Origin of the sequence: Pantoea sp. B_9 (assembly GCF_008632015.1) — a bacterium.
Lineage (GTDB): Bacteria > Pseudomonadota > Gammaproteobacteria > Enterobacterales > Enterobacteriaceae > Pantoea > Pantoea dispersa.
In genome coordinates this window covers 173,015-229,402 of sequence record NZ_VWVL01000004.1, presented here as the reverse complement: position 1 = coordinate 229,402, position 56,388 = coordinate 173,015, and the positions used below count along the sequence as shown (strand labels likewise).

57 protein-coding genes, 1 tRNA gene and 1 pseudogene (2 of these 59 only partly in view) are annotated in these 56,388 nt (G+C 57.7%); 32 read left to right on the top strand and 27 right to left on the bottom strand.

Going from position 1 to position 56,388, the window contains the following annotated elements:
- The 4 genes in view from F3I21_RS14165 to F3I21_RS14150 are tightly spaced (at most 18 nt apart) and all read left to right on the top strand, a layout consistent with a single transcriptional unit that may run on beyond the window.
- Positions 1-1,406, top strand: partial view of a (2,3-dihydroxybenzoyl)adenylate synthase gene (locus tag F3I21_RS14165; RefSeq protein WP_058770692.1) — the 3' portion only. 208 nt of this gene lie to the left of the window's left edge; only the last 1,406 of its 1,614 coding nucleotides appear in the window; its start codon lies beyond the left edge, outside the window; its stop codon occupies positions 1,404-1,406.
- 18 nt (positions 1,407-1,424) lie between these two features.
- Positions 1,425-2,276, top strand: coding sequence for an isochorismatase family protein (locus tag F3I21_RS14160; protein WP_088516019.1), 852 nt, complete (start codon positions 1,425-1,427; stop codon positions 2,274-2,276).
- Positions 2,276-3,034, top strand: coding sequence for a 2,3-dihydro-2,3-dihydroxybenzoate dehydrogenase (gene dhbA, locus F3I21_RS14155; RefSeq protein WP_150059179.1), 759 nt, complete (start codon positions 2,276-2,278; stop codon positions 3,032-3,034). Before F3I21_RS14160 ends, dhbA begins: the two co-directional genes overlap by 1 nt.
- 3 nt (positions 3,035-3,037) lie before the next feature.
- Positions 3,038-3,454 (top strand): hotdog fold thioesterase, encoded by a 417-nt coding sequence (locus F3I21_RS14150; protein ID WP_021507726.1) that lies wholly within the window; start codon positions 3,038-3,040, stop codon positions 3,452-3,454.
- A gap of 132 nt (positions 3,455-3,586) precedes the next feature.
- Here F3I21_RS14150 and cgtA read toward each other — a convergent pair whose 3' ends face one another.
- From cgtA to rplU, 3 genes are all read right to left on the bottom strand, one after another.
- Positions 3,587-4,762, bottom strand: coding sequence for an Obg family GTPase CgtA (gene cgtA / locus F3I21_RS14145; RefSeq protein ID WP_058770695.1), 1,176 nt, complete (start codon positions 4,760-4,762; stop codon positions 3,587-3,589).
- A 249-nt stretch (positions 4,763-5,011) separates the two neighbouring features.
- Positions 5,012-5,269 (bottom strand): 50S ribosomal protein L27, encoded by a 258-nt coding sequence (rpmA, locus tag F3I21_RS14140; RefSeq protein WP_006121751.1) that lies wholly within the window; start codon positions 5,267-5,269, stop codon positions 5,012-5,014.
- A gap of 15 nt (positions 5,270-5,284) precedes the next feature.
- Positions 5,285-5,596: a 50S ribosomal protein L21 gene (gene rplU / locus F3I21_RS14135; protein ID WP_021507728.1), complete on the bottom strand. Its 312-nt coding sequence runs from the start codon at positions 5,594-5,596 to the stop codon at positions 5,285-5,287.
- A gap of 254 nt (positions 5,597-5,850) precedes the next feature.
- Here rplU and ispB point away from each other — a divergent pair, with 254 nt between their 5' ends.
- Entirely contained in the window at positions 5,851-6,822 is a 972-nt protein-coding gene (ispB, locus tag F3I21_RS14130; protein ID WP_021507729.1) for an octaprenyl diphosphate synthase, read from the top strand.
- Positions 6,823-7,059: 237 nt separating this feature from the next.
- Positions 7,060-7,353: a helix-turn-helix transcriptional regulator gene (locus tag F3I21_RS14125; RefSeq protein ID WP_021507730.1), complete on the top strand. Its 294-nt coding sequence runs from the start codon at positions 7,060-7,062 to the stop codon at positions 7,351-7,353.
- 63 nt (positions 7,354-7,416) lie between these two features.
- Here F3I21_RS14125 and murA read toward each other — a convergent pair whose 3' ends face one another.
- The 7 genes from murA to mlaF all read right to left on the bottom strand — a co-directional run bounded on the left by murA (position 7,417) and on the right by mlaF (position 12,207).
- A complete protein-coding gene (murA, locus tag F3I21_RS14120) occupies positions 7,417-8,676 on the bottom strand; it encodes a UDP-N-acetylglucosamine 1-carboxyvinyltransferase (RefSeq protein WP_021507731.1) in 1,260 nt (419 codons plus the stop codon).
- Positions 8,677-8,722: 46 nt separating this feature from the next.
- On the bottom strand, positions 8,723-8,980 hold the full coding sequence (gene ibaG, locus F3I21_RS14115) for a BolA family iron metabolism protein IbaG (RefSeq protein WP_007886637.1): 258 nt from the start codon (positions 8,978-8,980) through the stop codon (positions 8,723-8,725).
- A 114-nt stretch (positions 8,981-9,094) separates the two neighbouring features.
- Entirely contained in the window at positions 9,095-9,400 is a 306-nt protein-coding gene (gene mlaB / locus F3I21_RS14110) for a lipid asymmetry maintenance protein MlaB (RefSeq protein ID WP_150059178.1), read from the bottom strand.
- Positions 9,400-10,038 carry a phospholipid-binding protein MlaC gene (mlaC, locus tag F3I21_RS14105; RefSeq protein ID WP_021507733.1) on the bottom strand — a complete coding sequence of 213 codons (639 nt, stop codon included), beginning with the start codon at positions 10,036-10,038 and terminating at the stop codon, positions 9,400-9,402. Before mlaC ends, mlaB begins: the two co-directional genes overlap by 1 nt.
- A 19-nt stretch (positions 10,039-10,057) precedes the next feature.
- Positions 10,058-10,600 (bottom strand): outer membrane lipid asymmetry maintenance protein MlaD, encoded by a 543-nt coding sequence (gene mlaD / locus F3I21_RS14100; protein WP_150059177.1) that lies wholly within the window; start codon positions 10,598-10,600, stop codon positions 10,058-10,060.
- Between the two features lie 4 nt (positions 10,601-10,604).
- Entirely contained in the window at positions 10,605-11,387 is a 783-nt protein-coding gene (gene mlaE / locus F3I21_RS14095; RefSeq protein WP_021507735.1) for a lipid asymmetry maintenance ABC transporter permease subunit MlaE, read from the bottom strand.
- A gap of 4 nt (positions 11,388-11,391) precedes the next feature.
- The gene (mlaF, locus tag F3I21_RS14090; protein WP_021507736.1) at positions 11,392-12,207 is read right to left on the bottom strand and encodes a phospholipid ABC transporter ATP-binding protein MlaF; all 816 of its coding nucleotides are present in this window, start codon (positions 12,205-12,207) and stop codon (positions 11,392-11,394) included.
- Positions 12,208-12,434: 227 nt separating this feature from the next.
- Here mlaF and F3I21_RS14085 point away from each other — a divergent pair, with 227 nt between their 5' ends.
- From F3I21_RS14085 to npr, 11 genes are all read left to right on the top strand, one after another.
- Positions 12,435-13,418 (top strand): calcium/sodium antiporter, encoded by a 984-nt coding sequence (locus F3I21_RS14085; RefSeq protein ID WP_141496190.1) that lies wholly within the window; start codon positions 12,435-12,437, stop codon positions 13,416-13,418.
- Positions 13,419-13,430: 12 nt separating this feature from the next.
- A complete protein-coding gene (gene kdsD / locus F3I21_RS14080; RefSeq protein ID WP_021507738.1) occupies positions 13,431-14,411 on the top strand; it encodes an arabinose-5-phosphate isomerase KdsD in 981 nt (326 codons plus the stop codon).
- Between the two features lie 13 nt (positions 14,412-14,424).
- Entirely contained in the window at positions 14,425-14,991 is a 567-nt protein-coding gene (gene kdsC, locus F3I21_RS14075) for a 3-deoxy-manno-octulosonate-8-phosphatase KdsC (protein ID WP_021507739.1), read from the top strand.
- Entirely contained in the window at positions 14,988-15,560 is a 573-nt protein-coding gene (gene lptC / locus F3I21_RS14070; protein ID WP_021507740.1) for an LPS export ABC transporter periplasmic protein LptC, read from the top strand. The genes kdsC and lptC overlap by 4 nt, the downstream gene beginning before the upstream one ends.
- The gene (gene lptA, locus F3I21_RS14065; RefSeq protein ID WP_031279739.1) at positions 15,535-16,089 is read left to right on the top strand and encodes a lipopolysaccharide ABC transporter substrate-binding protein LptA; all 555 of its coding nucleotides are present in this window, start codon (positions 15,535-15,537) and stop codon (positions 16,087-16,089) included. The genes lptC and lptA overlap by 26 nt, the downstream gene beginning before the upstream one ends.
- A 5-nt stretch (positions 16,090-16,094) precedes the next feature.
- Positions 16,095-16,820 carry an LPS export ABC transporter ATP-binding protein gene (gene lptB / locus F3I21_RS14060; RefSeq protein WP_010618248.1) on the top strand — a complete coding sequence of 242 codons (726 nt, stop codon included), beginning with the start codon at positions 16,095-16,097 and terminating at the stop codon, positions 16,818-16,820.
- A 48-nt stretch (positions 16,821-16,868) separates the two neighbouring features.
- Positions 16,869-18,302, top strand: a complete 1,434-nt coding sequence (gene rpoN / locus F3I21_RS14055; RefSeq protein WP_031279740.1) for an RNA polymerase factor sigma-54 — start codon at positions 16,869-16,871, stop codon at positions 18,300-18,302.
- A 21-nt stretch (positions 18,303-18,323) separates the two neighbouring features.
- Complete coding sequence (hpf, locus tag F3I21_RS14050) at positions 18,324-18,611, top strand: ribosome hibernation promoting factor (RefSeq protein ID WP_010618250.1); 288 nt, start codon at positions 18,324-18,326, stop codon at positions 18,609-18,611.
- 166 nt (positions 18,612-18,777) lie between these two features.
- Complete coding sequence (gene ptsN / locus F3I21_RS14045; RefSeq protein WP_031279741.1) at positions 18,778-19,260, top strand: PTS IIA-like nitrogen regulatory protein PtsN; 483 nt, start codon at positions 18,778-18,780, stop codon at positions 19,258-19,260.
- 52 nt (positions 19,261-19,312) lie between these two features.
- Complete coding sequence (gene rapZ / locus F3I21_RS14040; protein ID WP_021507744.1) at positions 19,313-20,167, top strand: RNase adapter RapZ; 855 nt, start codon at positions 19,313-19,315, stop codon at positions 20,165-20,167.
- Positions 20,164-20,436, top strand: a complete 273-nt coding sequence (npr, locus tag F3I21_RS14035) for a PTS phosphocarrier protein NPr (RefSeq protein ID WP_058759594.1) — start codon at positions 20,164-20,166, stop codon at positions 20,434-20,436. Before rapZ ends, npr begins: the two co-directional genes overlap by 4 nt.
- A gap of 5 nt (positions 20,437-20,441) precedes the next feature.
- On the opposite strand, the gene mtgA is transcribed toward npr, so the two are convergent.
- On the bottom strand, positions 20,442-21,164 hold the full coding sequence (mtgA, locus tag F3I21_RS14030) for a monofunctional biosynthetic peptidoglycan transglycosylase (RefSeq protein WP_031279742.1): 723 nt from the start codon (positions 21,162-21,164) through the stop codon (positions 20,442-20,444).
- A 306-nt stretch (positions 21,165-21,470) separates the two neighbouring features.
- Between mtgA and F3I21_RS14025 the strand changes: the two genes are divergently transcribed.
- Positions 21,471-21,806, top strand: coding sequence for a hypothetical protein (locus F3I21_RS14025; protein WP_059011446.1), 336 nt, complete (start codon positions 21,471-21,473; stop codon positions 21,804-21,806).
- Between the two features lie 257 nt (positions 21,807-22,063).
- Here F3I21_RS14025 and arcB read toward each other — a convergent pair whose 3' ends face one another.
- Positions 22,064-24,397: an aerobic respiration two-component sensor histidine kinase ArcB gene (gene arcB / locus F3I21_RS14020; RefSeq protein ID WP_058759597.1), complete on the bottom strand. Its 2,334-nt coding sequence runs from the start codon at positions 24,395-24,397 to the stop codon at positions 22,064-22,066.
- A gap of 884 nt (positions 24,398-25,281) precedes the next feature.
- Here arcB and F3I21_RS14010 point away from each other — a divergent pair.
- Positions 25,282-30,813: a glutamate synthase-related protein gene (locus F3I21_RS14010; RefSeq protein WP_058759598.1), complete on the top strand. Its 5,532-nt coding sequence runs from the start codon at positions 25,282-25,284 to the stop codon at positions 30,811-30,813.
- A 53-nt stretch (positions 30,814-30,866) separates the two neighbouring features.
- Positions 30,867-32,621, top strand: a complete 1,755-nt coding sequence (locus F3I21_RS14005; RefSeq protein ID WP_058770697.1) for a sulfite reductase subunit alpha — start codon at positions 30,867-30,869, stop codon at positions 32,619-32,621.
- Between the two features lie 111 nt (positions 32,622-32,732).
- On the opposite strand, the gene sspB is transcribed toward F3I21_RS14005, so the two are convergent.
- The 5 genes from sspB to zapE form a co-directional block, all read right to left on the bottom strand.
- Positions 32,733-33,218 carry a ClpXP protease specificity-enhancing factor gene (gene sspB / locus F3I21_RS14000; protein ID WP_021507752.1) on the bottom strand — a complete coding sequence of 162 codons (486 nt, stop codon included), beginning with the start codon at positions 33,216-33,218 and terminating at the stop codon, positions 32,733-32,735.
- Positions 33,219-33,221: 3 nt separating this feature from the next.
- Positions 33,222-33,863 (bottom strand): stringent starvation protein SspA, encoded by a 642-nt coding sequence (sspA, locus tag F3I21_RS13995; RefSeq protein ID WP_021507753.1) that lies wholly within the window; start codon positions 33,861-33,863, stop codon positions 33,222-33,224.
- Positions 33,864-34,192: 329 nt separating this feature from the next.
- Entirely contained in the window at positions 34,193-34,585 is a 393-nt protein-coding gene (rpsI, locus tag F3I21_RS13990) for a 30S ribosomal protein S9 (protein WP_021507754.1), read from the bottom strand.
- Between the two features lie 15 nt (positions 34,586-34,600).
- Positions 34,601-35,029, bottom strand: coding sequence for a 50S ribosomal protein L13 (gene rplM / locus F3I21_RS13985; RefSeq protein ID WP_021507755.1), 429 nt, complete (start codon positions 35,027-35,029; stop codon positions 34,601-34,603).
- Between the two features lie 238 nt (positions 35,030-35,267).
- Positions 35,268-36,395, bottom strand: coding sequence for a cell division protein ZapE (gene zapE, locus F3I21_RS13980; RefSeq protein ID WP_150059176.1), 1,128 nt, complete (start codon positions 36,393-36,395; stop codon positions 35,268-35,270).
- A gap of 184 nt (positions 36,396-36,579) precedes the next feature.
- Here zapE and zapG point away from each other — a divergent pair, with 184 nt between their 5' ends.
- The 3 genes from zapG to degS all read left to right on the top strand — a co-directional run bounded on the left by zapG (position 36,580) and on the right by degS (position 39,623).
- Positions 36,580-36,984: a Z-ring associated protein ZapG gene (zapG, locus tag F3I21_RS13975; RefSeq protein WP_021507757.1), complete on the top strand. Its 405-nt coding sequence runs from the start codon at positions 36,580-36,582 to the stop codon at positions 36,982-36,984.
- Between the two features lie 108 nt (positions 36,985-37,092).
- Positions 37,093-38,463 carry a serine endoprotease DegQ gene (gene degQ / locus F3I21_RS13970; protein ID WP_150059175.1) on the top strand — a complete coding sequence of 457 codons (1,371 nt, stop codon included), beginning with the start codon at positions 37,093-37,095 and terminating at the stop codon, positions 38,461-38,463.
- Positions 38,464-38,549: 86 nt separating this feature from the next.
- On the top strand, positions 38,550-39,623 hold the full coding sequence (gene degS / locus F3I21_RS13965) for an outer membrane-stress sensor serine endopeptidase DegS (protein WP_150059174.1): 1,074 nt from the start codon (positions 38,550-38,552) through the stop codon (positions 39,621-39,623).
- A gap of 64 nt (positions 39,624-39,687) precedes the next feature.
- Here degS and epmA read toward each other — a convergent pair whose 3' ends face one another.
- From epmA to efp, 3 genes are all read right to left on the bottom strand, one after another.
- Positions 39,688-40,665, bottom strand: coding sequence for an elongation factor P--(R)-beta-lysine ligase (epmA, locus tag F3I21_RS13960; RefSeq protein ID WP_021507760.1), 978 nt, complete (start codon positions 40,663-40,665; stop codon positions 39,688-39,690).
- Between the two features lie 163 nt (positions 40,666-40,828).
- Entirely contained in the window at positions 40,829-40,963 is a 135-nt protein-coding gene (locus tag F3I21_RS13955; RefSeq protein WP_031279745.1) for an entericidin A/B family lipoprotein, read from the bottom strand.
- Between the two features lie 151 nt (positions 40,964-41,114).
- Complete coding sequence (gene efp / locus F3I21_RS13950; protein WP_021507762.1) at positions 41,115-41,681, bottom strand: elongation factor P; 567 nt, start codon at positions 41,679-41,681, stop codon at positions 41,115-41,117.
- Between the two features lie 40 nt (positions 41,682-41,721).
- Here efp and epmB point away from each other — a divergent pair, with 40 nt between their 5' ends.
- Positions 41,722-42,750 carry an EF-P beta-lysylation protein EpmB gene (gene epmB / locus F3I21_RS13945; protein ID WP_058759602.1) on the top strand — a complete coding sequence of 343 codons (1,029 nt, stop codon included), beginning with the start codon at positions 41,722-41,724 and terminating at the stop codon, positions 42,748-42,750.
- Positions 42,751-42,897: 147 nt separating this feature from the next.
- Here epmB and F3I21_RS13940 read toward each other — a convergent pair whose 3' ends face one another.
- The 4 genes from F3I21_RS13940 to F3I21_RS13925 form a co-directional block, all read right to left on the bottom strand.
- The gene (locus F3I21_RS13940) at positions 42,898-43,245 is read right to left on the bottom strand and encodes a DUF4156 domain-containing protein (RefSeq protein ID WP_021507764.1); all 348 of its coding nucleotides are present in this window, start codon (positions 43,243-43,245) and stop codon (positions 42,898-42,900) included.
- A gap of 195 nt (positions 43,246-43,440) precedes the next feature.
- Positions 43,441-45,096, bottom strand: coding sequence for a chaperonin GroEL (gene groL / locus F3I21_RS13935; RefSeq protein ID WP_021507765.1), 1,656 nt, complete (start codon positions 45,094-45,096; stop codon positions 43,441-43,443).
- Positions 45,097-45,142: 46 nt separating this feature from the next.
- Positions 45,143-45,436, bottom strand: coding sequence for a co-chaperone GroES (locus tag F3I21_RS13930; protein WP_021507766.1), 294 nt, complete (start codon positions 45,434-45,436; stop codon positions 45,143-45,145).
- A gap of 194 nt (positions 45,437-45,630) precedes the next feature.
- Positions 45,631-46,083, bottom strand: coding sequence for an FxsA family protein (locus F3I21_RS13925; RefSeq protein ID WP_021507767.1), 453 nt, complete (start codon positions 46,081-46,083; stop codon positions 45,631-45,633).
- Positions 46,084-46,458: 375 nt separating this feature from the next.
- On the opposite strand from F3I21_RS13925, the gene aspA reads away from it, so the two are divergent.
- The 6 genes and pseudogenes from aspA to F3I21_RS13895 form a co-directional block, all read left to right on the top strand.
- Positions 46,459-47,895: an aspartate ammonia-lyase gene (gene aspA, locus F3I21_RS13920; protein ID WP_021507768.1), complete on the top strand. Its 1,437-nt coding sequence runs from the start codon at positions 46,459-46,461 to the stop codon at positions 47,893-47,895.
- Between the two features lie 114 nt (positions 47,896-48,009).
- Complete coding sequence (locus F3I21_RS13915; protein WP_058759604.1) at positions 48,010-49,311, top strand: anaerobic C4-dicarboxylate transporter; 1,302 nt, start codon at positions 48,010-48,012, stop codon at positions 49,309-49,311.
- Between the two features lie 86 nt (positions 49,312-49,397).
- Positions 49,398-51,095, top strand: a complete 1,698-nt coding sequence (locus F3I21_RS13910; RefSeq protein ID WP_150059173.1) for a protein-disulfide reductase DsbD — start codon at positions 49,398-49,400, stop codon at positions 51,093-51,095.
- Between the two features lie 66 nt (positions 51,096-51,161).
- Positions 51,162-51,740, top strand: coding sequence for a transcriptional regulator (locus F3I21_RS13905; protein WP_021507771.1), 579 nt, complete (start codon positions 51,162-51,164; stop codon positions 51,738-51,740).
- A 108-nt stretch (positions 51,741-51,848) separates the two neighbouring features.
- Positions 51,849-51,924, top strand: a tRNA-Phe gene (locus F3I21_RS13900).
- Positions 51,925-52,271: 347 nt separating this feature from the next.
- Positions 52,272-52,526 (top strand): annotated as a pseudogene (locus tag F3I21_RS13895) (LysR family transcriptional regulator); the annotation flags it as partial.
- Positions 52,527-52,620: 94 nt separating this feature from the next.
- Here F3I21_RS13895 and F3I21_RS13890 read toward each other — a convergent pair.
- Positions 52,621-53,790, bottom strand: coding sequence for a Gfo/Idh/MocA family protein (locus tag F3I21_RS13890; protein WP_150059172.1), 1,170 nt, complete (start codon positions 53,788-53,790; stop codon positions 52,621-52,623).
- A 10-nt stretch (positions 53,791-53,800) separates the two neighbouring features.
- Entirely contained in the window at positions 53,801-54,724 is a 924-nt protein-coding gene (locus F3I21_RS13885) for a TIM barrel protein (RefSeq protein ID WP_058770056.1), read from the bottom strand.
- Here F3I21_RS13885 and F3I21_RS23250 point away from each other — a divergent pair.
- Positions 54,723-54,893, top strand: a complete 171-nt coding sequence (locus tag F3I21_RS23250; RefSeq protein ID WP_021507775.1) for a hypothetical protein — start codon at positions 54,723-54,725, stop codon at positions 54,891-54,893. The two genes, F3I21_RS13885 and F3I21_RS23250, sit on opposite strands and share 2 nt — an antisense overlap.
- 29 nt (positions 54,894-54,922) lie before the next feature.
- On the opposite strand, the gene F3I21_RS13880 is transcribed toward F3I21_RS23250, so the two are convergent.
- Positions 54,923-55,942: a LacI family DNA-binding transcriptional regulator gene (locus F3I21_RS13880; protein ID WP_058780367.1), complete on the bottom strand. Its 1,020-nt coding sequence runs from the start codon at positions 55,940-55,942 to the stop codon at positions 54,923-54,925.
- A 320-nt stretch (positions 55,943-56,262) separates the two neighbouring features.
- On the opposite strand from F3I21_RS13880, the gene F3I21_RS13875 reads away from it, so the two are divergent.
- Positions 56,263-56,388, top strand: the start of a protein-coding gene (locus tag F3I21_RS13875; protein WP_150059171.1) for a sugar phosphate isomerase/epimerase family protein. Its footprint extends 759 nt past the window's final position; 126 of the gene's 885 nt are visible here — the first part of the coding sequence; the start codon lies at positions 56,263-56,265; the stop codon falls past the right edge of the window.

The window sequence follows — 56,388 nt, the reverse complement described above, 5'->3', positions numbered from 1 at the left end:
TACAGCGCGGTGACACGGCGCTGGTGCAGCTCGGCAACGTGGCGGACTTTTACGTTACGCTGTTTGCCCTGTTTAAGCTGGGCGTGGTCCCGGTGTACGCGCTGTTCAGCCATCAGCGCACTGAACTGCTGGCCTATGCGCAGCAGATTGCACCGAAACTGCTGATCGCCGATCGCCAGCACGCGCTGTTTGCCAGCGACGACTTCATCGCCACGCTGTGCGAGGCGCAGCCCACGCTGCAGCAGGTGATCCTGCGTAACGACGCGCAGGCGGAAAATACGCTGGCGTCGCTGCAGGATGAAGCGGCTGGCGATTTTGTCGCGACACCGACGGCCGCCGATGAAGTGGCGTTTTTCCAGCTCTCCGGCGGCAGCACCGGGACGCCGAAGCTGATTCCGCGCACCCACAACGACTATTACTACAGCATCCGCGCCAGCGACGAGATTTGCCACATCAACGCCGACACGCGCTATCTGATCGCCCTGCCCGCGCCGCATAACTTTGCCATGAGTTCCCCCGGTTCGCTCGGGGTGTTCTATGCCGGTGGCCAGGTGATTCTCGCCGCGGATCCCAGCGCCACGCTCTGCTTCCCGCTGATTGAGCAGCACCAGGTGACCGATACCGGACTGGTGCCGCCGGCGGTCAGCCTATGGTTGCAGGCGATTCAGGAGTGGGGCAGCAATTCAGCGCTGGCCTCGCTGCAGCGCATTCAGGTGGGCGGAGCCAAACTGGGCGAAACGCTGGCCGCACGCATTCAGCGTGAAATCGGCTGCCAGCTGCAGCAGGTGTTTGGCATGGCGGAAGGGCTGGTTAACTACACGCGCTTCGGCGATGACGAGCAAACCATTCTGACTACCCAGGGGCGTCCGATTTCGGAAGATGACGAAGTGTGGGTGGCCGACGAGAACGGCAATCCGCTACCGCCAGGCCAGGTGGGTCGCCTGATGACGCGCGGCCCTTACACCTTCCGGGGCTACTACAACAGCCCGGAGCACAATGCCGCCAGCTTCGACGCCAACGGTTTTTACTGCTCAGGCGATCTGATTGAGATCAACGCTCAGGGTTACATCACCGTACAGGGACGCGAAAAGGATCAGATCAACCGTGGTGGCGAGAAGATCGCCGCAGAAGAGATCGAAAACCTGCTGCTGCGCCATCCGGATGTGATCCACGCCGCGCTGGTGTCCATGCATGACGAGCTGATGGGTGAAAAGAGCTGTGCCTTCATTGTGGCGCGCCAGCCGGTGAAACCGGTCGCGCTGCGCCGCCATCTGCGCGAGCTGGGCATTGCCGAATTCAAACTTCCCGACCGCATTACCTGCGTCGACGCCCTGCCGCTTACCCCGGTGGGCAAAGTGGATAAAAAACGTTTACGCCAACAGCTTGCTGAGCAGACGCAAGCCTGATTTTTTCCGGAGATTGTAATGGCTATTCCAAAACTGACGTCTTATGCGCTGCCCGCCGCCACTGAGCTGCCGGCTAACAAAGTACAATGGGCGCTGGAGCCGCAGCGCGCGGCGCTGCTGATTCACGATATGCAGGCCTATTTCCTCAACTTCTGGGGCGAAGACAGCCCGCTAGTGAATCAGGTGGTGGAGAACATTGCCCGCCTGCGCGCTTACTGTAAAGCGCAGGGCATTCCGGTGTTCTATACCGCCCAGCCCAACCAGCAAAGCGATGAGGATCGCGCGCTGCTGAATGATATGTGGGGACCGGGGCTGAACAAACATCCGGATCAGCAGAAGATCGTCGACGCGCTGGCACCGGATCAGGACGATCAGGTGCTGACTAAATGGCGCTACAGCGCGTTCGTGCGCTCGCCGCTGGAATCTATCCTGCAGGAGATGGGCCGCGATCAGCTGATCATTACTGGCGTGTATGCCCACATCGGCTGCCTGACCACCGCTACCGACGCCTTCATGCGTAACATCCAGCCGTTTATGGTGGCCGATGCGCTGGCCGACTTCTCGCGCGACGAGCATATGATGGCGCTGACCTACACCGCAGGCCGCAGTGGCAAAGTGGTGATGACCGCCGACCTGATGCCGCTGCCACAGAGCAAGGACGCGCTGCGCGCGCTGATTCTGCCGCTGCTGGAAGATGATGACGTGCCGGAAGATGATGAAAACCTGATCGATTATGGGCTGGATTCAGTGCGCGTGATGGCGCTGGCGGCGCGCTGGCGTCAGGTGCACAGCGATATCGACTTCATCAGCCTGGCGAAAAACCCCAGCATAGATGGCTGGTGGGCGCTGCTGTCACGGGTGCCAGCATAATGAGCGCCTGTTTTGATTTCAGCGGAAAAATTGTCTGGGTGACCGGTGCCGGTAAAGGCATCGGCTACCACACCGCGCTGGCGTTCCATCAGGCCGGTGCGCAGGTGACCGGTTTTGATTTGCACTTTGGCCAGGATGACTATCCGTTTACCACCTGCCAGCTGGACGTCGCCGATAGCGCTGCGGTGCGCGACTGCTGTCAGTCACTGCTGGCCAGCCAGCCGCGGCTGGATATCCTGGTGAACGGCGCGGGCATTCTGCGCATCGGCAGCACCGATGCGCTGTCGTTTGCTGACTGGCAGGCGTGTCTCGCCGTCAACGCCGGCGGCGCGTTTAACCTGTTCCAGCAGACGCTGCCGGTCTTCCGCCAGCAGCGCGCTGGCGCGATTGTCACCATCGCCTCTAACGCCGCGCACGCCCCGCGCCTCGGCATGTCAGCCTATGGCGCGTCTAAAGCAGCGCTGCGCAGCCTGTGCCAGACGGTTGGCCTTGAGATGGCACCGTATGGCGTGCGCTGCAATATTGTCTCACCGGGATCAACCGATACCGATATGCAGCGCAGCCTGTGGCATACGCCGGAAGCCGAGCAGGAGATGATCAACGGTTTCCCGGATCAGTACAAACTGGGGATCCCGCTGCGTAAGATCGCCCAGCCGCAGGAGATCGTGAACAACATCCTGTTTTTGGCCTCGGATCTTGCCAGCCACGTGGTGCTGCAGGATATTGTGGTGGACGGTGGCGCAACGCTGGGAGCCTGAGGCATGGCAATCTGGAAACGTACGGTGGATCTTGCCACGCTGAATCAGCTGGGCGATAACTCGCTGGTGGCGCATCTGGGCATCGTGTTTACCGCCATCGGTGACGATTATCTGGAGGCCACCATGCCGGTAGACAGCCGCACGCAGCAGCCGTTTGGTCTGCTGCACGGCGGCGCGTCGGTGGTGCTGGCGGAGTCGATGGGCTCCATTGCCGGTTACCTGAGCGTGGAAGAAGGTAAAAGCGTGGTGGGCATTGAGGTGAGCGCCAGCCATCATCGGGCGGTGAGCAGCGGCGAGGTGCGCGGTGTTTGTCGTCCGCTGCATCTGGGGGCGCGCAATCAGAGCTGGCAGATTGAGATACGCAATGGTCGCGATCAGCTGTGCTGCAGTTCGCGGCTGACGGTGGCGGTGCTGGGATAGGTTTGGCTCCGCTGCGGCCTGATGCCCTCACCCTGCCCTCTCCCACGGGGAGAGGGAATGATTGTGCGGCCTGATGCTCTGCGCTAAACAGCAATAAAAAAAGCGGCCATCTGGCCGCTTTTTTCGCTGACATCAACGCTGATAAATGATCTCGACGCCTTCGTCGTCGTCTTCATCCCAGTCGTCATCCCAGTCTTCGTCTTCTTCCACTTCCTGAGCATTTTCCAGCGCTTCACGGTGGTAATCATCCCACATGAAGGCCACTTTCTCTGGCTGCTTCGCTTCTTCTTCCGCTTCTTTTGGATTCGCGATGATAAAGCTCATCACATCCCAGCACAGCTCATTGACACCATCACGGCTGGCAGCGGAGATCAGATAGTATTTCTCATCCCAGCCCAGCGCTTCGGCAATCGCTTTAGCGCGGCTTTCCGCCTCTTCACGGCTCAGCAGGTCGGTTTTGTTGAATACCAGCCAGCGCGGTTTCTGGTACAGCTTGTCGCTGTATTTCTCCAGCTCGCCGAGAATGATGCGGGCGTTTTCTACCGGATCGGATTCGTCGATTGGCGCGATGTCGATGAGGTGCAGCAGCACACGGCAGCGCTCCAGATGCTTGAGGAAGCGAATGCCGAGGCCCGCGCCTTCTGCTGCGCCTTCAATCAGGCCGGGAATGTCGGCGACCACGAAGCTCTTTTCGCTGTCCATACGTACCACGCCGAGGCTTGGCACTAAGGTAGTGAACGGATAATCCGCCACTTTTGGCTTCGCCGCCGATACCGCGCGGATAAAGGTCGATTTACCGGCGTTAGGCAGACCCAGCATCCCCACGTCTGCCAGCAGCATCAGTTCCAGCTGCAGGTCGCGCTTCTCGCCCGGCGTGCCCATGGTTTTCTGACGCGGCGTACGGTTCACGGACGATTTGAAGCGGGTGTTGCCCAGACCGTGCCAGCCGCCTTTCGCCACCATCAGCTTCTGCTCATGGCGCGTCATGTCGCCCAGCGTTTCGCCCGTGCCCTGATCGATCACGCGCGTACCCACCGGCACTTTAACAATGATGTCTTTACCGCGTTTACCGGTACAGTCACGGCTCTGGCCATTCTGGCCGCGTTCGGCGCGGAAAGATTTTTCGAAACGATAATCGATCAGGGTGTTGAGGTTTTCATCCGCCACCAGGTAAACATCGCCGCCGTCACCGCCGTCACCGCCGTCCGGTCCCCCTTTGGGAATGTACTTCTCGCGGCGGAAGCTGACGCAACCGTTGCCACCATCACCCGCGACCACCAGGATCGTCGCTTCATCAACAAACTTCATTTTTTATCTCCGTCACACTGTCGTTTGCGCCACGCTGCGGGCGACAAACGGGTCCGCCAGGGTCTTCTGCGCTGACCGGCGGCGGATAATACAGGATTGGCAAAGCCATGTGTACATAAAGTGTACAGCAAACTGAGGCGCAAGGTCAGCGTGATTGCCGTAACCTGCGGCAGAATGTAAAAAGCCCCGCAAAGCTGCGGGGCCTTCCATTCGTGTGTTCAGACGTTAATCGTCTGCGGCACAACAACCTTACTCAGCAACGATGCTGATGTATTTACGGTTGTTAGGACCTTTAACTTCGAATTTAACTTTGCCGTCTGCGGTAGCAAACAGAGTGTGGTCACGACCACAACCTACGTTGTTACCGGCGTGGAATTTGGTACCACGCTGACGAACGATGATGCTACCTGCCAGAACAGATTCACCACCGAAACGCTTAACACCCAGACGTTTTGCATTGGAGTCGCGACCGTTACGAGTCGAGCCACCAGCCTTTTTATGTGCCATTTGTCAGATCTCCTCTTACGCGCTGATCACAGTGATTTTCACATCAGTGAACCACTGACGGTGACCAGCTTGCTTACGGTAGTGTTTACGACGACGAAACTTAACGATTTTAATTTTCTCGCCACGACCGTGAGCAACAACTTCTGCCTTGATCACACCGCCTGAAACCAGTGGCGCGCCGATTTTCACGTCTTCGCCATTTGCAATCATCAGAACCTGGTCGAACTCGATGGTTTCACCGGTTGCGATGTCCAGCTTTTCCAGGCGAACGGTCTGACCTTCGCTTACTCGGTGTTGTTTACCACCACTTTGGAAAACCGCGTACATATAAAACTCCGCTTCTGCGCATGCCTTTCTGTTCATCAGGCGGCGCGATAAATATTCACAATAGGGCGCGAATTCTACGCAAAACTCCAGCAGAAGACAAGTGCACTTTGCACTCTCTTGCAGAAAAAAAGCGCAGGACGAATGCAAACGTTTCTCAACCCGATTTTTCAAGTACAATCAGTAACAGATTACCTGAACTCACGCTGGGTAAAAGCGCTTACCATGCAGAAAACGAGTCAAAGCTGAACAGACGAATGAACTTAGAACAGATTAACGAATTAACCGCGCAGGACATGGCGGCCGTCAACCAGACCATCCTCGACCAGCTGAATTCAGATGTCTCACTGATTAACCAGTTGGGCTATTACATCATCAGCGGGGGAGGCAAACGCATCCGTCCGATGATCGCGGTGCTGTCAGCACGCGCGCTGAATTATCAGGGATCGCTGCATGTGACCAATGCGGCGCTGATCGAATTTATCCACACGGCGACGCTGCTGCACGATGATGTGGTGGATGAATCCGATATGCGCCGTGGCAAAGCCACCGCTAACGCCGCGTTCGGCAATGCGGCGAGCGTGCTGGTCGGGGATTTTATCTATACCCGCGCCTTCCAGATGATGACCAGCATGGGATCGCTGAAGATCCTCGCACTGATGTCCGAAGCGGTGAACGTGATCGCCGAAGGGGAAGTGTTGCAGCTGATGAACTGCAACGATCCGGATATCACCGAAGAGAGCTACATGCGGGTGATCTACAGCAAAACCGCTCGCCTGTTTGAAGCCGCTTCGCAGGCTTCGGCAATCCTCGCGGAGGCCACGCCGGCGCAGGAGAAAGCGCTGCAGGATTATGGCCGCTATCTCGGTACGGCGTTTCAGCTGATCGACGATCTGCTGGATTACAGCGCCGACGGCGAGACGCTGGGCAAAAATACCGGTGACGATCTGAGCGAAGGTAAGCCGACGCTGCCGCTGCTGCACGCCATGCACAACGGCACGCCAGAGCAGGCGCAGATGATCCGCAAGGCGATCGAGGAAGGTAATGGCCGTCATCTGCTGGAGCCGGTGCTGGCGGCAATGCAGCAAACCGGTTCGCTGGAATGGACGCGCAAACGCGCCGAAGAAGAGGCGGATAAAGCCATCGCCGCGCTTCAGGCACTGCCAGAAACGCCGTGGCGCAGCGCGCTGGAAGCACTGGCGCACATGTCGGTGCAGCGCGATTTCTGATCTGCTACGGGGCCGTCCGGCCCCGTTTTTATTTCTCCCCCTGCTCTGCCCGTCTGATTACATTCCCTTGCAGCATTTTTGCGAAAAACTGCGCAGTTTCGTGCACAGGCAAAACAATTACTGGAAACATATGGAAATTATTTGCTATAAAAATCCGGATTTTTCCAGTTATCTCTGCGCAGGAGAGCCACAGCGCTGCAGAGATGGAGCACTAACACGGACATGGAGAAGAGAGTTATGCATGCAAGGAGAGAAGACTGGCATCCGGCAGATATCATTGCGGCCCTGCGCAAGCGCGGTACGTCACTGGCCGCCCTGTCACGTCAATCTGGCCTCAGTTCATCGACGCTGGCCAACGCGCTGTCACGCCCCTGGCCTAAAGGTGAATGGCTGATCGCCACGGCGCTGAAGGTCCATCCTTCCGAGATCTGGCCCAGCCGCTATTTTGATCCGGTCACACAGCGTCTGCTGGATCGTAAAAAACGCATTCGATCGCCCCAGGATCTGAAAAAGATCGTCTCACGCGGGTAAAGCAAAAAAAAACCAGCCACGCTGTCGTGACTGGTTTTCATGCCTGGCAATCAGGACAAAGGATTACTCGCCGCTGACGCGCTCGATGTTGGCGCCTAACGCTTTCAGCTTGTCTTCAATGTGCTCGTAGCCACGATCGATGTGGTAGATACGATCCACCAGCGTCGCACCTTCTGCAATGCAGCCTGCCAGTACCAGACTGGCTGACGCACGCAGATCGGTCGCCATCACCTGCGCGCCGGACAAGGTTTCAACACCGTGACAGATAGCGGTGTTGCTTTCGATTTCGGCGTGCGCACCCATACGAATCAGCTCCGGGATGTGCATGAAGCGGTTTTCGAAGATGGTCTCGGTAATCACGCCGGTGCCTTCAGCCACCAGGTTGAGCAGCGTAAACTGCGCCTGCATATCGGTCGGAAAACCCGGGTGCGGTGCGGTACGGATGTTAACCGCTTTCGGACGCTTGCCGTGCATATCCAGGCTCACCCAGTCTTCGCCGACTTCAATCTCCGCACCCGCGTCACGCAGTTTCGCCAGCACGGCGTCCAGCGTGTCTGGCTGCGCATTGCGGCACACCACTTTGCCGCGCGAGATAGCGCCGGCCACGAGGAAGGTGCCGGTTTCGATTCGGTCCGGCAGCACGCGATAGACGCCGCCGCCGAGGCGCTCAACGCCCTCGATGGTGATTTTGTCGGTGCCGGCGCCGCTGATTTTCGCGCCCAGCGTGTTAAGGAAGTTTGCCGTGTCGACAATCTCCGGTTCACGCGCCGCGTTTTCAATGATGGTGGTGCCCGTCGCCAGCGTTGCGGCGCTCATAATGGTCACGGTCGCGCCCACGCTGACCTTATCCATCACAATGTGCGCGCCCTTCAGGCGGCCATCCACAGAGGCTTTGACATAGCCCTCTTCCAGTTTGATCTCGGCACCCAGCTGCTCCAGGCCGGTAATGTGCAGATCGACCGGACGCGCACCAATCGCACAGCCGCCTGGCAGAGAAACCTGGCCCTGGCCAAAACGCGCCACCAGCGGCCCCAGCGCCCAGATGGAGGCGCGCATAGTTTTCACCAGATCGTACGGCGCACTGAAGACATTAACTTCGCGCGCATCAACGTGGACCGAACCATTGCGTTCCACGCGCGCACCGAGCAGGCTCAGCAGCTTCATGGTGGTATCGATGTCACGCAGCTTCGGCACGTTCTGAATCTCTACCGGCTCTTCAGCCAGCAGCGCAGCAAACAGAATCGGCAGCGCAGCATTCTTCGCCCCGGAAATGGTCACTTCACCGCTTAAACGGGTGGGGCCTTGCACACGAAATTTGTCCATTAACACGGCTCTCAATTATCTATCAACAAAACAGCCAGAGTGGCGCTTAGAAACCGTTGAGTTTACGGTCGCGCGCCCACTCGGCTGGGGTATAAGTCTTAATGGACACCGCATGAATACGGTTATCCGCAATGTATTCCATCAGCGGCGCGTACACAGCCTGCTGTTTCTTTACGCGGCTCAGCTCGCCAAACATTTCGCCCACGGCAATGACCTGGAAATGGCTGCCATCGTTGCTGAGAACATGTACTTCTTCTAACGGCAGCGCCTGCATTAGCACGGCCTGAACTTCACTATTTTCCATCGCTCATTGCTTCACTTGATAATAATAAGGCGGATATCTTAGAGGAAAGCGCCTGACTCTTAAATACGCAAAAGCCCCTGAAAAAATCAGGGGCTTTGTCAGCAGCGTCGTTAATCAGGCGATTTGTTCCGCAGAAACAATAATCTGCTGCAGGTTGTACAGCTTGATTAACGAGTCGAGCTTATCGGTGATACCACTGAAAAGCGGCGTCGTGCCCTGCGCCCGCACGATTTCGCGCAGATGCACCAGCAGCGCCAGTCCGGCAGAATCAACCCGATCCAGCGCCGCCACGTCAATCGTGGTGATACCGGCCATGGCGCTGTCACGCGCCTGCCACAGCGCCAGCAGAGTATCGCGGTCCAGTTTGCCGCTCAGGGCCAGCGTGCTGGCAGTGCGCTGCCAGCGTAACGGTTCGCTCATTATTGCTGCTTGTCCAGGGTGATAGGCTGCGCGGCATAGGTTTTCAGCTGCGCAGTCAGGCCGTCGATGCCTTTGGTGCGCAGCAGATCGCTCCACTCATTCTGTTTGGTGGTGATCATGCTGATGCCTTCGGCAATCATGTCATAAGCCTGCCAGTTGCCGGTCTGGCTGTTCTTGCGCCACTGGAAATCAAGGCGCACCGGCGGACGACCGTTGGGATCGATGATGGTGACGCGAATCGCCACGATATTGGCATCGCCAATCGGCTGCTCAGGCTGAATCTGGTAAGTCTGGCCGTGATACAACGCCAGCGCCTGACCATAAGCCTGCGCCAGATAATCCCCGAACGCGGCAAAGTAGGCGTCGCGCTGCGCCGGCGTGGCTTCGCGGTAGTAACGGCCCAGTACCAGCGCCCCCGCGTATTTAATCTGCACGTACGGCAGCAGCTCCTGGCGCACAATTTCGCGCAGGTAATTCGGATCCTGCTTAATCTTCGGCTGTTCGTTCTTCAGGCGGGTAAAGGTTTTCTCCGCCGCTTCGTTCATCATCTTGTACGGATTGCTCTGGTTGGCGTCCGCTGCGTTTGCCGCCAGCGGCGCGATGGCCAGCAGGGCCACCATCAGGAAACGTTTTAACATCGTGTTGTACCTCTCTGGGTTATTCCGTTGTAGCAGGTGCTGCCGGGGCGCTCGCGCTGGCGGCGCCCGACGATTTCTCATTGTCCTTGTTGTCGCCGCTCTTGTAGAGGAACTGGCCGATCAGGTCTTCCAGCACCAGCGCCGATTTGGTATCCCGTAGCGTGCCGCCATCTTTCAGCATCGCCGAGCCAAGCTCCGGATCGTCAAAACCTAAGTTGAGCGCGAGGAACTGCTCACCCAGCAGACCCTGGGTGCGAATCGCCAGCGAGCTGGTGTCAGGAATTCTATTGGCATACTGTTCGCTGATGTCCATGGTGACGCGTGGCGACAGCGTTTTGTCATCCAGTGAAATGTCGGTGACGCGGCCAATCACCACGCCGCCAATTTTCACCGGCGAGCTGACTTTCAGGCCGCCGATATTATCGAAGGTGGCGTACAGCTTCCACGTTGGCTCAGTACCCAGCGATTTAAGATCGGCGACGCGCAGGCTGAGGAACAGCAGCGCCAGCAGCGCCGCCAGCATAAACACGCCAACCCAGATTTCGTTTTTTTTGCTTTGCATTGCATTAATTCCCAAACATCAGTGCCGTCAGCACAAAATCCAGTCCAAGCACCGCCAGCGAAGCATGGACTACGGTACGCGTCGTCGCACGACTAATCCCTTCCGAAGTCGGGATGGCGTCATACCCATTGAACAGCGCGATCCAGGTCACCGTAATGGCAAACACCGCGCTCTTGATCAGGCAGTTGATCACATCGGTACGAAAATCCACCGCGTTTTGCATCGCCGACCAGAAAAAGCCCGGGTCGATGCCTTTCCAGGCCACCCCGACCAGCGCGCCACCGGCAATGCCCACCGCGGTAAAGATCAGCGCCAGCAGCGGCATACTGATAAAGCCGGCCCAGAAGCGCGGCGACACCACGCGGCGCAGCGGATCGACCGCCATCATCTCCATGCTGGAGAGCTGCTCGGTGGCTTTCATCAGGCCAATTTCCGCAGTGAGCGCCGAACCGGCGCGCCCGGCAAACAGCAGCGCGGTGACCACCGGCCCCAGTTCGCGCAGCAGCGACAGTGCCACGAGCATGCCCAGGCTGGTTTCCGCACTGTACGTGGTGAGTACCAGATAGCCCTGCAGCCCCAGCACCATGCCAATGAACAGGCCGGAGACCACAATGATCAGCAATGACAGCACGCCCACGCTATACAGCTGCTTCACCAGCAGCGGCGCATGCTTACGAAACGCCGGTTTACCCACCAGCGCATGGAAGAGCATTAAGCCCGCCCGGCCAAAGGCCGCACAGGTGTTAATTCCCTGACGCCCAAATGACGCCAGTGCCTGTAACCACATCAGTTTAGCTTCTCCCTGTGCGGGTCAGATCGCTGAGGTAATCCCCGGCAGCGAAGCGGAACGGTACCGGACCATCCGCATGACCCTCAATAAACTGGCGCACGCGCGGATCGGGATTCTCCCTCAGCTGCGGCGCACTACCCTGAGCAATAATCTTTTGCCCGGCAACAATATAGGCATGGTCGGCAATGCTCAAGACCTCCGGCACATCGTGTGAAACCACAATGCAGGTGACGCCCAGCGAATGGTTGAGCTCATCGATCAGCTTGACCAGCACGCCCATGGTAATGGGGTCCTGGCCGACAAAGGGTTCGTCGAACATGATCAGCTCCGGCTCCAGCGCAATTGCACGCGCCAGCGCCGCCCGGCGCGCCATGCCGCCGGAGAGTTCGGCCGGCATCAGCTGCGCTGCGCCGCGCAGTCCGACGGCTTCCAGCTTCATCATCACCGTACTGTGCAGCAATTCCGCTGGCAGCCGGGTGTGTTCGCGCAGCGGCCAGGCAACGTTTTCATAGACGTTAAGATCGGTGAACAGCGCACCGGACTGGAACAGCATGCTCATTTTTTTACGCACGTCATACAGCTTACGGCGCGACAGCGTCGGAATGTTCTGGTCACGAAACCAGATCTCACCTTTGTCCGGCTGCAGCTGCCCGCCAATCAGGCGCAGCAGGGTGGTTTTACCGATGCCGGAAGGGCCCATAATCGCCGTGACTTTGCCCGCCGGAACGGTCAGCGAAATGTCGTCGAAGATGGTGCGATTGCCGCGCGTAAAACTGACGCCACGAACCTCAACCAGATTCGTTTGCTGCTGGATCATCATTACCTCTTTAAACGGATCGGGCGTAATTAACGTGGTGGATGGTAGCCTGGTAAACCACAATGCACGATAGTTTTACAGAAACTTACCCGTCCGGTGTGGCGAAAACGGCCTTAAAATTTACTTTTGCCTCTCAGACAGTCAAAATCAGCGCCTGATTCCGCACGCGCACTGCTTTTACCTGTCGGACAAGGTTTGCCGGCACCGTTATCCATCAAGGATTTTTCATGTTCGTAGCCACTGCCCTGCTGTTTATCGGATTGATTTTACTGGCTTACGGAGCTGACCGCCTGGTGTTCAGCGCCGCGATCCTGTGTCGATCCCTTGGCATTCCCCCGTTGATCATTGGCATGACGGTGGTGAGCATTGGCACTTCACTGCCGGAACTGATCGTCTCGTTCTCTGCCGCGCAGCATGGTCAGATGGATTTAGCCGTGGGTACCGCGCTGGGCTCGAACATCACCAATATTCTGCTGATTCTGGGTGGCGCTGCGCTGCTGCACCCTTTAACCGTACACTCCAATCTGATTCGCCGCGAACTCCCTCTGCTGCTGCTGGTCTCACTGCTCAGCGGCATCATGCTGTTTGATAACCAGCTCAGCCGGCTGGATGGCGTGGCACTGCTGCTGCTGGCGCTGGGTTATCTGCTGGTGGCGATCCGCATCGCCCGGCGGGCCGAGCGCGATAATAATGACACCCTGACGCGTGAACAACTGGCGGAGCTGCCGCGTGACGAAAGCGGCAATACGGTGGCGTTTCTCTGGCTGGCGGTGGCGCTGATTATTCTGCCGATGTCGACACGCATGGTGATCGACAACGCCACGGTGTTTGCGGATTACTTCGGCATTAGCGAACTGGTGATGGGACTGACGCTGATTGCTGTCGGTACCAGCCTGCCGGAACTGGCCACGGTGCTGGCCGGCGCGCTGAAAGGCGAAGACGATATCGCCATCGGCAACCTGATTGGCGCCAATATCTTCAATCTGGCGATTGTGCTGGGCCTGCCGGCGCTGGTGCATCCCGGCGCGATCGATGCGCACGCCTTTGCACGGGATTACTGGATTATGCTGGGCGTCAGCGTGCTGTTCGCCCTGCTGTGCCTGCTGCGCAAGCGCCGCATCGGCCGCGTTGCGGGCACGCTGCTGTTAGGTGGATTTATCGTGTGGGTGCTGTGGCTGTGGCTCAGCCCCACGCTTATCACAAGCTATTAAGGATGACTGACCATGTCACATCAGCAACCGGATTTCGACTTCCAGCAGGCAGGTAAAGCGGTACTGCGCATTGAACGCGAAGGGCTGGAACAGCTCGACCAGTATATTAACGCCGACTTCAGCCGCGCCTGCGAAATGATCTTTGCCTGCCGTGGCAAAGTGGTGGTGATGGGCATGGGCAAATCCGGCCATATCGGCAAGAAGATGGCCGCCACTTTCGCCAGTACCGGCACGCCGGCGTTCTTCGTCCACCCGGGTGAAGCCAGCCACGGCGATCTCGGCATGGTCAGCACCAACGATGTGGTGATCGCTATCTCGAACAGCGGCGAGTCGGGCGAAATCCTCGCGCTGATCCCGGTGCTCAAACGGCAGAAAGTGCAGCTGATTTGCCTGACCAGCCGTCCGGAGAGCGCCATGGGCCGGGCTGCCGATGTGCATTTATGCGTGAAAGTGCCGCAGGAAGCCTGTCCGCTCGGGCTGGCACCGACCTCCAGCACCACCGCCACGCTGGTAATGGGCGATGCGCTGGCGGTGGCGCTGCTGGAAGCGCGCGGTTTCACGCAGGAAGATTTCGCGCTGTCGCACCCGGGCGGCGCGCTGGGGCGCAAACTGCTGCTGCACGTCAGCGACATTATGCACAGCGGCGATGAAATTCCCCACGTCACCCGCGACGCCTCGCTGCGCGACGCGCTGCTGGAGATCACGCGCAAAAACCTCGGCCTGACGGTGATTGTCGACGACCTGATGAAAATCGAAGGGATTTTCACGGACGGTGACCTGCGCCGCATCTTCGATATGGGCATCGATTTCCAGTCGGCCCGCATCCAGGATGTAATGACGCGTGGCGGGATTCGCGTGCGCCCCAACCTGCTGGCGGTGGACGCGCTTAATCTGATGCAAAACAAAAACATCACTGCGCTGCTGGTGGCCGATGACGATCGCCTGCTCGGTGTGGTACATATGCATGACATGCTGCGCGCTGGCGTGGTCTGAACGGGAAACAACAATGAGTGCTGAAACCACGATGGTCGACACCTGCTACGGTCCGGTGAGCGCCGACGTGATGGCGCGGGCGGCCAACATCCGCCTGCTGATTTGCGATGTCGACGGCGTGATGTCCGACGGCCTGATTTACATGGGCAACAGCGGTGAAGAGCTAAAGGCCTTTAACGTGCGCGACGGTTACGGCGTGCGCTGCCTGCTGACCTCGGACATCGAAGTGGCTATTATTACCGGCCGCCGCGCTAAACTGCTGGAAGATCGCTGTAAAACGCTCGGCATTACGCATCTTTACCAGGGACAGTCGGATAAGCTTTTGGCCTGGCGCGAACTCCTGGATAAACTGTCACTATCGGCAGACCAGGTCGCGTATATTGGTGACGACCTGATCGACTGGCCGGTAATGGCACAGGCGGGTCTGAGCGTGGCCGTCGCCGATGCGCATCCGGTGTTACTGCCGCGCGCGCATTACGTGACGCGCATTGCTGGCGGTCGCGGTGCGGTACGTGAGCTATGCGACCTGATTTTGCTGGCGCAGAACAAATTTGAGGATGCCAAAGGGCAATCAGTATGAGTAAAAGCAGGCGTTGGATAACGCTGATTCTGGCGCTGATCGCCCTGGTGCTGATCGGCTGGAATCTTACCAACCAGGACGACAGCGCCACGCCGGTGGCGACCAACGATCAGGCGCCGACCTACACCAGCGCCAACTCCAGCACCGTGGTGTATAACCCGACGGGGGCGCTGGCCTATAAGCTGGTCTCGGATAAAGTGACCTACTTTTCGGCCGAAGAAGTGAGCTGGTTCGATAATCCGGTGATGACCACTTACGACGAAAACAAAGTGCCCACGTGGTCGGTTCGTGCTGACAAGGCAAAGCTGACGAAAGATCGTATGCTGTATCTTTATGGCCACGTTGAAGTACACACATTGACGCAGGATTCCCAGCTTGAGCGCATCATCACGGATAATGCTCAGGTTAATCTGGTCAGCCAGGATGTGACGTCTGACGATCAGGTCACCCTATTTGGCCGCAGTTTTAACTCCACTGGCATGAAGATGCGCGGCAACCTACGGACAAAGAATGCCGAGCTGCTTGAAAAGGTCAAAACCTCCTATGAAATTCAAAATGAACAAAAATAGCCTTAAGTTGCTGCTGGTGAGTGCGCTGCTGGCAACCAGCCTGCCGGCGCTGGCGTTAACGGGCGATTCGGACAAGCCGGTTAACATCGACTCGGTGAACCAGGCGCTCGATTTGCAGGGTAACGTCGCCACCTTTACCGGCAACGTGATCGTGACCCAGGGCACCATCAAAATTACCGCCGATAAAGTGGTGGTAACGCGTCCCGGCGGCGACAGCAACAAAACCATCGTTGATGCCTACGGCAATCCAGCCACCTTTTATCAGATGCAGGACAACGGCAAACCGGTGCAGGGGCACGCCGCCAAACTGCACTATGAGCTGGCCAACGATTTCGTCGAGCTGACCGGCAACGCCTTTATTGAGCAGCAGGACAGCAACATCAAAGGCGATCGCATCACCTATCTGGTGAAAGAGCAGAAAATGCAGGCCTACAGTCAGGGCCAGAGCAAGCGTGTCACCACCGTGCTGGTGCCGTCGCAGCTGCAGGATAAAAACGGTTCGTCTGCGAGCCCCAAAAAGAGTAACTGATCGCTATGGCCACATTAGTCGCTGAAAACCTGGCGAAAGCCTACAAAGGCCGTCGCGTAGTAGAAGATGTCAGCCTGCAGGTGAAATCCGGCGAGATTGTCGGCCTGCTGGGCCCCAACGGGGCCGGTAAAACCACCACCTTCTATATGGTGGTAGGCATCGTGCCGCGCGATGCCGGCCGCATTATTATTGATGAAGAAGATATCAGTATTCTGCCGCTGCATGCGCGCGCGCGGCGCGGCATCGGTTATCTGCCGCAGGAAGCGTCGATCTTTCGCCGTCTGAGCGTCTACGACAACCTGATGGCGGTACTGCAGGTGCGTGACGACCTGACGGAAGAGCAGCGTCAGGATCGCGCCAATGAGCTGATGGACGAGTTCCACATCGGCCATCTGCGCGACAGCATGGGCCAGGCGCTGTCGGGCGGTGAACGTCGTCGCGTCGAGATTGCCCGTGCACTGGCCGCCAATCCAAAGTTTATCCTGCTGGATGAACCTTTTGCCGGCGTTGACCCCATCTCCGTTATCGATATCAAAAAGATCATCGAACACCTGCGTGACAGCGGCCTCGGCGTGCTGATCACCGACCACAACGTGCGTGAAACGCTCGCGGTGTGTGAGCGCGCATATATCGTCAGCCAGGGCCATCTGATTGCCCACGGCACGCCAGATGAAATTCTTGCAGATGAGCAGGTTAAGCGGGTTTATTTGGGCGAAGAGTTCAGACTCTGATAAGGTGTCGGCATACCCGACATTTGCTTAGGAAATTCTAGCCGGATTATGAAGCAAGGTTTGCAACTCAGGCTCAGCCAACAGCTGGCGATGACCCCCCAGTTGCAGCAGGCAATCCGCTTGCTGCAACTCTCTACGCTTGAACTCCAGCAGGAACTGCAACTGGCGCTGGAAAGCAATCCGCTGCTTGAACAAACCGATCTGCACGATGAAGTCGACGCCCGCGAATTTCAGGAGAACGAGGCGTTAGATACCCGTGAGGCACTCGAACAGAAAGAGATGCCGGAAGAGCTGCCGCTCGATGCCACCTGGGACGAGATCTACACGGCCGGTACGCCCTCCGGCACCGGCACCGATTACCAGGACGACGAGCTGCCGGTGTATCAGGGTGAAACCACGCAGTCGCTGCAGGACTATCTGATGTGGCAGGTGGAACTGACGCCGTTCACCGACACCGACCGCGCCATCGCTACCTCCATCGTCGATGCCATTGACGATACCGGTTATCTCACCGTCAGCTTACAGGACATTTGTGACAGTATTGGTGACGAAGAGCTGACGCTGGAAGAGGTGGAAGCGGTGCTGAAGCGCGTACAGCGTTTCGATCCGGTGGGCGTCGGCGCACGCGATCTGCGTGACTGCCTGCTGGTACAGCTGTCGCAGTATGCGGCCGATATGCCGATGCTGAACGAAGCACGGCTGATCGTCAGCGAGCACCTCGACCTGCTGGCTAACCACGATTTCCGCAGCCTGATGCGCGTGACGCGGCTGAAAGAAGAGGTGCTGAAGGAAGCGATGCTGCTGATTCAGTCGCTCGATCCGCGCCCCGGGCAGTCCATCAATACCAGCGAGCCCGAGTATGTGATTCCCGATGTGCTGGTGCGCAAGACTGGCACACGCTGGACGGTGGAGCTGAACGCTGACAGCCTGCCGCGCCTGAAGATTAATCAGCATTACGCCGCGATGGGCGGTTCTGCGCGTAATGACAGTGACAGTCAGTTTATTCGCAGCAACTTACAGGAAGCCCGCTGGCTGATTAAGAGCCTGGAGAGCCGCAACGACACGCTGCTGAAAGTGACGCGCTGTATTGTCGAACAGCAGCAGGCGTTTTTTGAACAGGGTGAAGAGTATATGCGTCCGATGGTACTGGCGGATATCGCCCAGGCCGTGGATATGCATGAATCCACCATTTCCCGCGTCACCACGCAAAAGTATTTGCACAGCCCGCGTGGCATTTTTGAACTGAAGTATTTTTTCTCCAGTCACGTCAGCACCGAAGGCGGTGGCGAAGCCTCGTCGACGGCGATCCGTGCACTGGTGAAAAAATTAATCTCCGCGGAAAATCCCGCAAAACCCTTGAGCGACAGCAAACTGACCTCCATGTTATCTGAACAGGGCATCATGGTGGCGCGACGTACGGTTGCTAAGTATCGCGAGTCTTTATCTATACCGCCATCAAACCAGCGCAAGCAGCTGGTTTGACCGAAACAAGAAGGAAGACCTATGCAGCTAAACCTTACCGGACTGAATGTTGAGATAACCGACCCACTGCGCGAATTTGTAAATAACAAATTTGCCAAACTGGAACACTATTTTGATCGTATCAATCAGGTTTATATTGTTCTGAAAGTGGAGAAGGTGACGCAGATTGCGGAAGCAACCCTGCACGTCAACGGCGGGGAGCTGCACGCCACATCGGAAGCGGAAGACATGTACGCGGCCATCGACGGGTTGATTGACAAGCTGGCCCGTCAGCTGACCAAACACAAAGACAAACTGAAAAAACACTAACCTTCACGCTTGCAGAGTGCTGACGGGTTCAGCACTCAGAGGAGAAATGGGGCGGGTCACCGCCCCGTTTTGTCATCTGCGCAAGCGCCTGCAGTCACCTGCCCTGCCCGTTCGCGGTGTCCCGGTACGTGCCTTACGGCTATGTGAACACGCAAGTGAAACGATGATGAACAACGATCTGACACTGGAATTGAGCGCGGTCCTTTCGCTGGACTGCACCCGCAGCGGCGTACACTGCCAGAGTAAAAAGCGCGCGCTGGAAATTATCAGCGAGCTGGCCGCTAAGCAGCTCAATCTGCCGCACCAGACGCTTTTTGAAGCCATCCTGACCCGTGAACGCATGGGCAGTACCGGCATTGGCAACGGCATCGCCATCCCGCACGGCAAGCTGGAGGAGGATACGCTGCGCGCCGTTGGCGTGTTTATCAGCCTCGACCAGCCTATCGCCTTTGACGCCGTCGACAACCAGCCGGTTGACCTGCTGTTTGCCCTGCTGGTGCCCGCAGACCAGTGCAAAACCCATCTGCACACCCTGTCGCTGGTGGCGAAACGCCTGGCGGATAAAACCGTCTGCCGCCGTTTGCGCGCGGCACAGAGCGATGAAGAGCTCTACGCCATCATTACAGAAGCTCAGGAAGATCACGCTTAAGCGACAGACACTTTTACCGGCCTGCGTGCCGGTTTAACACGGGAGAAATGTGATGGTGCTGATGATCGTTAGCGGTCGGTCAGGCTCAGGAAAATCAGTCGCGCTGCGCGCCCTTGAGGATATGGGCTTCTACTGTGTCGATAACCTGCCGGTGGTGCTGCTGCCGGAGCTGGCGAACACCTTAACCGAGCGCAATATCTCAGCGGCGGTCAGCATTGACGTGCGCAACATGCCGGAATCACCGGAGGTGTTTGAGCAGGCACTGAACAATCTGCCGGAAGCGTTCTCGCCACAGCTGCTGTTTCTGGACGCCGATCGCAACACGCTGATCCGCCGCTACAGCGACACGCGCCGCCTGCATCCGCTCTCCAGCAAAAATCTGTCGCTGGAAAGCGCCATTGATGAGGAAAACGATCTGCTGGAGCCGCTGCGCTCGCGTGCCGATCTGATCATCGATACCTCAGAGATGTCGGTGCATGAGCTGGCAGAAATGCTGCGCACGCGCCTGCTGGGCAAGCGTGAGCGTGAACTCACCATGGTGTTTGAATCCTTCGGCTTCAAGCACGGCATCCCGATCGACGCTGATTACGTGTTTGACGTGCGTTTTCTGCCCAACCCACACTGGGATCCGAAGCTGCGTCCGATGACCGGGCTCGATCGTCCGGTGGCGGCCTTCCTCGATCGTCACACCGAAGTGCACAACTTTATCTACCAGACACGCAGCTATCTCGAGCTGTGGCTGCCGATGCTGGAAACCAATAACCGCAGCTATCTGACGGTGGCGATTGGCTGTACCGGCGGTAAGCACCGTTCGGTCTACATTGCCGAACAGCTGGCAGACTATTTCCGTTCGCGCGGTAAAAATGTGCAGTCCCGTCATCGCACCCTGGAAAAACGCAAATCATGACCGTGAAGCAAACCGTTGAGATTCGAAATAAGCTGGGTATGCATGCGCGCCCGGCGATGAAGCTGTTTGAGCTGGTGCAGAGTTTTGATGCGGAAGTGCTGCTGCGTAACGAGGCCGGTACCGAAGCCGAAGCCAGCAGCGTGATTGCGCTACTGATGCTCGACTCCGCTAAAGGCGGTCATATCGAAATCGAGGCCAGCGGCCCGCAGGAAACCCAGGCGCTGGCCGCGGTCATTGAGCTGTTTGAAGCCGGTTTTGACGAAGATTAACCGCGTCAGTGCAGCTGGTAACGGTTGAGGAAGCCCTCGCCGCCCAGCTGGCGCATCTGGCGCATAATCCACTGCTGGCGCTGACGAATGTAGCCGGAAGGCGCATCCGCGCGGAAGCGAATCGGATTCGGCAGCACCGCCGCCAGCAAAGCGGCTTCCGCCATGCTCAGCCGACTGGCAGGCTTGTGGAAATAGCGCTGCGATGCCTCTTCCACACCAAACACCCCGTTCCCGAATTCCGCAATATTCAGGTAGACTGTCAGAATGCGGCGTTTGGTCCAAACCGTTTCCAGCCCCACCGTCAGCCCGGCCTCCAGCCCTTTGCGCACCCAACTGCGGCCATCCCACAAGAACAGGTTCTTCGCCGTCTGCTGAGACAGCGTTGATGCGCCGCGCATCCGTTCGCTGCCGTCATTGTCCAGCACCTGCTGAATGGCATGCACGTCAAAGCCCCAGTGCTCAGGAAACTTCTGATCTTCCGAGGCGATCACCGCCAGCGCCATCCACGGTGAAATCTCATCCATTCCCACCCAGTCTGAATGGGCGACATAATCGAAGCGTCCGCTGAACCACGCGCCAAGCTGCCGCTCCACCATTACCGCCGAAAACGGCACCGGCAAAAATGCGAACAGCACAATACCGGCCAGCCACAGACCCAGCCATGCCAGAAGCACCCTGCCAGCCAGCCGCTTCAGGCGCTGGACCATCTTCCCTTTACTCTTACTCATGCAATCGTCTCTTACCGGTTCCCTGGATTAATCAATTACTCAGGTCATGATTTCAAATAGCGGTGATGCAAGCCGGAATTTTATCTCTGCGGCATCGCGACCACCAGCCAAACTCATTGCGCGGGCAACCATCGTTCCTCTATTAGAGCCAGTCGCATCAAGCACTTCCGGCAAAAAGGAATCGGTTCCATGCAGAAAAATCGCGCAGCGCGCACGGGCATAAATACTTAACCGATTGTGATACCGCTCACGTTAAACCTTTCACGATGTTTAACTATCATCTTTAGTAGTCAGTGAAGATGTTCATTGACAACCGAGACCATTCTGAAAAACACGGCGCAAATAGCGACAATTACGCTTCAGACCAGGGCGCAACCTGTAAAACGTTTTACCGCCCATCCGGTTTACGCTAACCGTTCAATGCCCGAACTGGAACTTTCAGCCGGGGGTTTCCAAAACGTTTTGGATAAGCGCCGCAAAATCTGGTTATTCATTATTAGAATCAATAACATGAGCATAAAAACGGCCGTTGCGCTGCGCTTTTTGCCGTTTCCCTTCGCCGCGCAGCGCTTTCCGGACCGCGACTGTGGGAAAACCAGGCAAAAAACCGGACATTTGCTCAAAAATAGTGCAATACGCTAAAGAAATTGATTCCTTGCTTGACTGTGTCAGCAAATTAATGTTTTCTGTATTTAAACGCTGCTCAACATCACACAATTTAATGAATCTTGTCACAAGCTGTGGCGAATTTGCTAAGGTGATTTTGAAGCGTTAACCAATACCACGCTGTTGCTTTTGTATTCGATTTCTAATAATAGCAGCAGCGCCCATTTCCCTGGTGTTGGCGCAGTATTCGCGCACCCCGGTTTCGACTGGGGTCATTTTTTTTCTGGCCCGCGCTATTTTTCCCGCTCCGCAACCCAGTTCCGTAATACTTCAACGTCGTGCCGCCACTCGTGTTTCAGCTCGTCGACCCACTCCTGCACGTTATCCCACCAGGCCGGCAATTCCGGTGACTGAATCTGTTTCGCCAGTTTCTGCAGATGCAGCAGGCCGACGGAGCCCGCCGCGCCTTTGATCTTGTGCCCCTCTTCGGCGATGCCCTTCTGGTCACGCGCCATCATGTTGGAGTCCAGCACCTCAAGATAACCCGGCATCATCTGCTCGAACATCGTCAGGCTTTGGGTGATCAGCCCCGGACCAACCAGCTCGATATACTGCTCCAGCATGTCGACATCCAGCAGCGTGCGTGACTGTTCCGCGTCGGCGTCACTCACCACCGCTTCCGCTTCGGCCTGGTAATCCCAGAATTTCTTGATCATCGCGGTCAGCGCTGGCACCGCCAGCGGTTTGCTCAGCACATCGTCCATGCCGGCATCGAGATACTCTTTTTTATCCTTCAGCACGTTGGCAGTCAGCGCCACCAGCGGCGGCAGCGTCACGCCGGCGTGCTGCTGATGAATGGCGCGCGACACATCGAGGCCAGTCATGTCCGGCAGCTGGATATCCAGCAGCACCAGGTCGAACTCCTGCGGATCGAACATCGCCAGCGCCTCACCGCCGGTCATCGCCACCTCCACGCTGCAACCCAGCTTCTCCAGTACCGAGCGCGCCACAATCACGTTGAGCTCGATATCTTCTACCAGCAGCACGTGCAGCGCCGGCAGCGGCATGCTGTCGTCCTGATCCTCATCTTCCACTTCATCCGCCACGCGCGGCGCGTGGATTTCCACGGTAAAGCACGAGCCCTGACCCGGTGCGCTGCTGACGGTGATATCGCCGCCCATCGCCTGCGCCAGCCGGCGTGACACCGCCAGGCCAATTCCGGTGCCGGTGGCCGGTTTACCGCCGTGCTGATCTTTCACCTGGTAATACATGGCGAAGATTTTGTCCTGCTCTTCCTGCGGAATGCCCATCCCGGAGTCCTGCACCTCAAAGTGCAGCGTTTCGTCCTGGCGATAGGCGACGCGCACCACGATTTCGCCCTGCCGGGTAAACTTCACGGCATTGCCAATCAGGTTCCACAGAATCTGGCGCAGGCGCGTGCCGTCGGCGGAGATCTTGTGCGGCAGCGGCAATTCCGGTGCCATGACGAACTTCAGCCCTTTCGGCTGCGCCAGCAGGCCGGAGAGGTTTTCCAGGTCGGCGAGGAAGCCGGTGAAATCCAGCGGCTGGTTATCCAGCTGCACTTTGCGCCGTTCAATCTTGTCGACTTCAATCACATCATTAAAGATGTTGCCGAGGGTGATGGCCGAGACGTGAATGGTTTTCAGGTACTTCAGCTGCTCCTGATTGAGATCGGTATCCAGCAGGATGCGGCTCAACCCGACGATGCCGTTAAGCGGCGTACGCAGCTCGTGGCTGATGGTGGAGATAAAGGTGGTCTTTTCACGGCTGGCGTTCTCCAGCGCGTCCTGATAGCGCTTACGCTCGGTAATATCGCGTCCGAAGCCCATCAGGCCGCTGCGCTTACCGACGCGGTCGTAATACGGCACTTTGCGGATTTCAAAGCAGGCTTTGCGCCCGTCCGGATACTGCAGCCACTGTTCATAGGTGAGCGACACATTGTGGCGAAACACCTTCTCATCGGTCTCCAGCACTTTGGTGGCGGCATCTTCGTCATAAATGTCGCGCGGCGTCAGGCCAATCAGCTGCTTCTCACTCAGGCCGGTGAGCAGTTCCATGGCGCGGTTACAGCCGGAGAACTGTTTGTCGATGTTGCGATAGAACACCAGGTCGGGCGAGGCATCAAGGAACGAGCGCAGGAAGGAAGATTGCTGCTCCAGCTCAATCTGCGCCTGTTCACGCCGCGTCATCTCTTCGCGCAGCTTATCCATCACCTGCTCGCGCGCCTGCTCTGCTTTAATACGGTCGCTGATTTCCTGGTTCAGCTGGCTGATGGTCTCTTTCATCTGCTGATTCAGTTCAAGGTCGCGCGTGCGCATCTCCTCCAGCTTGTCCACCAGCTTCGACAGCCGCTGGCGCGACTCCTCCAGCTGATCGACCACCACGGAGAGAAAGTAGACCGCCCACGGGGTAATCAGCAGGCCAAAAAACACCGAACGCACGACGTCGATACTTTCAACGTGGCCACGCAGCACCATGGTGACCGCCATCTGCACCACCATTGCCAGCACCACCAGCGCCGAAGCCAGCAGCAGCGAAAACCGCACCAGCCCGAGCTTGACCATTAAATCCACGTAGTACTGTGCTAAAAGACGAATCTGTTTCATTACGCGCTCCCTGAACGAATCTGGCTCATCATAGCGTAATTATCCGCGCGCTGCGCCGCCGCACGCGCCGTGCGGACTGACTTTACGCCCTGTTATGGTGCAGCAGCGCGGCGTTTCGCCGACGTTCGCGCCTTTATGCCTAAAGCGCTTGACTAATTCTGCCAACTGAATAATCTGGAGGGCCGCGCTTTTGCGGGTCCCGGTGCCGCGTGCCCGGCGCATCCGCTTTCTGCAGCCATCCCTCCTGATGGTTGCCTTCCGTTATTGCATATCCATTCAGCTTAAGTGCTGTTTTAATCACACCCTGGTTAATTAATTTTACTAATGGCAACCGTGTTTTGATTCAAATGTTCCGCCATAAGAAAAACAGATACATGCTGTGCACGAAACGGTCCAAACAGAATTTTGTGCTGGCATCCCCATATTCAACAGCATGGTCTGGAAATATGAGGCCGATCACACAGTGAGACGGCTCACACTTCATAAGGGAATCAGAAAGGTCAGATTGACATATATTTACGTAATAAAAACATAATAATCATACAGTTAAATCGCAAAAAGGCTAATTAACCGTAATAAAGCTGGCTATTTGACCTGAGTTCGCTTTCCCGATAAGTTGGAATTCCGCTGGATGCTTTCCAGTCGGGACTGTGTCTCGGCATATCTATGCAGCAAGAAGACTCCCTCTGGATGCAAGTTATCTCCCTTAGAGACCGGATTTTATGGACAGCCAATCAAGGACGTGAATCAGTGCCTTGATTGTCGTTGTCCGGTGTTGCGACGTCCGCGTAAAAGCGCGCGAAAACAAATTGATACAGCACGCAGCAGCGCTCTGTGCCTGAAATAATGCAGGTAATGTCTAAAGCAGTTTAAGGAGACCCTCAATGTCCACTCAACAACCTAACCCCTGGGGTTTGTATGATCCATCAGCAGGAAGCGACAGCTGTGGTGTAGGTTTCATTACCCGCAAGGACGGCGAGCAGACCCATGAAATCCTGCAGATGGCGCATAGCGCCCTGTGCACGGTACCGCACCGTGGCGGGATGTCTGCAGAGGGTGTGGGCGATGGCGCGGGCGTTAACGTTGACCTCTCCCTGAACTTCTTCCGTAAGCTGACAGGTCAGGCGCTGGAAGCGGGCCGCTTTGGCGTGGGCAACTTCTTTGTGCCAAAAGATGCGGCGCTGCGCGCGAACGCAGAGCGTCTGGTTGAAGAGACACTGGCCGCTTACAACTTCCCGGTGCTGCTGAAGCGTGATATGCCGCTGGACAACAGCGTCACGCGCCCGGCCGCACAGCAGTTCCAGCTGCCGATCGTGCAGTGGGTGTTTGCCGCACCGCAGGACGTTACCGAGCAGAGCGACTTCGAGCGCCACATTTACCGTGCGCTGCTGGACATCGAAGCACGCGCCTTTACCGAAAGCGAATTTGGCGGCCTTTATCCGCTGTCGCTGTCGTCGCGCACTCAGGTGTTCAAAGCCCGTCTGAACTCCAATGAAGTGATTCCCTACTTCAAAGATCTGACCGATCCCGATCATCAGGTACGCGGACTGTTTTTCCATACCCGCTTCTCCACCAATACCGATCCGCATACCACGATGGCGCAGCCGTTCCGCCTGATGGCGCACAACGGTGAGCTGAACACGGACCGGAAAAACCGCATCGCGGAAGCGGCACTGATGCTGGCGCGCGGCAAAAAGATCGTGCGGCCAAAAGGCCAGTCTGACAGTTCGCGTCTCGATCAGAGCATCCACAGCCGTCTGATGGAAGATAACCTCGATCTGATCAACGCCGTGGTTTCAATGATGCCGCCGGCGTGGGAAAACGACACCTCGCTGTCAGCTGAAGTGCGCGCCATGCTGGAATACTTCTCGCTGTATGAAGAGAAGAACGACGGCCCCGCCGCGCTGATCTTCGGTAACGGCGAAGTGATTGGCGCACGACTGGACCGTCTTGGTCTGCGTCCGCTGCGCTCCGTCGAAACCGCTGAATACATCGGTGCGATGTCAGAAGCCGGCCAGATCGCCTTCCCACCGGAGAGCGTGCTGCGCCGTGGCCGTATCGAAGCTGGCGGCATGCTCTATTATGATCACAAAGAGAAACGCTCTTACACCACCGTGCAGGCGCTGGAAAAGCTGGCGGCGGAAAAAGATTATCTCTCCCTGGTGCAGGCGGCACGCGTTGAACTGCAGCAGCTGCCGGAAGTGCCGGCAGAGAAACTCGGCTCGCCGCTGCGCTATCGCGGTGACCTGAAAACCTATCAGCGCTTTGTGGCTTACTACTACAACCAGGAAAGCTTCAAATTCATGATGGACCCGATGCTGCAAACCGGCGCTGAGAAGATCTCCGCGATGGGTTACGGCAATGCCATCAATGGCCTGTCCGATCATGAAGGCGGCATGGCGCACTACTTCTCGCAGCGCTTTGCGCAGGTCACCAACCCGCCGCTCGACTCCATCCGTGAAGCGGACGGCATGACGCTGCGCGTGGCGCTCGGCGCCAAACCGCACCTCGGCCGCAGTAAAGGCCAGCAGATCATCGTGCCAAGCCCGATCCTGACGCACCTGGACATGCTGCGTCTGCGCGAGCAGAAAGTGGCGCCGTATGCGCGCTTCGAGATGCTGTATGAGCCAGTCATCGGTAAAGACATCGTCAGCCGCGCCGCCAACGCCAAAGCGCTGGAAAACGCTATCGATAACCTGGCGCAGCAGGTGGTGGATTTTGCCCGTCAGCAGGGCGGCATCGCGGTGATTACCGATCGTCATATCTCGTCAACTCATGCTGCCATTCCGATGCTGCTGATGGTGTCGGCCATCAACCAGCGTCTGGTGCAGGAAGGCCTGCGTCTGGATGTGTCACTGGTGGTCGAGAGCGGCCAGAGCATCTCCTCGCACCATATCGCCGCCACGCTCGGCTTTGGCGCCTCTGCCGTGTATCCGCTGGGCGTACAGATGCGTGCAGAAGAGAAGTTTGGCGAAGGTGAAGAAGGCAACAAAGCGTTCAAACGCTATGCCAAAGCGGCAGAAAAAGCGCTGATGAAAACCATGGGCAAAGTGGGCCTGTGTACCGTTGAGAGCTACAGCTGCGGTGAGTTCTTCGAGCCAAACTTCCTCGATACCGAAGACCCGGTGCTGAAGAAATATTTCCCGAATATCAAAACTCCGGTGGGCGGCGCGGGCTTCCCGGCCATCGCGCAGATGGCGGTGGACTGGCACCAGAGCGCGCTGAAAATTCAGGGCGAAGCCGAAGTGCCACTGCTGGGTCTGTTTAAAGAACGTTCTGAGGGTGCGGGCCACTCGTACGGCACCATCGCGGTGCGTACCTTTATTGATATGACAGAGCAGCCGATTCGCTTCGCTGACAAAGCGCGCGAAGAGGACAACTTTATCCGTCTGATGACGCTGGCCAGGCTGGACAACGCGTTCAGCATCAAAGCCGAGTCGTTTAAAGACAGCAGCTTCGAGCGCATCCCGAATGCGGTGATCGACAGCTTTGCTATCACGCCGGATTACCGTCAGTTCTCCAGCCTGATGCACGCTGAGCGTAAGCGTCGTCCGGCGGCGCTGCGCGACATCCTCGCGCTGCCGTGCGATCTGACCCACGTGGACAGCGAAGCCGAATTTGGCCGCAAGCTGGGCCGCTACTCGCTGGTCAACAACGGCTTCGCCATTCGCGGCCTGCGCTGCGAAGCGGTGAACGGTAGCCTCAACCAGTTTGAGCTGCGTCTGATTGATGCCATTGCCGGCCTGAAGCCGGAGAGCGAGCGTCTGGCCGCGCTGTCACGCGCGCTGAAAACCCGCTTTAACGATGAGATCGAAAGCAGCAGCATCACTGAAGGCGTGTTGCACATTACCGCTTACGGTCAGGCAGCCGACTATCTGGCAAAAATCTTTACCGCGCTGCCCTCACTGCCGCTGGAAGAGATTCAGCCGGCGCACGAAATCACCCGTACCTTCGCCTCAGGCGCCATGAGCCACGGCGCGCTGGTCGCGCCGGCGCACGAAGCGGTGGCGCACGGCACCAATATGGTGGGCGGAATGAGTAACTGTGGTGAAGGTGGCGAACACTATTCACGCCACGGCACCATTCGCGCATCGCGCATCAAACAGCTGGCATCCGGTCGTTTCGGCGTGTGGGCGGCTTATCTGGCCGACCCGATGCTGGAAGAGCTGGAGATCAAAATTGGCCAGGGCGCTAAACCGGGCGAAGGCGGTCAGCTGCCTGCACCGAAAGTGACGGTGGAGATTGCGGCCGCGCGTGGCGGTACGCCGGGCGTTGAACTGGTATCACCGCCGCCGCATCACGATACTTATTCTATCGAGGATTTGGCGCAGCTGATCCACGACTGTAAAGCGGCACGCGTGCGCGTTATCGTCAAACTGGTGTCGTCTGAAGGCATCGGCACTATCGCAGTCGGCGTGGCAAAAGCCGGCGCAGACGTCATCAACGTCGCCGGTAACACCGGCGGCACCGGCGCGGCGTCGGTCACCAGTCTGAAATACACCGGGCGCGTGGCGGAAATCGGTATCGCCGAAGTACATCAGGCGCTGTGCGCGAACGGGCTGCGTGACAAAGTGCAGCTGCGCTGTTCCGGCGCACAGCAGACCGGCAGCGACGTGATCAAATCGGCCCTGCTCGGCGGCGACAGCTTCGAGTTTGGCACCACCGCGCTGATGATGCTGAAATGCGTGATGGCGAAAAACTGCAACGTCAAATGCCCGGCTGGCCTCACCACTAACGCTGAAGCCTTCGATGGCGATCCGCGTCAGCTGGCGCAGTATTTTATCAACGTGGCGCAGGAAGTGCGTGAGTTCCTCGCACGCCTCGGTCTGCGTTCGCTGCGTGAAGCGCGCGGCCGCTCTGACCTGCTGCACCTGATGGATCATCCGCTGGAAGTGGGCAAACTCGATCTGCGCGCCATGCTGACCGTGGTGCCGGAGCAGAAGATCGCTCAGCCAGTGTATCTGGAAAAAGATTTCGAGCTGGACGATGGCTGGGTTGAAGAGCTGAAAGCGCAGCTGGTTGATGCCGCCCGCCGCGAGATTACGCTGGGTAACGGCGTGACGCTGAACAACCGTAACAAGAGCGTTGGCGGTCAGCTGGCGATCGATATTGAGCGCATGCTGAACCACGAGCTGTCGGCGCAGCAGCTGGCCGCGCTGCCAGCGGTACTGCAGGATGACCGTGGCCGGAAATATCTGGCACCGCGCACAGTGCAGATTGATACCCGCGGGTCAGCCGGTCAGTCATTTGGCGCGTTCTGCAACGACGGCATGCAGATGAAGCATTACGGTACCTGTAACGATGGCGTCGGTAAAGGTCAGTGTGGCGGCGAACTGGTGGTGATGTCACCGGGCGGCGGCGCACAGGACAGCGACGGCAATGTGCTGATCGGTAACTTTGCGCTGTTCGGCGCGACCGGCGGTCGTCTGTTTGTTCAGGGCCAGGCCGGTGACCGTTTCGCCGTGCGTAACTCAGGCGCCACCGCGGTGGTGGAAGGCGTCGGCGACTTCTGCTGTGAATACATGACCAACGGCGCGATTCTTAACCTCGGCACCTTTGGTAAAGGTTTCGGTAACGGCATGAGCGGCGGCTTCGCCTATCAGTACGATCCGTACCGTTCCCTGGCCGCGCACGCCGCCGGTGATTCGGTGCTGTTCGGCTCCATCGCTGACGAAGACGAAATGGCGCAGGTGCACAAGCAGGCAGTGCTGACCATGCTGCACTGGCACCTCGAAGCCACCCAGTCGCCGCGCGCGGCATGGCTGCTGGAGAACTGGGAAACCGAGTGTCAGCACTTCGTTTATGTGATGCCGCGCTCGCTGCTGCTGTATCAGGACGGCGGTGAAATCCTGAAAGCGAAAACGCGTAAGGATTTGCTGGAAGAGCTGTCCACGTCGCTGGCCGCGCATCAGGTTGCCAAGTTCAAATCAGCCTGGCGTGCGGGCAAAACCATCGCCGACGGTGCGGTACCGGCCTACGGCGCGACCGATACGCAGGAGATGTTTGTTCTGCTGAATAACTACACTGTTCTGAGCTTCGCGCAGCAGCTGGCGCTGGGCAAACTGCCGAAAGGCACAGCGGTGGAAGACGCGGCAGTCGAGAAAGCGGTTCGCAACCTGCTGATGACCGAAGATTTCGCGCTGGTCAGCAAGCTGCAGCGTCATGCCCGTGCGGCCATTGAGAACTACAGTGATGATGAGCTGGCAAGCCTGATCGCCGCCAAGCGTATGTCGGATTACAAAGCCGCGCTGACGCAGCGCAACATTCGCTCCATGGACAGCCTGGCAACCTATGGCTGGATCATTTATCAGGACGCCTGCAACCGTGAGGTGCTGGGCCATCTGCCTGATTTTGAAGAGCTGTTTGCACGCGCCGCACTGCCAGAGATTGCCGCCGCGGTCGGGAAACTCTCCTGATTGCGCTGCGAAAGAAGATTGATGACGATAAAACGGTTTGAGTACTGATATCCATGAAGATTCCTTACATTCCTGAAGACGCGCCGTTTAACGGCGAACAGAAATACTGGCTGGCGGGGTTTCTCGCCGGTCTCCACTCGCGCCTGCTGGTATTAGAAGACAAGCAGACCGCACCGGCAGCGGGCGCCAGCGCCACCACCCAGCTGCATATTCTGTTTGGTTCCCAGACCGGTAACGCCGAAGCGCTGGCGCAGACCGCAGCCAAAGCGGCGCGCGCTAAAGGCCTGGTGCCGGTAGTGCAGGCGCTGGGTGAAGTGGATCTGGATGTGTTCGCCACCATGCGTCATGTACTGATTGTCACCTCCACCTACGGCGAAGGCGAAATGCCGGATAACGCACAGCTGTTCTGGCAGGCCATCTCAGCCAGCACCGCGCCGCGTCTGGAGCAGATGCACTTTGCCGTGCTGGCAATCGGCGATACCGGCTACGACGGTTTCTGCCAGGCCGGTAAGTTCATTGATATGCGCCTGGAGCAGCTGGGGGCGAAACGCGTAGTGGATCGCATCGACTGCGACATCGATTACGAAGAGCCTTCCAGCGAGTGGATTGGCAGTGCCATGCCACAGTTTGCCGCCAGCGCGGGCAGCAGCGGCACGGTGCTGGAGAGCGCGCCGGAAGCGCCGGTGATCCCGGGCAGCAACAAGCAAAACCCGTACGCGGCGGCGCTGGTGACCAATAAGCGTCTGTCCGGCGAGCAGTCCGCCAAAGATATCCGTCACTTCGAATTTGACCTGAGCGACAGCGGCCTGAAATACGAAGCCGGTGATGCGCTGGGGGTGATCCCGGTGAACGATGCCGGGCTGGTGAGCCTGCTGCTGAGCGAGCTGAAAGCCGACTACGAAACCCCGGTGCCGGGCTTTGACCGTAACCTCGGCGATCTGCTGACCTATCAGTTCGAGATTTCTGAGCCGTCGCGCAAGCTGATTGAGTGGGTCGGACAGCACACCACCAACCAGGAGCTGCTGCACGTCCTTCAGCACGACGATAAAGATACGCTGGCTAACTGGCTGTGGGGCAAAGATACGCTGGATCTGCTGCAGCTCGAGCTGAAGCGTAATCTGTCGGTGCCGGAGCTGGTAGCGATGCTGCGTCCGCTGCAGCACCGTGCTTACTCCATTTCGTCCAGCTCGAAGGCGCACCCTAACCAGGTGCATCTGACCATCGCTTCCGTGCGCTATCACAGCGGTGGCCGTGAGCGTAAAGGCGTGTGCTCAACCTATCTGGCTGAACGCGTGCGTCGCGGAGAGAAGCCGGCGATCTTTATTTCGCCGAACAAAGCGTTCCGCGTGCCGGCGAACAATAACGCCCCGCTGATCATGGTCGGTCCGGGTACCGGCATCGCGCCGTTCCGCGCCTTCCTGCAGGAGCGTCAGGCGACCGGTGCTGAAGGTAAAAACTGGCTGTTCTTCGGCGACCAGCATCAGGAACATGATTACATTTACGCGGATGAGCTGGCGGGCTGGCAGCAGAGCGGTCTGCTGACGCATCTCGACCTGGCCTTCTCCCGCGATCAGGAAGAGAAGATTTACGTGCAGAACCGCATGCTGGAGAAAGGCGCTGAGCTGTACGCCTGGCTGCAGGAAGGCGCCTACTTCTACGTCTGTGGCGATGCCTCACGCATGGCGAAGGATGTCGATGCCGCGCTGTATGAAGTGGTGCGTCAGTTCGGTGGTCTTTCCAGCGAACGTGCCGCAGCCTATATCGATCAGCTGAAGAAAGATAAGCGTTATCTGCGCGACGTTTATTAAGATCGGTACAAAGGGAGCGCTACGCTCCCTTTGGTCTGCCGCGCGCTAAGCCGCGCTGCGACACAGGCATAAAAAAACGGGCTAATCAGCCCGTTTTTTATTTTCCGCGATTTACTTCACTACGCGCAGTGAAGGACGTCCACCGCGCGGCGGCGGTTCGTCATCCGGTGAAGAGTCGTCATCCGTCGCATCGTCCGGACGGTCACCATCAATCACCGACATCAGCGTCTCTTCCTGGCCGCCTTCCTGCTCGTCGCCGGACAGCTCATAAGCTGGCTCCGGTTCGAACATGGTGCCGGCGCCGTTTTCGCGCGCGTAAATCGCCAGCACCGCAGCCATCGGCACGGATACCTGGCGCGGCACGCCGCCGAAACGCGCATTGAAGCGCACCTGATCGTTGGCAAGCTCAAGGTTACCCACCGCGCGCGGTGCGATGTTCAGGACAATCTGTCCGTCACGAGCGTACTCCAGCGGCACCTGTACGCCAGGCAGATTGATATCCACCACCAGATGCGGCGTCAGCTGGTTGTCGAGCAGCCATTCATAAAAGGCCCGCAGCAGATAGGGACGGCGGGCAGTAAGTTGCGACATTTCCATAGATTAGCCCCGGGCTTGCAGGCGCATTTCACGTTCGGCTTCCGTCAAAGAAGCGAGGAAGGAGTCACGTTCAAATACGCGCGTCATGTAGCCTTTCAGCTCTTTCGAACCTGCGCCAGCCAGATCCACACCCAGCTGCGGCAGACGCCACAGCAGCGGCGCCAGATAGCAATCCACCAGGCTGAACTCTTCGCTCATAAAGAACGGCGTACGTGAGAACAGCGGCGCAATGGCCAGCAGCTCTTCGCGCAGTTGCTTACGCGCGGCATCGGCTTCGGCACCGCTGCTGGTTTCAATGGTACGCATCAGGCTGTACCAGTCCTGCTCAATGCGGTGCATCATCAGACGGCTTTCACCGCGCGCGACCGGATAAACCGGCATCAGTGGCGGATGCGGGAAACGCTCATCGAGGTATTCCATGATGATGCGGGATTCATACAGCGTCAGTTCACGGTCGACCAGCGTTGGCACAGTGCGATACGGGTTGAGGTCAATCAGATCCTGCGGCAGATTATCCGTTTCAACCTGCTCGATCTCCACGCTGACGCCCTTCTCAGCCAGCACGATACGTACCTGATGGCTGAAAATGTCAGTCGGACCAGAAAACAGCGTCATTACCGAACGTTTGTTGGCAGCGACAGCCATGAAAACCTCCAAGTTTGTTCACAAAAAAATACTGCGAATAGCCAACCACGCGGCGACTCACCTGCTCATCAGATTCGCACACAGCCGGGCGTTACGGGCATTGTCCGGTCGTCCCGACAGGAGCAGTATGCACAACGCCGCGACTCGCGGGCGCAAAGTGTCAGTCAGTTTACCAGATTTTAAGCAGCTTGTGGGGCGGGGATAATCATTTGCGGGCAAAATGCGGGGAAAGCTCGCGTTTTTGCGCTGAAAAAGCCGCGATTCAGGCAATAAAAAACCCGCCGAAGCGGGTTTTTTGAGCCAATTGTAACTGCCGAAGCAGCCAGCAATTAACGCTTGGAGAACTGTGGACGACGGCGTGCTTTACGCAGACCGACTTTCTTACGTTCAACCTGACGCGCGTCACGGGTAACGAAGCCAGCTTTACGCAGTTCAGAACGCAGAGACTCGTCGTATTCCATCAGAGCGCGGGTGATACCGTGACGGATCGCACCAGCCTGACCAGAAATACCACCACCTTTAACGGTGATGTACAGGTCCAGTTTACCAACCATATCAACCAGCTCCAGCGGCTGACGCACGACCATGCGTGCAGTCTCACGACCGAAGTACTGCTCCAGAGAGCGCTGGTTAATTACGATGTTACCGCTACCCGGCTTGATAAAGACGCGAGCGGCAGAGCTTTTGCGGCGACCAGTGCCGTAGTTTTGAGTTTCAGCCATTGCCTATAATCCCGATTAAATGTCAAGAACTTGCGGTTGCTGCGCCGCGTGGTTGTGCTCGTTACCTGCGTAAACTTTCAGTTTACGGTACATAGCACGACCCAGTGGGCCTTTTGGCAGCATGCCTTTAACCGCGATTTCAATCACACGCTCAGGACGGCGTTCGATCATCTCTGCAAAGGTCGCTTGCTTGATACCACCGATGTGGCCAGTGTGGTGATAGTAAATCTTGTCGTTACGCTTGTTGCCGGTTACAGCAACTTTGTCAGCGTTCAGAACGATGATGTAATCACCGGTATCAACGTGCGGAGTGTATTCCGCTTTGTGCTTACCACGCAGACGGCGCGCCAGTTCAGTCGCCAGGCGACCCAGGGTTTTGCCAGTTGCGTCAACAACATACCAGTCACGCTGTACGGTTTCTGGTTTAGCTGTAAAAGTTTTCATTGAAAAGCTTACCCAAATAAAAGTTACACGTTGGTGAAATCCCAAACGCTAAGTTAACGATTGAGGCTCACACGACCAATTCGCCCAGCAAGCCCACCCCCTCAGGTAGAGTTACCGGATCACACAGTTTTCCGGGAAAAGAAAGCCTGTGCTGTAACGTGGGGTCGCAAGATTATAGAGAAGTCGAATCTAAAGATCGACTCTTTTTGCGCCCGAAGCGGTGATTTCTGTTTGCCCTTCAGGGCAGGTGCGGCAGGCGAAGATACTCCTCGCTCTGCATCTCCTGCAGGCGCGAGAGACAGCGCTGATATTCGAATTTCAGCCGTGTGCCCTGATAGATTTCAAACAGCGAGGTTTCTGCCGCCACCACCAGCTTGACGTGGCGCTCGTAGAACTCATCCACCAGCGCGAGGAACCGCCGCGCCTGGTCTTCCGTTTTGTAAATCATCACCGGCACATCGTACAGCAGCACGCTGTGGAAGCGGCGCGACAGCTCAATGTAATCGTGCTGACTGCGCCCTTCACCGCACAACGCGAGGAAATTGATGGCCAGTACGCCTTCGTGAACGCCGAGCGTCGGCAGCTGACGATGGTTAATCTCCAGCACCGGCGCGTCGCCGCGCGGTTTACCGGACAGCGCGCTGAACATGCGCTCCATCTCCGCGTGCGTTGTGTCGTTAAGCGGGAAATTCCACAGATGGGCCGATGTCAGGGTGCGCAGGCGATAATCAATGCCGGCATCGACATTCATCACATCGCAGTGGCGCTTAATCTGCTCGATAGCCGGCAGAAAACGCGCCCGCTGCAGGCCGTTGCGGTACAGCTCATCCGGCGGAATGTTGGAGGTCGCCACCAGCGTAATGCCGCGGGCAAACAGTGCTTCCATCAGGGTACCAAGCAGCATTGCGTCGGTGATGTCGGAGACAAAAAACTCGTCGAAACAGAGAATATCGGTTTCCGCTTTGAAACGGTCAGCGACTATCAGCAGCGGGTCGCTGTGGCCCTGCAGCTGCGTTAACTCTTCGTGCACGCGCAGCATGAAGCGATGGAAATGCAGACGCAGTTTGCGATCGCCAGGAATAGACTGAAAAAACAGATCCATTACCCAGGTTTTACCGCGTCCGACGCCGCCCCACATATACAGGCCACGCACCGGCGCTTCATGGCTCTCCGGCGCTTTATTCATCAGCTTTGATAAGCGGCCAAACAGCCCTTTAGCTGCCGGCTGCGGCTGCTGCTGGCGGGCAATCAGGCCTTGCTGAATGCGATCTAAACGGGTGATGGCGTCACGTTGTACATCGTCCGGACGAAACTCGCCCTGCGACAGCGCCTGCTCATAGCGCGCAAGCGGAGATGAGGTTTGCATGGTTCTCTCAGAATCCCTGAAAAAGTCCGATTCACGTGTCGGTTGTCGAAAATTAGGCCGCTCTACACTAAGCGATACAGCCCGAGGATTCCACTTCCGATGGATTAACGGGTATAGTGGCTACTATTGAAGTTGAAACAGAAGCAATGCCCTACGAAGCAACGGAAATTACACGGGAGTCATTATGACCTGGGAATACGGGCTGATTGGTTTAGTGATTGGCATTATTGTCGGCGCGGTAGCGATGCGTTTTGGCAACAAAAAGCTGCGTGAGCAGCGCAGCATGCAGTACGAACTGGAAAAATCCAAAGCGGAGCTGGCGGATTACCGCGAAGAGCTCACCAACCACTTTGCGCGCAGCGCAGAGTTGCTGGACAACATGGCGCGCGACTATCGCCAGCTGTATCAGCACATGGCGAAAGGGTCGAATGACCTGCTGCCAAATCTGCCGGGCGAGAAAAACCCGTTTGCTTACCAGCTGACGGAAGCCGAGGCCGATAACGACCAGGCGCCGGTGCAGATCCCGCGCGACTACTCTGAAGGCGCATCGGGCCTGCTGCGCAGCGGCGAACGCACCACCCGCAGTTAATCGTTTTGGGGCACAGCATGGCTGTGCCCTTTTTGTTTTCCGAACGCTTATTACCAATAACTGTCACACTTCTTTTATCCCCCTTTTCGCAGCGAGAGCGTCATAGCAATGAAAAAACCAGCACGACTGTTAAGCGCATTAGCCTTGAGCATTGGGATGAGTCTGGCGGCGACGCCGGGTGCCATGGCCACGTTGCCGGCACAGATTCAGGGACAAGCACTGCCAAGCCTGGCACCGATGCTGGAAAAAGTGCTGCCGGCGGTGGTCAGCGTGCATGTCGAGGGCACCGACAGCGGTCAGCAGGGCCAGGATATTCCCGAGCCGCTGAAGCGCTTCTTTGGCCAGGCGCCCGGCCAGTCTCAGCCACAGCCATTTGAAGGACTGGGTTCCGGCGTCATCATCGACGCGGCCAAAGGCTACATTCTGACCAACAATCACGTGGTAAACGGTGCGGATAAAATCAGCGTGCAGCTGAGCGATGGCAACGAATATGACGCAAAGCTGATTGGTCATGACGAGCAAACCGACATCGCGCTGATTCAGGTAGAAGGCGCAAAAAACCTCACGCAGGTGAAAATTGCTGATTCTGACGCGCTGAAAGTGGGTGACTTCGCCGTGGCGATCGGCAACCCGTTCGGCCTCGGCCAGACGGCGACGTCCGGCATTATTTCGGCGCTGGGCCGCAGCGGGCTGAATCTGGAAGGGCTGGAGAACTTTATTCAGACCGATGCCGCCATCAACCGTGGCAACTCCGGCGGCGCGCTGGTGAACCTCAACGGCGAGCTGATCGGCATTAACACCGCCATTCTGGCGTCGAGCGGCGGCAACATTGGTATTGGCTTTGCCATCCCCAGCAACATGGCGATGAATCTGGCGCAGCAGCTGATTCAGTTCGGCGAAGTGAAGCGCGGTCAGCTCGGGATCAAAGGGACAGAAATGACCGCCGATATCGCGAAAGCGTTTAACGTCGATGCGCAGCGCGGAGCATTTGTCTCTGAAGTGCTGCCGAAGTCGGCGGCGGAACAGGCGGGCATCAAAGCGGGCGACATCATTACCGCCATTAACGATAAGCCAATCACCAGTTTTGCCGAGCTGCGGGTGAAAGTCGGCACCACACCGCCAGGCCAGCAGGTGAAAATCGGTCTGCTGCGCGATGGCAAACCGCTGACGGTGACCGTAACGCTGGAACAGAGCGCGCAGAGCACCGCCAGCGCCCAGCTGATGTCGCCGGCGCTGCAGGGCGCCACGCTCAGTGACGGCAATACCAAAGCCGGCGATAAAGGGGTCAAAGTCGATACCATCGAAAAAGGCACGCCGGCAGAACAGGTTGGCCTGCAGAAAGACGATGTGATTGTCGGCGTCAACCGTACGCGGGTGCAGAGCCTCGCCGAGATGCGCAAAGTGCTGGAGGGCAAACCGCCGGTACTGGCGCTGAACGTGGTGCGCGGCGACGAGAGTATTTACCTGCTTCTGCAATAATCCTCGCAACGGGCGGACAAGCAGGTGTTTGTCCGCCCTTCTCGTGCTATTCTGCCCTGCGATCAACTCTTGCCTGAAATAACACCATGTTTCTTAAACTTTTACGTTCTGTGGTGATGGGCCTGATCGTGGCAGGTTTACTGCTTGTCGCGATCCCGGCGCTGCGAATGGGCAGCAACGTCACCTTTGATCACGACAGCAGCGCCGATCAAGCGCCCTTCAGTTTCAATCAGGGCGTACGCCGTGCTGTGCCGGCGGTGGTCAACGTCTATAACCGCAGCGCGCACGGTAACAATAATCGCGGCATTACCACGCTCGGTTCCGGCGTCATCATGAACGCGAAAGGCTACATCCTTACCAACAAACATGTCATCAATAACGCTGACCAGATTATCGTCGCGCTGCAGGACGGACGCTTTTTTGAAGCGACGCTGGTGGGTTCCGACGCCATGACCGATCTGGCGGTGTTAAAAATCAGCGCCTCCAATCTGCCGGTAATCCCGATTAACGCCAAACGTGTCGCGCATATTGGTGATGTGGTGATGGCGATTGGCAACCCGTATAACCTCGGCCAGACGGTCACCCAGGGCATCATCAGCGCCACCGGCCGCATCGGTCTGAGCTCCTCAGGTCGGCAGAACTTCCTGCAAACCGATGCCTCGATCAACCAGGGGAACTCCGGCGGCGCGCTGATTAATTCGCTGGGCGAGCTGATGGGCATCAACACGCTGACCTTCGACAAAAGCAACGACGGCGAAACCCCGGAAGGCATTGGTTTTGCCATTCCGACCGCGCTGGCGACCAAAATCATGGATAAGCTGATCCGCGATGGCCGGGTGATCCGCGGTTATATCGGTATTACCGGGCGCGAGCTGCCGCCGCTGCACGGTCAGGGCAGCAACCTCGATCGGGTGCAGGGCATTATCGTCAGTGAAGTGACGCCGGGCGGTCCGGCGGATCGCGCCGGCATTCAGGCCAACGATGTCCTGCTGCAGGTGAACGGCAAGCCGGCGCTGTCCGCGCAGGAGACCATGGACCAGGTGGCGGAAATCCGCCCGGGATCGGTGATTGATGTGCAGGTGCTGCGCAATGAGCAGAAGATGACGCTGCCGGTTACCATCCAGGAGTTTCCGGAAGCGGCCAATAATACCTCGCCGTAAACGCACCCGGCCGCGGACAGCGCCATCGCTGAGCCGCGGCCGGGTGTGCAGAACCGCGGCGTAACTAGCTGCGATCAACCGGGAAAGCGATCACCTCACTGAGCGCATCGGCCTTCAGCGCCAGCATAATCAGGCGATCGACGCCCAGCGCCACGCCGGAACAGGCCGGCATGCCGTGCGCCAGCGCATCCAGCAGGTAAGTATCAATCGGATGCTGTGGCAAACCGCGCGCGGCGCGACGACGATTATCCTGCTCAAAACGCTGACGCTGTTCGCGGCTGTCGGTCAGTTCGCGGAAACCGTTGGCCAGCTCCACGCCTTTGTAATAGACCTCGAAACGCTCTGCCACGCGGTGATCTTCGGTACTGATCTCCGCCAGCGCCGCCTGACTGGCCGGGAAGTGATAGACGAAGCACGGCTTATCGAGACCAATTTTCGGTTCCACGCCCAGCATAAACAGCAGCTGCAGCAGCGTGTCGCGATCGTCTTCGCGATTCGCCAGCTCGCCCTCACCCAGCTTTTCCGCCGCTTCGCGCAGCTGCGCCTTGTCCGCCGACAGCGGATCGATCTCCAGATGACGGATAAACGCCTGCTGATACGATAGCGATTCGGCGCTGTCACACTCCAGCACCTGCTGCAGCAGGTCGTCGACTTCATTCATCAGCCGATACATGTCGTAGTGCGGCCGATACCACTCCAGCATGGTGAATTCCGGATTATGGTGGCGCCCGGCCTCTTCATTACGGAAGCAGCGCCCCATCTGATAAATCGGGCCGCTGCCCGCCGCCAGCAGGCGCTTCATGTGATATTCCGGACTGGTCATCAGCCACAGATCGCGCCCGTCTGCCGCGCCAGGTCCGACAAAGCGCGTCTGGAATGGCACCAGGTGGATGTCGGTGATCGTCGCCTGGCTCATGGCAGGCGTATCCACTTCCAGTACGCCGCGATCGGCAAAGAAACGCCGGATTTCCGCCAGGATGGCGGCGCGTTTCAACAAATTGGCAATGGGTGCGCTCGGCTGCCAGCTTGCCGTTTCGCTCATGGTGATGACTCCTTATACAGACAAGGGGAGGAAGTCTACCCGTATTGCTGACGGCAAACAACGGCACCGCCGTCGCGGCAGGCAGTTTCAGAAATCACAGGCGCTGGAGGACAACAGGAGGAAGAGAAAGCCGGTACGAAAGCAGGTTTCGCACCGGTTTTAGTTACTGCGCGCTGCGCTGAATTGCCTGACCGCCCGCTTCAACATCTTCGCCTACGCCACGCGTGGTGTTACAGGCTGAAAGCAGCGAGGAAAGCACCAGTACCGAGAAAATCGCGACAATACTTTTCTTTAACATAGCCATATCCTTGTTGGTTGCAGTAAAAGTACAGCTTTTAAAGCATAGACCGGATACGCCATGATGGCGGTTAAGCCGCTGAAAAAAGACGCGGTGCGGGGAAGAGCGCGGGAATAAAAAAGGCGCATCGATGATGCGCCTGATTTGACGATTATTTTACGCGGGAAACGTATTCGCCAGAGCGGGTGTCCACTTTTACCACTTCGCCAATCTGTACGAACAGTGGCACTTTGATCACGGCGCCGGTAGACAGCGTCGCTGGCTTGCCGCCGGTACCGGCAGTATCACCTTTCAGACCTGGGTCAGTTTCGGTGATTTCTGCTTCGATGAAGTTCGGTGGCTGAACGGCGATCGGTTTATCGTTCCACAGGGTTACGATACACTCGGCGTTGTCCTGCAGCCATTTTGTCACGTCGTCCAGTACCTTGGCTTCAACCTGATACTGTTCGAAGGTTTCCGGGTGCATGAAGTAGAAGAAGTCACCGTCGTTGTAGGAGTACTGCAGCGTCATGTCACGCACGTCTGCGCCTTCGGCGGAGTCGGTAGACTTGAAGGTTTTTTCAACGCGTGAACCGGTCAGCAGACGACGCATTTTAACACGTGCAAACGCCTGGCCTTTACCCGGCTTAACGAATTCACTGGATTCGATGGCATACGGTTCGCCTTCGAACATGATTTTAAGACCGGCACGAAAATCGTTGCTAAGATAAGTCGCCATAAAGGCCCTCTGTAGATATTAACTGGTAATAGCCAAAAAAATGGCACACATTGTAACCCTAAATCCCCCCGTCAGAGAAGATTGGTTGCAGCAACTTGCTGATGTTGTCACCGATCCTGCTGAATTACTGCAACTTTTAGCCCTCGAAAACCACGCGGATCTGGCAGCCGGGAGCGAGGCACGCCGTCTGTTCGCCCTGCGCGTACCGCGCGCCTTTATTCAGCGCATGCAGCGCGGCAATGCGCAGGACCCGCTGCTGCTGCAGGTGCTGACCAGCCGTCAGGAGTTTACCGATGCGCCGGGTTACAGTACCGATCCGCTCGATGAGCAGAGCAGCGTGGTACCGGGCTTACTGCATAAGTATAGAAACCGCGCGCTGCTGCTGGTCAAGGGCGGCTGCGCGGTGAACTGTCGCTACTGCTTCCGCCGGCATTTCCCCTATCAGGATAATCAGGGCAACAAGCGCAACTGGCAGGCGGCGATTGATTACATTGCCGCCCATCCCGAGCTCGACGAGATCATCTTCTCCGGCGGCGATCCGCTGATGGCGAAAGATCAGGAGCTGGCGTGGCTGATTGGCGCGCTGGAAAACATTCCGCACCTGAAACGCCTGCGCATTCACAGCCGGTTGCCGGTAGTGATCCCGGCGCGCATTACTGAAGGGCTATGCCAGCTGCTGGCGGATACGCGTCTGCAGGTGCTGCTGGTCAGCCACATCAACCACGCGCAGGAGATTGACGAGGCGCTGCGCGAACGCATGCAGAGGCTTAAACGCGCCGGCGTCACCCTGCTGAACCAGAGCGTGCTGCTGCGCGGCGTTAATGACGATGCGCAGACTCTGGCACAGCTCAGCAATGCGCTGTTTGATGCCGGCATCCTGCCCTACTATTTACATGTGCTGGATAAGGTGCAGGGGGCGGCGCACTTCTTTGTGCCGGATGAGCAGGCACGGGCGCTGGTGCGGCAGCTGCTGACCATGGTGTCGGGCTATATGGTGCCGAAGCTGGCGCGGGAAATTGGTGGTGAGCCGAGCAAAACGCCGCTGGATCTGCAGCTACGTCAGGAGTGACGTTCCCTGCCAGCTGCCCGGTGCGCATGAATGCGCACCCTACAGTCGGCGCCATCACCGTAGTGTCGCCATTGATGGCGACCGTGCTGGAACTGTACTCAAAAACAAAAAAGCCGCTCTCGCGGCTTTTTTATTGCTGCTCTGCCATTACGGGCACTTATACACCTGACCCGACATTTTGCTGTCGAGCGGGGCAAAGGCAGACAGCAGATTCTGCGTCGGGCTGGTGGCACCATAAATCACGTTGCCGCCCATCTCCGCTGCGCGGTTACGCAGGTCGTTGGCCGCACCACGCAGTGAACTGCCTTCACCGCCTGAGCCGGTCAGCCAGTTGCTCTGCGAGCCGGTAACATTGCCCAGCAGCTGACATTGGCTGCCTGGCTGTTGATCAACAAAGGTGACACGTTCGCCGGCGGCACTCAGTTGGTTGGAGGTGCTACAGCCCGCCAGCAGTAAGGTACCGACTGCCAGTCCGAGCGAGAGGTTAATCCGCATTATAATCCCCATTTATTATCATCAGTGTCGGGCGGCAGCGTAGCAGAAAAGCGCACATTTTTTCTGAACATTCATTGCCCTAAACCCGCAAAGCCGAAGTATTGCGCCCTTACTTATACCTTGTTCGCCGGCAAAAGAAAAACCCCCGACCGTTTCCGATCGGGGGTTTCTCAACAGCTCAGACGTTCAGGGCAATTACATCATGCCGCCCATACCGCCCATGCCACCCATGCCGCCAGCGCCAGCACCTAAGTCAGGTGCGTCGCCTTTCGGCAGGTCGGTGACCATCGCTTCGGTGGTAATCATCAGACCGGCCACAGAAGATGCGTACTGCAGCGCAGAACGGGTCACTTTGGTTGGATCCAGGATACCGAAGTCGATCATGTTGCCGTACTCTTCGGTCTGGGCGTTGTAACCGTAGTTACCGTCGCCCGCTTTCACGTTGTTAGCAACAACAGATGGCTCTTCACCGGCGTTAGAAACGATCTGACGCAGTGGCGCTTCCATCGCACGCAGAGCAACCTTGATACCGACGTTCTGGTCTTCGTTCTGACCTTTCAGGCCAGATGCTGCGATTTTCGCCGCAACACGCACCAGCGCGACACCACCACCGGCAACCACGCCTTCTTCAACCGCAGCACGGGTAGCGTGCAGGGCATCTTCAACGCGTGCTTTCTTCTCTTTCATCTCAACTTCAGTCGCTGCGCCTACTTTCAGTACGGCTACACCGCCTGCCAGTTTTGCAACGCGCTCCTGCAGTTTCTCTTTGTCGTAGTCAGACGTCGCTTCTTCGATCTGCTGACGGATCTGCGTCACGCGGCCAGAGATTGCGCCCTGATCGCCCACACCATCGATGATGGTGGTGGTGTCTTTGTTGATCACCACGCGTTTTGCCTGACCCAGGTCTTCCAGCGTCGCTTTTTCCAGCTCCATACCGATCTCTTCAGAGATCACGGTACCGCCGGTCAGGATAGCAATATCCTGCAGCATCGCTTTACGACGGTCGCCGAAGCCCGGTGCTTTCACCGCAGCCACTTTCACGATACCGCGCATGGTGTTGACCACCAGCGTAGCCAGCGCTTCGCCTTCCACGTCTTCTGCGATGATCAGCAGTGGTTTGCCGGCTTTCGCCACAGCTTCCAGCACTGGCAGCATTTCGCGGATGTTAGAGATTTTCTTGTCAGCCAGCAGGATGAATGGGCTTTCCAGCTCCACTGCACCGGTTTCTGGCTTGTTGATGAAGTACGGAGACAGGTAGCCACGGTCAAACTGCATACCTTCAACCACGTCCAGCTCGTCCTGCAGACCGGTGCCTTCTTCAACGGTGATCACGCCTTCTTTACCCACTTTGTCCATCGCCTGAGCGATCAGGGTACCGACGCTTTCATCGGAGTTGGCAGAAATGGTACCTACCTGCGCGATAGCGCGGGAATCCTGGCATGGTACAGACAGGGTTTTCAGCTCTTCAACGGCTGCGGCAACGGCTTTATCGATACCGCGCTTCAGATCCATTGGGTTCATGCCCGCCGCGACGGCTTTCAGGCCTTCGTTGACGATAGCCTGTGCCAGAACGGTAGCGGTGGTGGTGCCGTCGCCTGCTGCGTCGTTAGCTTTAGAAGCGACTTCTTTCACCATCTGCGCACCCATGTTCTCGAACTTGTCTTCCAGCTCGATTTCACGTGCCACAGAAACACCATCTTTAGTGATGGTCGGTGCACCAAAAGATTTATCCAGAACCACGTTACGGCCTTTCGGGCCCAGGGTAACTTTTACTGCATCTGCCAGTACGTTCACGCCACGCAGCATTTTTACGCGTGCGTCATTACCGAATTTTACGTCTTTAGCTGCCATTTCAAATATCCCTTAAATTCGTTTCGTTCAGTGAATTACGCGTAAATTACGCTTCAACAATCGCCAGAATGTCGCTTTCAGAGATGATCAGAACTTCTTCGTTGTCGATTTTCTCAGTCTTGGCACCGTAGCCTTCGCTGAAAATCACCAGATCACCCACTTTCACGTCCAGCGGCTTCACGTCGCCGTTTTCCAGGATGCGGCCATTGCCAACAGCCAGTACTTCACCGCGGGTTGATTTGCCTGCTGCAGAGCCGGTCAGAACGATACCGCCAGCAGATTTGGCTTCAACTTCTTTACGCTTGACGATAACGCGATCGTGCAACGGACGAATTTTCATTTGATAGCTCTCCTTTGAGAAGTCCAATCATTCATTTTTGGGTTGAACGCCGGGCTTGAGGGTTCCGGCCTCGTGGAGAGAGAGATAGGGGCAGAAAAGGGGCTTTCAAGGGCAAAAAAATAAAAAATTTTCGTTTGCGTAACAGATGACGAAAAAGACAGCAAAAAGGGCGGCTTACGCCGCCCCGCTTACATTCAGCGATCTTTATCGTGACCGATACGATCCTGATCTTTGCGCTCAAATTCGCCGTCCATGGTGACGCCGCTATCCGGGCCCTGCCCCGGGCCGCGCCATACGCGCAGGTGCGGCATCAGCTTCAGCGTCAGGTGTTTCTGCACCGGCGGCAGCAACAGCAGCAGGCCGAGGAAATCGGTGAAGAAGCCCGGCAACAGCAGCAGAAAACCGGCGATGATCAGCGACACGCTTTTGATCATCTCCGCCGCCGGGCTCTCGTTACGCGCCAGCTTCTCCTGCATCAGCATAAAGTTCTTCATGCCCTGGTTTTTCACCAGCGACACACCAATGCACGAGGTAAAAATCACCAGCAGCATGGTCAGCAGCACGCCGAGCGCGTGCGCCACCTGGATGAAAATCGAGATCTCAATCCAGGCCAGAACAAAAAAAATCACTAACGGTAACCAGCGCACCGATATCTCCTGTGAGTCGCGCCGCCACGCAGCGTGCGGGGCAGCAAAATTGAAGGGTCAGCATGACCATAACGTATGAGATGGGCACGCGGCCGGGGAAATTCAACCGCCGCTGTTAAATTTATGCCACTGACTTAAAATTGCGAAGTACATCACATATCGTTATTACCGCTGGGCCAGCAAATGTCCGTAAAGTGATCTGTGCACAAGCATTTCTGCAGTGACAGAATATGATCGTGCTCGCCAGCCCGAAGATGGATAAAATGTCGGCACTGGTATTCCACGACAATATAATTGCTTCACCTGCACGTTATTCGCCGCCCATCCATTCCGGATGCCCGGCAATAACACAGCAGCAATAATAAGAAGGTAATCATGGCGAACAACATTCGTATCGAAGAAGACCTGTTAGGCATGCGTGAAGTTCCGGCAGATGCCTATTACGGTGTTCATACTCTGCGTGCGATTGAGAACTTCTATATCAGTAACAGTAAGATCAGCGACATCCCTGAGTTTGTTCGCGGCATGGTGATGGTGAAAAAAGCCGCCGCGCTCGCCAACAAAGAGCTGCAAACCATCCCCCGCCACATCGCCAACACCATCATTCAGGCCTGTGATGAAGTGCTGAACAACGGTAAGTGCATGGACCAGTTCCCGGTTGATGTCTATCAGGGCGGCGCGGGCACCTCGGTCAATATGAACACCAACGAGGTGCTGGCTAACATCGGTCTGGAACTGATGGGTCACCAGAAAGGTGAATATCAGTACCTCAACCCAAATGATCACGTGAATAAGTGTCAGTCCACTAACGACGCTTATCCTACCGGTTTCCGCATTGCGGTTTACGCCTCGATCCTCAAACTGCTCGACGCGATTGGCCAGCTGAGCGAAGGTTTTCAGCGCAAAGCGGTGGAGTTTGAAAACATCCTGAAAATGGGCCGCACCCAGCTGCAGGACGCGGTGCCGATGTCGCTCGGTCAGGAGTTCCACGCGTTTAACGTGCTGCTGAACGAAGAGACGCGCAGCATTCTGCGCACCGCCGAACTGCTGCTGGAGGTTAACCTCGGCGCCACGGCGATCGGCACACGCCTCAACACGCCGGACGGCTACCAGCAGCTGGCGGTACAGCGCCTGGCGGAAGTCAGCAACCTGCCGGTGGTGCCCGCCGAAGATCTGATTGAAGCCACCTCAGACTGCGGCGCTTACGTCATGGTGCACTCAGCGCTGAAGCGCCTGGCGGTGAAACTGTCGAAAATCTGTAACGACCTGCGCCTGCTGTCATCCGGTCCGCGCGCCGGCCTGAACGAAATCAACCTGCCGGAACTGCAGGCCGGTTCTTCGATCATGCCTGCGAAAGTTAACCCGGTGGTACCGGAAGTGGTCAATCAGGTGTGCTTCAAAGTGATTGGTAACGACACCACGGTGACCATGGCTTCTGAAGCCGGTCAGCTGCAGCTCAACGTGATGGAACCGGTGATTGGCCAGGCGCTGTTTGAGTCGATCAGCATCCTGACCAACGCCTGCTACAACCTGCTGGAAAAATGCGTTAACGGCATCACCGCCAACAAAGCGGTCTGTGAAGCCTACGTGTTCAACTCCATCGGTATCGTCACTTACCTCAACCCGTACATCGGCCATCACAACGGCGATATCGTCGGGAAAATTTGTGCTGAAACCGGTAAGAGCGTACGCGAAGTGGTGCTGGAACGCGGTCTGCTGACCGAAGCCGAGCTGGACGATATTTTCTCCATCCAGAACCTGATGCACCCGGAATACAAAGCCAAACGCTACACCGACGAAAACGAACAGTAATCCGTTCCGGATCAAGTCGTCTGAAGCACGCCTGTATACAATACGGCGTGCTTTTTTATTTTGACGTCTATAACTAAAGTGGCTGCGTGTGGCGGCACTTCAGGGAGTGAAACTATGGTAGTGGTGGAATTGCTCATCGTCCTGCTGGCGATCTGGCTGGGTGCGCGCCTCGGCGGCATCGGCATTGGCTTTGCCGGCGGTTTAGGCGTGCTGGTGCTGACGCTGGTTTGCGGCATGAAACCCGGCGCGATCCCGTTCGATGTCATCGAGATCATTATGGCGGTGATTGCGGCCATCGCCGCGATGCAGGTGGCTGGCGGCATGGATTATCTGGTCGGGCTGGCGGAACGCCTGCTGCGCCGCCATCCGCGCTATGTCACTTTCCTTGCGCCGCTGGTGACCTATGCGATGACGCTGCTGGCGGGTACCGGGCACACCGCTTTTTCAACTCTGCCGGTGATTGCGGAAGTGGCCAAAGAGCAAGGCGTACGCCCTTCGCGCCCGCTGTCGATAGCCGTAGTGGCGTCGCAAATCGCCATCACCGCCTCGCCGCTTTCGGCCGCGGTGGTATTTTTTGCCTCGATTCTTGAACCGCGCGGCGTCAGTTATCTGGCGCTGCTCGGCGTCGCGCTGCCTGCCACCATGCTGGCCATTTTCTGTGCCGCCGTGATCACCAACTTCCTCGGCAAAGAGCTCAAAGAAGATGACGTCTATCAGGCGCGCCTGGCGAAAGGTGAAGTAACGCTGCGCGGTGAGCAGGTTTATCACATCAAGCCGGGAGCCAGACGCGCGGTGCTGCTGTTCCTGATCGGTATTGCGGCGGTGGTGCTGTACGCGACGGCAATCAGCGACAGCGTGGGCCTGATCAGCAATCCGGTGCTGCCGCGTAACGAAGCCATTGTGGTGTTTATGCTGACGGTTGCCACGCTGATTTGCCTGACCTGCAAAGTGGAAACCGGTGAAATCCTCAGTGCCAGCACGTTTAAATCCGGCATGAGCGCCTGTATCTGCGTAATGGGCGTCGCCTGGCTGGGCGATACCTTTGTCAAGGCGCACCTGAGCGACATCCAGACGCTGGCCGGCGACATGCTGCAGAGCTATCCGTGGATGCTGGCGCTGGTGCTGTTCTTTGCTGCCACGCTGCTCTACTCGCAGGCGGCCACCACCAAAGCGCTGATGCCGGCCGCACTGATGCTCGGCGTGTCGCCGCTGGCGGCTGTCGCCTCCTTCGCCGCGGTGTCCGCGCTGTTCGTGCTGCCCACCTACCCGACGCTGCTGGCCGCGGTGGAGATGGACGACACCGGCTCGACCCGCATTGGTAAGTACGTGTTCAACCACTCGTTTATCATTCCCGGCGTACTGGCAATTACCTTCTCGGTGGCGTTTGGCTTCCTGTTCGGCAGCCTGATTCTGTAGCGTCGTGGTTACATCCTGAAAACCTCGTGGCGAATGAGCCGTGTTATTATCGCGGCTCATTCGCCACCGGAGCTGATTAATTCGTCATGGCTGCTCGATTTTCCCGCCTGTTAAGCCTGTGCCTGGCGCTGCTGTTTTGCCTGTCGGCGCAGGCCAGCCTGTTCTCGCCCACCACCAACAACCGCTTTGTGCCGGTCGATCAGGCCTTTGGCTTTGATTTCAGCCAGCAGGGCCATCAGCTGACGCTGAGCTGGAAAGTGAAGGACGGCTATTACCTCTATCGCCAGCAATTCCACATCAGCGCGCAACACGCGCAGCTGGCGCCGGTCACGCTGCCGCCGGGCCAGCCGCACGAAGATGAGTTTTACGGCAAGAGCGAAATCTATCCGCGGGACGTACAGCTGCCGATCACCCTGCGCCAGGCCGATGCCGGTGCAATGCTCAGCGTGACTTATCAGGGCTGCGCCGCGGCCGGTTTCTGCTATCCGCCGGAGATCCGCTCAGTGCCGCTGACGGCGATTGCTGCCGATAGCGCCCCGCCGGCAATGGCGGCATCACCGGCCGCTCACCGCACGCCGCTGCCGTTTTCGCCGCTGTGGGCGCTGCTGATTGGCATCGGCGTGGCCTTTACGCCGTGCGTGCTGCCCATGTATCCGCTGATCTCCGGCATCATTCTTGGTGGCCAGCGCCGCTACTCGCTGGGCCGGCTGTTCGCCCTCGCACTGGTTTACGTGCAGGGCATGGCGCTGACTTACACCCTGCTCGGTATGGTGGTGGCAGCGGCGGGGCTGCGTTTCCAGGCTGCGCTGCAGCATCCTTACGTGTTGATCGGCCTCTCCGTGCTGTTTGTGCTGCTGGCGCTGTCGATGTTTGGCCTGTTCACGCTGCAGCTGCCTGCCAGCCTCCAGACGCGTCTGACGCTGTGGAGTAACCGTCAGCAAGGCGGGTCGCTGGCGGGCGTGTTTATGATGGGCGCACTGGCTGGGCTAATCTGCTCACCCTGCACCACCGCGCCGCTCAGCGCCATCCTGCTGTATATCGCGCAGAGCGGTAATCTGTGGGCCGGAGCCGGCACGCTGTGGCTGTACGCCTTCGGCATGGGACTGCCGCTGATTGCTGTAACGATGTTCGGCAACCGGCTGCTGCCGAAAAGCGGTCCGTGGATGCAGAGCGTGAAAGAGGGTTTTGGCTTTGTGATTCTGGCGCTGCCGGTGTTTCTGCTGGAGCGCGTGCTGGGCGATATCTGGGGACTGCGGCTGTGGAGCATGCTCGGCGTGGCGTTTTTTGCCTGGGCGTTCAGCCTGAGTCTCAGCGCGCGCGGCACAGCGCGCGTGCTGCCGATCATCATGCTGGCGGCCGCGCTGGTGGTGGCGCGCCCGCTGCAGGACTGGGCATTTGGCAGCAGCAGTACGCAAAGCGTCGCGCACCTGCCGTTTCAGCGCATCAGCAACAGCCAGCAGCTGGATAGCGCATTACAGCAGGCGCAGGGCCGTATCACCATGGTCGATCTCTATGCCGACTGGTGCGTGGCCTGCAAAGAGTTTGAAAAATACACCTTCAGCGATGACGGCGTGCGCAGCGCCCTGAGCAACGTGCAGCTGCTGCAGGCTAACGTGACAGCCAACAACGCGCAGGATAACGCGCTGCTGCAGCATCTGCAGGTGCTTGGCCTGCCGACCATCCTGTTCTTCGATGCGCAGGGCAAAGAGATTGCCGATTCACGCGTCACCGGCTTCCTTAACGCCGCGGATTTCCGCGCCCATTTGCACAATCTGCCGCGTTAAACGAAACTGGTTGCACGACACTGCCCGGGCGTACGCGCCCGGGCCCGCATTCCGGAGGAGAGTCTTTTGCAACGCGAACAGATCCTTGAGCATGCGCTGAATGTGCTCGAACAGAGCGGCCTGGCCGCGACCACCTCGCTGCAGCAGCTGGCTGGCGAAAGCGGCCTCGCCAGCGATCAGCTGGAGCGCTACTGGCCCGATCGCGATGCCCTGCTGTATGACGCGCTGCGCTTTCACGGCCAGCAGATCGACAGCTGGCGCCGCCAGGTGCAGCTGGATGAGCGCCTCAGTGCAGCACAAAAGCTGCTGGCGCGTTACGACGTGCTGGCAGAGCACGTCAGTAAAGGCCGCTTTCCCGGCTGCCTGTTTATTGCCGCCTGCAGTTTCTATCCCCAGCCGGATCAGCCGGTGCACCAGCTCGCCGAACAGCAGAAGCGCAGTTCCTGGCAGTTCACCCATGAAATCCTCGTCGACCTGGCGCTGGACAACCCCAGCATGGTGGCCGATCAGATGGAGCTGATCCTCGAAGGTTGTCTGAGTAAGCTGCTGGTGAAGCGCAACGTGCAGGATGTCGCTACCGCGCGGCGTCTGGCTGAAGATGTGCTGAGCATCGCGCTGTGCCGGCAAAACGGTGCGCTGGCGTAGGCTTTTTGTTCACCCTGCCTGAAAAGCAGGCAATCAGTCACGATTGCTACGCTTTTTTTACGAAACCCGTTGACGGCTGTGAGCCATTAGGGTTTAATGCGCCCCGTTGCCCGGATAGCTCAGTCGGTAGAGCAGGGGATTGAAAATCCCCGTGTCCGTGGTTCGATTCCGCGTCCGGGCACCACTATTCAGAAAACCCAGCCTTATGGCTGGGTTTTTGCTTTTCTGCGCCGGCATATTGATTCGCTACATTGCCGGTCTTAGCGCTAAAAATTCGCAGCTGTATCGCTGCTATTTCTCTCTTTCCAGTCCCCCATTTGCGCGACGCGTCGCACACTTTTGCGATTGCGCCCAAACCTTTCCAGCGAATTGCGCCACCGGTCACGCCGCGTTGCGCGTGTCGATGTTAAAAAACTGTTAATCGCAGTGCCTGCCTGCTGTCGTGGCGTTTGTCCTTAACTCAGCGTCTGCTGCATCTCATCGTGCCGGACGTTTTTGATACACCGAATCGTGTCGCCAGAGGGAGTAATCGTGAACCTTCGTCGCCTTAAATATTTCATCAAAATCGTCGACGCGGGCAGCCTGACGCAGGCCGCTGAAAGTTTGCATATTGCGCAACCGGCGTTAAGCCAGCAGCTTGCCACGCTGGAAGGAGAAGTGAATCAGCAGTTACTGATCCGCACCAAACGCGGCGTAACGCCTACCGAAGCGGGGAAAATGCTTTACCATCATGCCTTCACTATTTTGCATCAGTGCGAACAGGCACAGCGCGCCATTGACCAGATCGCCGCAGCAACTGCAGAAGGCATGCGCAGCGGCTCCCAATAAAGCACGGATGCCGCCCCGCTGCCTCGCACTCAGGTTAAATTTCGTCAGCTAATTAGCACTCAACCCACACCGCACCGGCATCCGCCGATTTGACACACTGTTCCACCCAGCGTACCCCCATCAGCCCGGCGTGCACGTCCGGATACCAGAAGTCCTGCAGGAAGGCGTGATCGCCGCGGTCGGTGGCGTCCATCGCCAGCGCAAAACGGCGATAGAGATTCGACCAGGCTTCAAATAATCCTTCGGGATGGCCGCCACCAATACGGTCATCGGCCAGCGCGCTGGCGTGCAGATAACCCATGCCGCGCTCAAGAATCTGCACCGGCTCGCCCTGCACTTCATAGCGCAGCTGGTTTGGCTGTTCGTCCCACCACTCCAGACTGGCTCGGGCCCCCACCACGCGAATTTTCTGGCCGTGCATCGATCCGCAGTTCACCGCTGACGCCCACAGCGTACCGACCGCACCGTTGTCGTATTCCATCATCACGAAGGCGTTATCTTCCAGCGGCGCACGCGAGGCCACAAAGCTCTGGCGGCTGCACAGCAGACGTTTTATTTGCAACTGCGGCAACAGGGTTTCAGCGATAAACAGCGGATGGGTGGCCAGATCGCCCAGCACATAGCTCGGGCCGACAAAACGCGGATCGACGCGCCAGCGGGTGCTGGCGTTCTGTAGCTCGACCGCTTCGTGATGAAAGCCGTGAGCAAACTGCATGTTCACAATGCGGATCTCACCCAGCAGCCCGTCAGCAATCATGGTGCGCGCCTGCTGAATCAGCTGATGCCCGGCATAACCGTAGGTCATGCCGATGATCTTCTGCTGCGCTTTACACAGTTGCTGCAGTTCCTCAGCTTCAGCGGAGGTGAAACACAGCGGTTTTTCACACACCACGTGCAGCCCGGCGCTGAGCGCGGCGCGGCAGATAGCAAAGTGCGTATTGTTCGGCGTGGCGATGGAGACGGCTTCAATGCCATCAGCACGCGCGGCTTCCGCTTTAAACAGGGTTTCGTAATCGCCATAGCAGCGCTCCGCCGCCACGCCCAGCGCGCGACCAAACGCCTGTCCGCGCTCCGCATCAATATCAAACGCACCCGCCACTAAGGTGAAGTTGCCGTCGCGTAAAGCAGCGGAACGGTGGATGTAACCGATCTGGCTGGTGCCGCCGCCGCCCACCATGCCCCAGCGCAGCGCGCGATCCAGTACTTTGCTCCCGTTAATCATGCTGTTCTCCTCAGAATCCGATGGAATGCAGGTAGTGCAGGCTGGCCGTGACGTCCTGCAGACTGGTGGCGGCATTGCGCGGATCGCGCTCCTGCTCGATGGTGATCCAGCCCTGGTAGTGACGTTCAGCGAGAAACGCCCGCAGCGCCGGGTAATCAATCGCGCCCTGGCCAAGCGGGCACATCACGCCCCCGGCACAGGCAGTGAAAAAGTCGACGCCGCGCGCAATCACATCGCGCCAGACGGCCGCATTGATGTCTTTGAAATGCAGATAGTCGATGCGCGACCAGTAGCGTTGCAGCCAGGTCTGCGGATCCATGCCGGAATAAAAAAGATGGCCGGTATCGAGACACAGTCCGGCGACCTCGTGCGGGATGTCCTGTACCAGCTGTTCCAGTTCATCAGCAAACTCAATGCAGCCACCGGCATGAGGATGAATCACCGGTCGCACGCCGTAGTCATGCCAGGCGATGTGACTGAGCTGAGTGATGTGCTGCATCATGCGCTGCCAGTCTGCGGGTGCCAGGCGCGGCGCTTTCTCTGTCTGGCCAGCAAATTGCGCCCGCTGCGGGTTACCGAAATCGATAATCACCAGATAGGGCGCGGGCCGGTTATCACCGTGCGTGCGTGCCGCGCACGGCACCTGCGACAGGTTGCGGCAGATGTTGTGCGTCAGCTCAACCATCGCCGGGAAATTCGCCTCGCTGACCAAATCATCAAAAATGGTGCCGGCCACCAGCGACAGCTGATGCGCTTCCAGCTGCTGGCGCAGTTCGGCGGCATCGGTCGGCAGATAGCGCCACGGCCCGAGTTCAATGCTGCGGTAACCGGCCTGGGCCGCCTCGCGCAGCACCGTTTGCCATGGCGGCAGGAAAGGATTGTCAGGATCGTCTACGCCCCAGCTGCAGGGCGCATTGGCAATGTGTAGGGTCATGATGGTTCCTTATGATGAGGGCTGGCGTCAGTATCAAATAGATATTTCACCAACCTCAATCATGGAACTTTCATTCTTTGATAGCGATCATAAATTTAATTATCAAATTTTTGATAATTTTTTATCAAATGCTGTCGTCATGCGCGCGGGCGCGGCTGTTGCCCGGTGAGCGATAACAAAGGGTGACGGCGCTACGTCTCAAACATTTTCCCGCATGACGATCTCAAACGGCAGGGTGACCTGAGAAAAATGGTCGCTGCGCTCAGCGTGACGTTGCAGCACGGTTTGCGCCAGCTGTCGTGCCATGTCAGCGATCTGGTGGCGCAGCATCACCGTGATGGTGCCATCTATCAGCGCCAGGTCGCCATCATTGACCGGGCCGTGACAAATCAGCGCCACCTTACGCTGCGGCTGCTCACGCAGCGCCTGAACGACCCCTTCAATGCCGCCGCACGGCGCGTAGATCAGCGCCAGATCGGCATGCTGCTCCAGCAGCTGGCGGGTCGCCTGATAACCACCGGCAATCGATTCGTGGGTTTTGAGCGGTTCCAGCACGCGGCGTGCACTGTCCTGCTCGCGCAGATACGAGCGAAAACCACTCTCGCAGTTCTCCTGACAGATAAAGCGGTGATCCCCCAGCAGCACGCCCGCCGGACCCGGCTGATGCAGCAGATGGCTGGCGATCCAGCCCGCGCTGCGCCCGGCTTTCTGATTATCCAGGCCGAAATAGCCAGCATGCCCACAGGGCGAGAAGTCAGAAAACAGCGCGTAGACGCGCACGCCCTGACGCGAAACGTGCGCTATCGCGTGGCGGATCAGCGGATGATCCAGCGCCACCACGCCGATAGCCTCCACCTGCTCAGCCAGCCGGTAGAGCGAATCCACCACCGCTGCCACCTCATCAATCTCGTGCCAGACAAACAGCGGCTCGCTGCCGGCCGGATGAAATGGCTGCGTCTGCTGGCGCAGCGCATCGGTTAGCGTTTGATAAAAAGAGTACGAAGCCGACAGCAGGATAAACCCCATGCGCAGCGTCACGCCGTCGCTCTGCGTGCTGAGCGGGGCGTGGCTGCTGCGGTAGCCCAGCCGGTGCGCCGCTGCCAGTACTTTCTGTTCGGTCTGCGCCCGCACCGGCGCGCGGCGATTGAGCACCCGGTCCACGGTGGCGATCCCCACCCCGGCAGCGGCGGCAATCGCGCTCATGGTAATTTTGCTCATCGTTAAGCCCTTTAATGATAATAAACTATCAAAAATAATGCCTGATGTTATGCTTTCACGCCATATAAGCCGGTCGTTATCCCTCAATTAATGAGTAAATCCTCTCATTCTTTTGATCGCTGTCGCACAAACACCATCATTCGTTTCATTTCTCACGCAAATAGAATAATTATTTGGCAAAAGATTGCCGCAGCGGGCCGCCGGCACTGATGGAAATGCATCAGCAAAGCATTAGAGCTGGTGCCGGGCTGTTTTTATAGTTGACGCGACACCAGCCGCCGATTGCGGTGGTGGGTAACGTAACGCGCAGGAGAACAACAATGAAAATCGCTTTTGATGTGGATGTTATCCGCGATCTCGGCATCACGCGTATGGTGCATCAGGTCGCGGAGTGGGGTTATAAATACATTGAACAGTCGCCGCATCCGCAGATCAATCCGTTCTAT

Coding starts and splice junctions, on each gene's coding strand:
- F3I21_RS14160 (WP_088516019.1), top strand. CDS start 1,425: ATGGCTATTCCAAAACTGACGTCTTATGCGCTGCCCGCCGCCACTGAG.
- dhbA (WP_150059179.1), top strand. CDS start 2,276: ATGAGCGCCTGTTTTGATTTCAGCGGAAAAATTGTCTGGGTGACCGGT.
- F3I21_RS14150 (WP_021507726.1), top strand. CDS start 3,038: ATGGCAATCTGGAAACGTACGGTGGATCTTGCCACGCTGAATCAGCTG.
- cgtA (WP_058770695.1), bottom strand. CDS start 4,762: ATGAAGTTTGTTGATGAAGCGACGATCCTGGTGGTCGCGGGTGATGGT.
- rpmA (WP_006121751.1), bottom strand. CDS start 5,269: ATGGCACATAAAAAGGCTGGTGGCTCGACTCGTAACGGTCGCGACTCC.
- rplU (WP_021507728.1), bottom strand. CDS start 5,596: ATGTACGCGGTTTTCCAAAGTGGTGGTAAACAACACCGAGTAAGCGAA.
- ispB (WP_021507729.1), top strand. CDS start 5,851: ATGAACTTAGAACAGATTAACGAATTAACCGCGCAGGACATGGCGGCC.
- F3I21_RS14125 (WP_021507730.1), top strand. CDS start 7,060: ATGCATGCAAGGAGAGAAGACTGGCATCCGGCAGATATCATTGCGGCC.
- murA (WP_021507731.1), bottom strand. CDS start 8,676: ATGGACAAATTTCGTGTGCAAGGCCCCACCCGTTTAAGCGGTGAAGTG.
- ibaG (WP_007886637.1), bottom strand. CDS start 8,980: ATGGAAAATAGTGAAGTTCAGGCCGTGCTAATGCAGGCGCTGCCGTTA.
- mlaB (WP_150059178.1), bottom strand. CDS start 9,400: ATGAGCGAACCGTTACGCTGGCAGCGCACTGCCAGCACGCTGGCCCTG.
- mlaC (WP_021507733.1), bottom strand. CDS start 10,038: ATGTTAAAACGTTTCCTGATGGTGGCCCTGCTGGCCATCGCGCCGCTG.
- mlaD (WP_150059177.1), bottom strand. CDS start 10,600: ATGCAAAGCAAAAAAAACGAAATCTGGGTTGGCGTGTTTATGCTGGCG.
- mlaE (WP_021507735.1), bottom strand. CDS start 11,387: ATGTGGTTACAGGCACTGGCGTCATTTGGGCGTCAGGGAATTAACACC.
- mlaF (WP_021507736.1), bottom strand. CDS start 12,207: ATGATCCAGCAGCAAACGAATCTGGTTGAGGTTCGTGGCGTCAGTTTT.
- F3I21_RS14085 (WP_141496190.1), top strand. CDS start 12,435: ATGTTCGTAGCCACTGCCCTGCTGTTTATCGGATTGATTTTACTGGCT.
- kdsD (WP_021507738.1), top strand. CDS start 13,431: ATGTCACATCAGCAACCGGATTTCGACTTCCAGCAGGCAGGTAAAGCG.
- kdsC (WP_021507739.1), top strand. CDS start 14,425: ATGAGTGCTGAAACCACGATGGTCGACACCTGCTACGGTCCGGTGAGC.
- lptC (WP_021507740.1), top strand. CDS start 14,988: ATGAGTAAAAGCAGGCGTTGGATAACGCTGATTCTGGCGCTGATCGCC.
- lptA (WP_031279739.1), top strand. CDS start 15,535: ATGAAATTCAAAATGAACAAAAATAGCCTTAAGTTGCTGCTGGTGAGT.
- lptB (WP_010618248.1), top strand. CDS start 16,095: ATGGCCACATTAGTCGCTGAAAACCTGGCGAAAGCCTACAAAGGCCGT.
- rpoN (WP_031279740.1), top strand. CDS start 16,869: ATGAAGCAAGGTTTGCAACTCAGGCTCAGCCAACAGCTGGCGATGACC.
- hpf (WP_010618250.1), top strand. CDS start 18,324: ATGCAGCTAAACCTTACCGGACTGAATGTTGAGATAACCGACCCACTG.
- ptsN (WP_031279741.1), top strand. CDS start 18,778: ATGAACAACGATCTGACACTGGAATTGAGCGCGGTCCTTTCGCTGGAC.
- rapZ (WP_021507744.1), top strand. CDS start 19,313: ATGGTGCTGATGATCGTTAGCGGTCGGTCAGGCTCAGGAAAATCAGTC.
- npr (WP_058759594.1), top strand. CDS start 20,164: ATGACCGTGAAGCAAACCGTTGAGATTCGAAATAAGCTGGGTATGCAT.
- mtgA (WP_031279742.1), bottom strand. CDS start 21,164: ATGAGTAAGAGTAAAGGGAAGATGGTCCAGCGCCTGAAGCGGCTGGCT.
- arcB (WP_058759597.1), bottom strand. CDS start 24,397: ATGAAACAGATTCGTCTTTTAGCACAGTACTACGTGGATTTAATGGTC.
- F3I21_RS14010 (WP_058759598.1), top strand. CDS start 25,282: ATGTCCACTCAACAACCTAACCCCTGGGGTTTGTATGATCCATCAGCA.
- F3I21_RS14005 (WP_058770697.1), top strand. CDS start 30,867: ATGAAGATTCCTTACATTCCTGAAGACGCGCCGTTTAACGGCGAACAG.
- sspB (WP_021507752.1), bottom strand. CDS start 33,218: ATGGAAATGTCGCAACTTACTGCCCGCCGTCCCTATCTGCTGCGGGCC.
- sspA (WP_021507753.1), bottom strand. CDS start 33,863: ATGGCTGTCGCTGCCAACAAACGTTCGGTAATGACGCTGTTTTCTGGT.
- rpsI (WP_021507754.1), bottom strand. CDS start 34,585: ATGGCTGAAACTCAAAACTACGGCACTGGTCGCCGCAAAAGCTCTGCC.
- rplM (WP_021507755.1), bottom strand. CDS start 35,029: ATGAAAACTTTTACAGCTAAACCAGAAACCGTACAGCGTGACTGGTAT.
- zapE (WP_150059176.1), bottom strand. CDS start 36,395: ATGCAAACCTCATCTCCGCTTGCGCGCTATGAGCAGGCGCTGTCGCAG.
- zapG (WP_021507757.1), top strand. CDS start 36,580: ATGACCTGGGAATACGGGCTGATTGGTTTAGTGATTGGCATTATTGTC.
- degQ (WP_150059175.1), top strand. CDS start 37,093: ATGAAAAAACCAGCACGACTGTTAAGCGCATTAGCCTTGAGCATTGGG.
- degS (WP_150059174.1), top strand. CDS start 38,550: ATGTTTCTTAAACTTTTACGTTCTGTGGTGATGGGCCTGATCGTGGCA.
- epmA (WP_021507760.1), bottom strand. CDS start 40,665: ATGAGCGAAACGGCAAGCTGGCAGCCGAGCGCACCCATTGCCAATTTG.
- F3I21_RS13955 (WP_031279745.1), bottom strand. CDS start 40,963: ATGTTAAAGAAAAGTATTGTCGCGATTTTCTCGGTACTGGTGCTTTCC.
- efp (WP_021507762.1), bottom strand. CDS start 41,681: ATGGCGACTTATCTTAGCAACGATTTTCGTGCCGGTCTTAAAATCATG.
- epmB (WP_058759602.1), top strand. CDS start 41,722: ATGGCACACATTGTAACCCTAAATCCCCCCGTCAGAGAAGATTGGTTG.
- F3I21_RS13940 (WP_021507764.1), bottom strand. CDS start 43,245: ATGCGGATTAACCTCTCGCTCGGACTGGCAGTCGGTACCTTACTGCTG.
- groL (WP_021507765.1), bottom strand. CDS start 45,096: ATGGCAGCTAAAGACGTAAAATTCGGTAATGACGCACGCGTAAAAATG.
- F3I21_RS13930 (WP_021507766.1), bottom strand. CDS start 45,436: ATGAAAATTCGTCCGTTGCACGATCGCGTTATCGTCAAGCGTAAAGAA.
- aspA (WP_021507768.1), top strand. CDS start 46,459: ATGGCGAACAACATTCGTATCGAAGAAGACCTGTTAGGCATGCGTGAA.
- F3I21_RS13915 (WP_058759604.1), top strand. CDS start 48,010: ATGGTAGTGGTGGAATTGCTCATCGTCCTGCTGGCGATCTGGCTGGGT.
- F3I21_RS13910 (WP_150059173.1), top strand. CDS start 49,398: ATGGCTGCTCGATTTTCCCGCCTGTTAAGCCTGTGCCTGGCGCTGCTG.
- F3I21_RS13890 (WP_150059172.1), bottom strand. CDS start 53,790: ATGATTAACGGGAGCAAAGTACTGGATCGCGCGCTGCGCTGGGGCATG.
- F3I21_RS23250 (WP_021507775.1), top strand. CDS start 54,723: ATGATGGTTCCTTATGATGAGGGCTGGCGTCAGTATCAAATAGATATT.
- F3I21_RS13885 (WP_058770056.1), bottom strand. CDS start 54,724: ATGACCCTACACATTGCCAATGCGCCCTGCAGCTGGGGCGTAGACGAT.
- F3I21_RS13880 (WP_058780367.1), bottom strand. CDS start 55,942: ATGAGCAAAATTACCATGAGCGCGATTGCCGCCGCTGCCGGGGTGGGG.